57 protein-coding genes (1 of these 57 only partly in view) are annotated in these 57120 nt (G+C 66.1%); 11 read left to right on the top strand and 46 right to left on the bottom strand.

Annotated elements, in window-relative coordinates; genetic code table 11:
- On the top strand, positions 1-106 hold the end of the coding sequence (locus BH683_RS15655; protein ID WP_084837194.1) for a nitronate monooxygenase. 977 nt of this gene lie to the left of the window's left edge; the window shows 106 of its 1083 coding nt (coding positions 978-1083); its start codon lies off the left edge, out of view; it ends in the stop codon at positions 104-106.
- Positions 107-125: 19 nt separating this feature from the next.
- On the opposite strand, the gene BH683_RS15650 is transcribed toward BH683_RS15655, so the two are convergent.
- The 6 genes from BH683_RS15650 to BH683_RS15625 all read right to left on the bottom strand — a co-directional run bounded on the left by BH683_RS15650 (position 126) and on the right by BH683_RS15625 (position 6911).
- Positions 126-1100, bottom strand: coding sequence for a DUF389 domain-containing protein (locus BH683_RS15650; protein ID WP_084837193.1), 975 nt, complete (start codon positions 1098-1100; stop codon positions 126-128).
- 99 nt (positions 1101-1199) lie between these two features.
- Positions 1200-1829, bottom strand: a complete 630-nt coding sequence (locus BH683_RS15645; protein ID WP_084837192.1) for a TetR/AcrR family transcriptional regulator — start codon at positions 1827-1829, stop codon at positions 1200-1202.
- Positions 1830-1954: 125 nt separating this feature from the next.
- Positions 1955-3469, bottom strand: a complete 1515-nt coding sequence (locus BH683_RS15640) for an aldehyde dehydrogenase family protein (RefSeq protein ID WP_084837191.1) — start codon at positions 3467-3469, stop codon at positions 1955-1957.
- Positions 3470-3667: 198 nt separating this feature from the next.
- Complete coding sequence (locus tag BH683_RS15635; protein WP_084837322.1) at positions 3668-4822, bottom strand: acetyl-CoA C-acetyltransferase; 1155 nt, start codon at positions 4820-4822, stop codon at positions 3668-3670.
- 23 nt (positions 4823-4845) lie between these two features.
- Positions 4846-5661, bottom strand: coding sequence for an SDR family oxidoreductase (locus tag BH683_RS15630; protein ID WP_084837190.1), 816 nt, complete (start codon positions 5659-5661; stop codon positions 4846-4848).
- Entirely contained in the window at positions 5658-6911 is a 1254-nt protein-coding gene (locus tag BH683_RS15625; RefSeq protein ID WP_084837321.1) for an acyl-CoA dehydrogenase family protein, read from the bottom strand. The genes BH683_RS15630 and BH683_RS15625 overlap by 4 nt, the downstream gene beginning before the upstream one ends.
- 133 nt (positions 6912-7044) lie before the next feature.
- On the opposite strand from BH683_RS15625, the gene BH683_RS15620 reads away from it, so the two are divergent.
- Positions 7045-8646 carry a FadD3 family acyl-CoA ligase gene (locus BH683_RS15620; protein ID WP_084837320.1) on the top strand — a complete coding sequence of 534 codons (1602 nt, stop codon included), beginning with the start codon at positions 7045-7047 and terminating at the stop codon, positions 8644-8646.
- Positions 8647-8829: 183 nt separating this feature from the next.
- On the opposite strand, the gene BH683_RS15615 is transcribed toward BH683_RS15620, so the two are convergent.
- The 17 genes from BH683_RS15615 to hpt all read right to left on the bottom strand — a co-directional run bounded on the left by BH683_RS15615 (position 8830) and on the right by hpt (position 25393).
- Entirely contained in the window at positions 8830-9162 is a 333-nt protein-coding gene (locus BH683_RS15615; RefSeq protein ID WP_084837189.1) for an Lsr2 family protein, read from the bottom strand.
- 146 nt (positions 9163-9308) lie between these two features.
- The gene (gene lysS, locus BH683_RS15610; protein WP_246833416.1) at positions 9309-10766 is read right to left on the bottom strand and encodes a lysine--tRNA ligase; all 1458 of its coding nucleotides are present in this window, start codon (positions 10764-10766) and stop codon (positions 9309-9311) included.
- 165 nt (positions 10767-10931) lie between these two features.
- Positions 10932-11399, bottom strand: a complete 468-nt coding sequence (locus BH683_RS15605) for a rhodanese-like domain-containing protein (RefSeq protein ID WP_084837187.1) — start codon at positions 11397-11399, stop codon at positions 10932-10934.
- A gap of 152 nt (positions 11400-11551) precedes the next feature.
- Positions 11552-12364: a type III pantothenate kinase gene (locus BH683_RS15600; RefSeq protein ID WP_084837186.1), complete on the bottom strand. Its 813-nt coding sequence runs from the start codon at positions 12362-12364 to the stop codon at positions 11552-11554.
- Between the two features lies 1 nt (position 12365).
- Complete coding sequence (gene panD / locus BH683_RS15595; protein ID WP_084837185.1) at positions 12366-12824, bottom strand: aspartate 1-decarboxylase; 459 nt, start codon at positions 12822-12824, stop codon at positions 12366-12368.
- Positions 12821-13738 carry a pantoate--beta-alanine ligase gene (panC, locus tag BH683_RS15590; RefSeq protein WP_084837184.1) on the bottom strand — a complete coding sequence of 306 codons (918 nt, stop codon included), beginning with the start codon at positions 13736-13738 and terminating at the stop codon, positions 12821-12823. The genes panD and panC overlap by 4 nt, the downstream gene beginning before the upstream one ends.
- A complete protein-coding gene (locus BH683_RS15585; protein WP_084837319.1) occupies positions 13738-14625 on the bottom strand; it encodes a DUF2520 domain-containing protein in 888 nt (295 codons plus the stop codon). The genes panC and BH683_RS15585 overlap by 1 nt, the downstream gene beginning before the upstream one ends.
- A gap of 137 nt (positions 14626-14762) precedes the next feature.
- Positions 14763-15935 (bottom strand): DUF6779 domain-containing protein, encoded by a 1173-nt coding sequence (locus tag BH683_RS15580; RefSeq protein ID WP_084837183.1) that lies wholly within the window; start codon positions 15933-15935, stop codon positions 14763-14765.
- 110 nt (positions 15936-16045) lie between these two features.
- Positions 16046-16546: a DUF3180 domain-containing protein gene (locus BH683_RS15575; protein ID WP_084837182.1), complete on the bottom strand. Its 501-nt coding sequence runs from the start codon at positions 16544-16546 to the stop codon at positions 16046-16048.
- Positions 16543-17076: a 2-amino-4-hydroxy-6-hydroxymethyldihydropteridine diphosphokinase gene (folK, locus tag BH683_RS15570; RefSeq protein ID WP_084837181.1), complete on the bottom strand. Its 534-nt coding sequence runs from the start codon at positions 17074-17076 to the stop codon at positions 16543-16545. The genes BH683_RS15575 and folK overlap by 4 nt, the downstream gene beginning before the upstream one ends.
- Entirely contained in the window at positions 17073-17447 is a 375-nt protein-coding gene (folB, locus tag BH683_RS15565) for a dihydroneopterin aldolase (protein ID WP_084837180.1), read from the bottom strand. The genes folK and folB overlap by 4 nt, the downstream gene beginning before the upstream one ends.
- Positions 17440-18318 carry a dihydropteroate synthase gene (folP, locus tag BH683_RS15560; RefSeq protein ID WP_084837318.1) on the bottom strand — a complete coding sequence of 293 codons (879 nt, stop codon included), beginning with the start codon at positions 18316-18318 and terminating at the stop codon, positions 17440-17442. The genes folB and folP overlap by 8 nt, the downstream gene beginning before the upstream one ends.
- Positions 18319-18358: 40 nt before the next feature.
- Positions 18359-18961, bottom strand: a complete 603-nt coding sequence (folE, locus tag BH683_RS15555) for a GTP cyclohydrolase I FolE (RefSeq protein ID WP_084837179.1) — start codon at positions 18959-18961, stop codon at positions 18359-18361.
- A complete protein-coding gene (ftsH, locus tag BH683_RS15550; protein WP_084837178.1) occupies positions 18958-21372 on the bottom strand; it encodes an ATP-dependent zinc metalloprotease FtsH in 2415 nt (804 codons plus the stop codon). The genes folE and ftsH overlap by 4 nt, the downstream gene beginning before the upstream one ends.
- Positions 21373-21592: 220 nt before the next feature.
- Entirely contained in the window at positions 21593-23281 is a 1689-nt protein-coding gene (locus BH683_RS15545; protein ID WP_084837177.1) for a PQQ-binding-like beta-propeller repeat protein, read from the bottom strand.
- Between the two features lie 174 nt (positions 23282-23455).
- Positions 23456-24817, bottom strand: a complete 1362-nt coding sequence (locus BH683_RS15540; RefSeq protein WP_084837176.1) for an amidase family protein — start codon at positions 24815-24817, stop codon at positions 23456-23458.
- Between the two features lie 12 nt (positions 24818-24829).
- Positions 24830-25393, bottom strand: a complete 564-nt coding sequence (gene hpt, locus BH683_RS15535; protein WP_084837317.1) for a hypoxanthine phosphoribosyltransferase — start codon at positions 25391-25393, stop codon at positions 24830-24832.
- 276 nt (positions 25394-25669) lie between these two features.
- Here hpt and BH683_RS15530 point away from each other — a divergent pair, with 276 nt between their 5' ends.
- On the top strand, positions 25670-26320 hold the full coding sequence (locus BH683_RS15530) for a DUF6861 domain-containing protein (protein ID WP_084837175.1): 651 nt from the start codon (positions 25670-25672) through the stop codon (positions 26318-26320).
- Between the two features lie 9 nt (positions 26321-26329).
- On the opposite strand, the gene tilS is transcribed toward BH683_RS15530, so the two are convergent.
- Genes tilS through dacB form a run of 3 tightly spaced genes read right to left on the bottom strand, consistent with a single transcriptional unit; the run spans position 26330 to position 29663 of the window.
- A complete protein-coding gene (gene tilS, locus BH683_RS15525; protein ID WP_094647526.1) occupies positions 26330-27256 on the bottom strand; it encodes a tRNA lysidine(34) synthetase TilS in 927 nt (308 codons plus the stop codon).
- A 20-nt stretch (positions 27257-27276) separates the two neighbouring features.
- Positions 27277-28293 (bottom strand): zinc-dependent metalloprotease, encoded by a 1017-nt coding sequence (locus BH683_RS15520; protein WP_084837315.1) that lies wholly within the window; start codon positions 28291-28293, stop codon positions 27277-27279.
- Positions 28290-29663 (bottom strand): D-alanyl-D-alanine carboxypeptidase/D-alanyl-D-alanine-endopeptidase, encoded by a 1374-nt coding sequence (dacB, locus tag BH683_RS15515; protein ID WP_246833407.1) that lies wholly within the window; start codon positions 29661-29663, stop codon positions 28290-28292. The genes BH683_RS15520 and dacB overlap by 4 nt, the downstream gene beginning before the upstream one ends.
- Before the next feature lie 118 nt (positions 29664-29781).
- Between dacB and BH683_RS15510 the strand changes: the two genes are divergently transcribed.
- On the top strand, positions 29782-30294 hold the full coding sequence (locus BH683_RS15510) for an inorganic diphosphatase (protein WP_084837173.1): 513 nt from the start codon (positions 29782-29784) through the stop codon (positions 30292-30294).
- Between the two features lie 57 nt (positions 30295-30351).
- Here the strand turns inward: BH683_RS15510 and BH683_RS15505 are convergent, their stop codons facing one another.
- Both BH683_RS15505 and BH683_RS15500 read right to left on the bottom strand, forming a co-directional pair.
- Positions 30352-32043 carry an MDR family MFS transporter gene (locus BH683_RS15505; RefSeq protein ID WP_246833406.1) on the bottom strand — a complete coding sequence of 564 codons (1692 nt, stop codon included), beginning with the start codon at positions 32041-32043 and terminating at the stop codon, positions 30352-30354.
- A complete protein-coding gene (locus tag BH683_RS15500) occupies positions 32040-32510 on the bottom strand; it encodes a MarR family transcriptional regulator (protein ID WP_084837172.1) in 471 nt (156 codons plus the stop codon). The genes BH683_RS15505 and BH683_RS15500 overlap by 4 nt, the downstream gene beginning before the upstream one ends.
- Before the next feature lie 174 nt (positions 32511-32684).
- Between BH683_RS15500 and alc the strand changes: the two genes are divergently transcribed.
- Positions 32685-33725, top strand: coding sequence for an allantoicase (gene alc / locus BH683_RS15495; protein ID WP_210405225.1), 1041 nt, complete (start codon positions 32685-32687; stop codon positions 33723-33725).
- Between the two features lie 82 nt (positions 33726-33807).
- Here alc and BH683_RS15490 read toward each other — a convergent pair whose 3' ends face one another.
- The 6 genes from BH683_RS15490 to BH683_RS15465 form a co-directional block, all read right to left on the bottom strand.
- Positions 33808-34278: a hypothetical protein gene (locus tag BH683_RS15490; protein WP_084837171.1), complete on the bottom strand. Its 471-nt coding sequence runs from the start codon at positions 34276-34278 to the stop codon at positions 33808-33810.
- Positions 34275-35096, bottom strand: coding sequence for an aminotransferase class V-fold PLP-dependent enzyme (locus BH683_RS15485; protein ID WP_084837170.1), 822 nt, complete (start codon positions 35094-35096; stop codon positions 34275-34277). Before BH683_RS15485 ends, BH683_RS15490 begins: the two co-directional genes overlap by 4 nt.
- A 147-nt stretch (positions 35097-35243) precedes the next feature.
- On the bottom strand, positions 35244-35867 hold the full coding sequence (locus tag BH683_RS15480) for a DedA family protein (RefSeq protein ID WP_246833405.1): 624 nt from the start codon (positions 35865-35867) through the stop codon (positions 35244-35246).
- A gap of 40 nt (positions 35868-35907) precedes the next feature.
- Positions 35908-37110 (bottom strand): O-succinylhomoserine sulfhydrylase, encoded by a 1203-nt coding sequence (locus tag BH683_RS15475; RefSeq protein ID WP_084837168.1) that lies wholly within the window; start codon positions 37108-37110, stop codon positions 35908-35910.
- Between the two features lie 40 nt (positions 37111-37150).
- On the bottom strand, positions 37151-37564 hold the full coding sequence (locus BH683_RS15470) for a rhodanese-like domain-containing protein (RefSeq protein ID WP_084837167.1): 414 nt from the start codon (positions 37562-37564) through the stop codon (positions 37151-37153).
- Positions 37561-38031 (bottom strand): DUF4878 domain-containing protein, encoded by a 471-nt coding sequence (locus BH683_RS15465; RefSeq protein WP_084837166.1) that lies wholly within the window; start codon positions 38029-38031, stop codon positions 37561-37563. The genes BH683_RS15470 and BH683_RS15465 overlap by 4 nt, the downstream gene beginning before the upstream one ends.
- 125 nt (positions 38032-38156) lie before the next feature.
- Between BH683_RS15465 and BH683_RS15460 the strand changes: the two genes are divergently transcribed.
- Together BH683_RS15460 and BH683_RS15455 are read left to right on the top strand one after the other, a co-directional pair.
- On the top strand, positions 38157-39176 hold the full coding sequence (locus BH683_RS15460) for an ABC transporter substrate-binding protein (RefSeq protein WP_246833404.1): 1020 nt from the start codon (positions 38157-38159) through the stop codon (positions 39174-39176).
- 186 nt (positions 39177-39362) lie between these two features.
- Entirely contained in the window at positions 39363-40751 is a 1389-nt protein-coding gene (locus tag BH683_RS15455) for an FAD-dependent oxidoreductase (protein ID WP_084837164.1), read from the top strand.
- 20 nt (positions 40752-40771) lie between these two features.
- Here the strand turns inward: BH683_RS15455 and BH683_RS15450 are convergent, their stop codons facing one another.
- The 5 genes from BH683_RS15450 to BH683_RS15430 form a co-directional block, all read right to left on the bottom strand.
- Positions 40772-41932, bottom strand: a complete 1161-nt coding sequence (locus BH683_RS15450) for an ATP-binding protein (protein ID WP_084837163.1) — start codon at positions 41930-41932, stop codon at positions 40772-40774.
- The gene (locus BH683_RS15445; RefSeq protein ID WP_084837162.1) at positions 41929-42576 is read right to left on the bottom strand and encodes a response regulator transcription factor; all 648 of its coding nucleotides are present in this window, start codon (positions 42574-42576) and stop codon (positions 41929-41931) included. The genes BH683_RS15450 and BH683_RS15445 overlap by 4 nt, the downstream gene beginning before the upstream one ends.
- Positions 42577-42665: 89 nt before the next feature.
- Positions 42666-42953 carry an SHOCT domain-containing protein gene (locus BH683_RS15440; RefSeq protein WP_084837161.1) on the bottom strand — a complete coding sequence of 96 codons (288 nt, stop codon included), beginning with the start codon at positions 42951-42953 and terminating at the stop codon, positions 42666-42668.
- Positions 42954-42972: 19 nt separating this feature from the next.
- Positions 42973-43416 (bottom strand): DUF6325 family protein, encoded by a 444-nt coding sequence (locus BH683_RS15435; RefSeq protein WP_084837160.1) that lies wholly within the window; start codon positions 43414-43416, stop codon positions 42973-42975.
- Between the two features lie 204 nt (positions 43417-43620).
- Positions 43621-44034, bottom strand: a complete 414-nt coding sequence (locus BH683_RS15430; RefSeq protein ID WP_084837159.1) for a hypothetical protein — start codon at positions 44032-44034, stop codon at positions 43621-43623.
- Between the two features lie 231 nt (positions 44035-44265).
- Between BH683_RS15430 and BH683_RS15425 the strand changes: the two genes are divergently transcribed.
- From BH683_RS15425 to BH683_RS15415, 3 genes are read left to right on the top strand one after another with little or no spacing between them, the layout of a single operon-like run.
- Positions 44266-45273, top strand: coding sequence for an iron ABC transporter permease (locus tag BH683_RS15425; RefSeq protein ID WP_084837158.1), 1008 nt, complete (start codon positions 44266-44268; stop codon positions 45271-45273).
- A gap of 13 nt (positions 45274-45286) precedes the next feature.
- Positions 45287-46387 carry an iron ABC transporter permease gene (locus tag BH683_RS15420; protein ID WP_084837157.1) on the top strand — a complete coding sequence of 367 codons (1101 nt, stop codon included), beginning with the start codon at positions 45287-45289 and terminating at the stop codon, positions 46385-46387.
- A complete protein-coding gene (locus BH683_RS15415) occupies positions 46384-47196 on the top strand; it encodes an ABC transporter ATP-binding protein (protein ID WP_084837156.1) in 813 nt (270 codons plus the stop codon). Before BH683_RS15420 ends, BH683_RS15415 begins: the two co-directional genes overlap by 4 nt.
- A 104-nt stretch (positions 47197-47300) precedes the next feature.
- Here the strand turns inward: BH683_RS15415 and BH683_RS15410 are convergent, their stop codons facing one another.
- From BH683_RS15410 to BH683_RS15400, 3 genes are all read right to left on the bottom strand, one after another.
- Positions 47301-47780 (bottom strand): DUF456 domain-containing protein, encoded by a 480-nt coding sequence (locus BH683_RS15410; RefSeq protein ID WP_084837155.1) that lies wholly within the window; start codon positions 47778-47780, stop codon positions 47301-47303.
- Between the two features lie 5 nt (positions 47781-47785).
- Entirely contained in the window at positions 47786-49297 is a 1512-nt protein-coding gene (gene purT, locus BH683_RS15405; RefSeq protein ID WP_084837154.1) for a formate-dependent phosphoribosylglycinamide formyltransferase, read from the bottom strand.
- Between the two features lie 90 nt (positions 49298-49387).
- Positions 49388-49702, bottom strand: coding sequence for a UBP-type zinc finger domain-containing protein (locus tag BH683_RS15400; RefSeq protein WP_246833403.1), 315 nt, complete (start codon positions 49700-49702; stop codon positions 49388-49390).
- Positions 49703-49866: 164 nt separating this feature from the next.
- On the opposite strand from BH683_RS15400, the gene BH683_RS15395 reads away from it, so the two are divergent.
- On the top strand, positions 49867-51462 hold the full coding sequence (locus BH683_RS15395) for a Na+/H+ antiporter (RefSeq protein WP_084837152.1): 1596 nt from the start codon (positions 49867-49869) through the stop codon (positions 51460-51462).
- On the opposite strand, the gene BH683_RS15390 is transcribed toward BH683_RS15395, so the two are convergent.
- Genes BH683_RS15390 through BH683_RS15375 form a run of 4 tightly spaced genes read right to left on the bottom strand, consistent with a single transcriptional unit; the run spans position 51459 to position 56889 of the window.
- Positions 51459-53006: an adenylate/guanylate cyclase domain-containing protein gene (locus BH683_RS15390; RefSeq protein WP_084837151.1), complete on the bottom strand. Its 1548-nt coding sequence runs from the start codon at positions 53004-53006 to the stop codon at positions 51459-51461. The genes BH683_RS15395 and BH683_RS15390 overlap by 4 nt on opposite strands.
- A gap of 40 nt (positions 53007-53046) precedes the next feature.
- Positions 53047-53724 carry a response regulator gene (locus tag BH683_RS15385; protein ID WP_084837150.1) on the bottom strand — a complete coding sequence of 226 codons (678 nt, stop codon included), beginning with the start codon at positions 53722-53724 and terminating at the stop codon, positions 53047-53049.
- A complete protein-coding gene (locus BH683_RS15380; protein ID WP_084837312.1) occupies positions 53721-55409 on the bottom strand; it encodes a sensor histidine kinase in 1689 nt (562 codons plus the stop codon). The genes BH683_RS15385 and BH683_RS15380 overlap by 4 nt, the downstream gene beginning before the upstream one ends.
- Positions 55410-55464: 55 nt before the next feature.
- Complete coding sequence (locus BH683_RS15375; RefSeq protein WP_084837311.1) at positions 55465-56889, bottom strand: SLC13 family permease; 1425 nt, start codon at positions 56887-56889, stop codon at positions 55465-55467.
- Positions 56890-57120 lie beyond the last annotated feature (231 nt).

The raw sequence follows: 57120 nt of genomic DNA, 5'->3' as shown, positions 1-57120 counted from the left end.
AGGTCAGGTGGTCGGGATGATCGACGACCTGCCCAGCTGCGACGACCTCATCCAGTCGATCATGACGCAGGCGTGGAACCGGTTGGAGCGCCTCGGGAAGCTGTGAGCACTCCGCCGGCCATTGGCTAGAGGTCGGGCCGTCCTCGCGTCGGGCGGTTTCTGAGGAGTTTGGCACGATAGGCCGAGGCCCGGCCCCAACTCGCCTGCTGCAATGCCAGGGTCAGCCACCCCGCGACCGCCATACCCGCGAGATTGAGAAGCAGTTGCAGAGCGCTTCCGACGACGGTGTCCCGGAGCCCGAAGGCGAGACCGAGTGCGACGTTGCCTGCCGCGGGAATCGTCGTCACGGAGATGAACACTCCTGACAGCCCGCCCAGCTTCGCCGAGGTCACGGACAGGACGCCGGCGGCCCCGGCGAGCACTGCGACGATGAACGACCACTTGTCCGGGGAGTAGATGAACTCGGTGTCCGGGCGGGATTCGACCACGTCGACCACCGTGATCCATCCCAGTGCCCGCGCGACGAGCGCCAGGACGGTGGTGGCTGCAATCGCGATCACGAAGCCTCCGGCGAGCGTGGCCGCGGCCCGTCGCAGCAGTGTGGCGCGGCGGCGCACCAGTGCCACACCGAGCGCGGCGACCGCGCCGAATTCGGGCCCGAGGACCATCGCCCCGATGAGCAGGATCGTCGAGTTCAGCAGGATGGCGATGGCCACCAGCACCGTGGCCAGGAACATGAAACTGACGAAGGTCCAGTTGAATTCGGAGTCCTCGTACGCGGTCTGGGTGACCTCGCTCCAGACCACGGCGTCTGCGCTGGCCCCGGGCGTGACGAGATCGGCCTCGAAGCCTTTCTGGGACATCCACGTCGGGACATCGGTGAGCTGGATGGTCCCGGATTTGTGGATGTCCATGCGCAAGAGGACATCGACGATCTCGTTGACGCCTTCTCGTGCGATGTCTGCCTCGATGATGTCGCCTGCAGGCTTCACCGAGACGCCTCGATGAACTGCGACGTTACTGACCGCGGTGTCGTCGGCGAGCAGGTCTGCGATCGATTGCGTGTGCTCGGCAGGCGAGACCACCCGTAACAACATCATGGGCACACCTTGCCACTGCGGCCCCCAACACCCGGAAATGGTGGGTTCTGGCGAGCATTTCCGCAGGTCAACGTCGCCGAAACCCACCAAAATCGGGGGTCAGCGGGGAATGATGCCGTCGAGTACGACGCTCAGATACTGGTCTGCGACCTGCTGGGCGGTCATCTCGCCGCCCGGCCGATACCAGCGCACCGCGACCCAGACGGTATCGCGCATGAATCGGTAGACGAGTTCGGTGTCGAGATCCTCGCGAAAGCTGCCGTCGGCGACGCCGCTGTTGAGTACGTCGCTCCACAGAGCGCGGAACTCGACGTTTCGTTCGCGGATGTAGGCGAACCGGTCCTGGCCGGACAGTCGCTTCGCCTCGTCCTGGTAGATCGCCACCGCCGAGTGATCACGGTCGATGCTCTCGAAAGAGACGGTGACCAGACTGGTCAGCGTCTCCCGGGCGGGCAGGCCTGCTGCCACGACCTTGCGATAGTTCTCGAACAGTGAATCAAGAAACCCCTGGAGGATCTCGTCGACCATCGTCTCCTTGGAGTCGAAATGGTGATAGAGACTCCCCGACAGAATCCCGGCGGCGTCGGCGATGTCGCGCACCGTGGTGGTGCGCAGCCCGCGTTCGGCGAACAACCCGCTCGCGACGGCGAGCAGTTCATCGCGTCGCGAGACCCGGGTACCCTCGCTGGACGGGCCGGCAGATGTCGTCTCGCTCCGTCTCGATGCCACGCGAACAGCCTAGCAAGCGCTTGCTTGACTCACCGGCTGCACACAAACCCAGTCGTCCCAGGCACACCCAGCTCCTGCAACAACTGGGTGTACCTGGAGCGACTGGGTTTGTTATGCGGAGCGGCTCAGTACTTGTGGCCGAGCTTCTTGCGAGCGCGGTTGTTGAAGAACTTCCACAGCTTCAGCTGCGCGTTGGTGTTCTTCGTGTCCTTGGCTGTGAACGGAGCCGACATCATTTCCGACACCGCGATCTTCAGCGTCGAGAACGCCACTGCACGGGTGTGCGAGAAGATGTCGAAGCCGTATTTGCCGTGGTAGCCGCCCATGCCGCTCTTGCCGACGCCGCCGAATGGCAGGTCCGGACCGAACATGTTGATGGCGAAGTCGTTGCCGTTGATCGAACCCGACTGGGTCGAGTCGGCAAGCTTGTAGAACCGGTCGTTGCGGTCGCCGTGCCAGTACATCGTCAACGGATGCGGGTGGCTGGTGATGTGCGTGATCGCCTCGTCGAGCTCGCGGTACGGGTACACGGTCAGCACCGGACCGAAGACCTCGTCCTCTTCGATCTTCATCCCGGCCTTCACGCCCGTGAGCAGGGTCGGCGGGATCTTGCGGGTGTCGGCGTCGGGCAGCTTCTCCCCGGCAGGGATCACCTGATGCTTGGTGGCACCCAGCGATTCGGCGTCGTCGATGAGGTCGACGATGCGCTCGAAGTTCTTGGTGTTGATGGTCGAGGTGTACTGCGGGTTGTCTTTGATCGACGGCAGGTTGGCGCGCCAGCGTGCCAGCACGCGGTCGGTGAACTCACCGAGCTTCGCCTCGGGCACCCACACGTAGTCGGGGCACAGGCAGACCTGGCCACCGTTGACCAGGCGCGCATCCGCGATCCGGGTGGCAGCCTTCTCGATGTCGGCATCGACGTCGACGACCACCGGGTTCTTGCCACCCAGTTCGAGGGTGACGGGCACCAGGTTCTTGCCGGCCTCGGTGGCGACCGACGCACCCACCTCGGGCGAACCGGTGAAGAACATGTGGTCGACCCTGAGCTTCGCGAAGTCGGAGCCGCCTCCGTGTGCACTGGTGAGCACGGCCAGCTCTTCGAGGTCGAAATACCGGGGAGCGTGCTTGGCCAAGACCGCGGTGGTCTTCGCGGTGACCGACGACGGCCGGATCAGCACGCGGTTACCGGCGGCGAATGCGGACCCGGCCGGGACGATCGTCAGATTGAGGGGAAAGTTCCACGGACCCATGATCCCGACGACACCCTTGGGGTCGTGACGGACCTCCTGGCGGAAACCTGCGCGGGCCAGGATCTTGCCGGGGGTGGACGTCTCCATCCACTTGGCGACGTGCTTCTTCTGGTGGGCGAGATCGATCATGCAGCCGGCGATGTCTGCGGCCATGGACAGCTCGCGCGGACGTGATCCGAAATCGGCGGCAAGCGCTTCAGCAAGCTCCTCTGCGTTGTCGAGCAGCAGCGCCTGCAGCCGGACGATCCGATCGATACGGGTCTCGGCGTCAGGGATCCCGTCGCGCAGGAACGCCGCTCGCTGTAGGTCGAGCAGTGCCTGCAACGACAACGTGTCGGCGGATGTGTTCTCGCTGACCTGTTTCTTTGCCACGTCTGCGGGTTTGGTCATGGCGGAGACCTCCAAGTGCTTCTGGTTCGCATGCGAAACGTTGGAACGATTTTCCAAGTATGTCGCAAACCAGTATGCGCCAACTCACACCGACCGCGCCACCGGGCACCTCAGCAGACCCCATCCCCCACCCGAATTCGCGCCGCCCACCTGCAATAGCGGGTGGGCGGCGCAAAAACGGGTGGGTGGGCGGAGCTACTAAAGGCGCTCGATGATCGTGACGTTGGCGGTGCCGCCGCCCTCGCACATCGTCTGCAGGCCGTAGCGGCCGCCGGTGCGCTCGAGTTCGTGCAGCAGGGTGGCGAACAGCTTCGCGCCGGTTGCACCCAGCGGATGGCCGAGTGCGATACCGCCGCCGTTCGGGTTGACCCGCGCCGGATCTGCGCCGGTCTCCTTCAGCCAGGCCAGGACCACGGGTGCGAAGGCCTCATTGATCTCGACGACGTCGATGTCGTCGATGCTCAGGCCCGTCTTCTCGAGCGCGTACTTGGTCGCCGGGATCGGCGCCGACAGCATCATCACCGGATCGTCTCCGCGCACCGAGATGTGGTGGATGCGCGCCCGCGGGGTCAGGTTGTAGGCCTTGAGTGCCGCCTCGGACACCACCAATGTTGCCGACGCTCCGTCGCAGATCTGTGAGGCAACGGCGGCGGTCAGCTGCGACCCTTCGGCCAGCACCTTCAGCCCTGCCATCTTCTCCAGGGTCGTCTCGCGGGGGCACTCGTCGACGACGCACTCCCCCAGCGGCACGGTCTCCGCGGCGAAGCGGCCCTCGTCGATCGCCCGGCGGGCCCGCTGGTGCGACTGCAGCGCCCACTGCTCCATGTCGAGGCGGCTGATGTCCCATTTCTTGGCCATCATGTCGGCTCCGACGAACTGTGAGATCTCTGCGTCTCCGAACCGCTCGGTCCAACCCGGGGATTCGGCGGTCGGAGTGGAGTAGCCGTATTCCCGGCCGGCGAGCATCGCGGCGGAGATGGGGATGGCGCTCATGTTCTGCAGGCCACCGGCGATCACGACGTCCTGGGTGCCACTCATCACGGCCTGCGCGGCGAAATGGATTGCCTGCTGCGATGATCCGCACTGACGGTCAACCGTGGTTCCCGGGATGTCCAGGGGCAGGCCAGCGGTGAGCCACGCGGTGCGGGCGATGTTGCCCGCCTGCGCGCCGATGGTGTCGACGCAACCGAAGATCACATCGTCGACGACCATCGGGTCGATCCCGGTGCGCTCGATCACGGCCTTGATGACGTGGGCCCCGAGGTCGGCCGGATGTACCCCGGCGAGCGATCCGTTTCGTTTGCCCACCGGGGTCCGCAGTGCTTCGACGATGTAGGCCTGTGGTGCAGACATGTTCTTCTCCTGTGTTTTCGGATTCAAGCGCGCTGACTGGAGATCGAGACGACCTCGCCGGTCAGGTAGGTGGTGTAGTCACTGGCCAGCATGGCGATGGTGGCGGCGATCTCCCACACCTCGGCGGCCCGACCGTAGGCCTCGCGGGAGGCGAGGTCGGCGAGCAACTCTTCGCTGGTCACCTTCGCGAGGAACGGATGCCGGGCGATCGACGGCGCCACGGCGTTGATGCGCACCCCGTATTCCGCGGCCTCGACCGCGGCGCAGCGGGTCAGCGCCATCACTCCGGCTTTTGCTGCGGCGTAATGCGATTGACTGTGCTGGGCGCGCCAGCCCAGAACCGAGGCATTGTTGACGATGACGCCGCCTTGCGGAGCGTCGCGGAAGTAGCGCAGTGCGGCCCTGGTCGCGCGGAACGTCCCGTTGAGGGTGATGTCGATGACGCGATCCCACTCGTCGTCGTCCATGTCCACGACCGGGGTCTCGCCGCCGAGGCCGGCGTTGTTGATCAGGATGTCGATGCGGCCGAGTTGATCTGCGGCCGTCGCGATCAGGTCGTTCACCTCAGAGGTCTTCTGGACGTTGCACACGGCCTGCGCCACCACCTGGTCGCCGAACTCGGCGTGCAGCTTCTCGGCGGTCTCGCCGAGCCGTCTCTCATGCCAGTCGCTGACCAGCACGTCGGCGCCCTCCAGCAATGCCCTGCGCGCGGAGGCGAACCCGATCCCCGTTCCGGCAGCGGCGGTGACCACCACCTTTCGCCCGGCCAGCAAGCCGTGGCCCGGTATCTCGTCGGGGGCGGTGGCCAGCGGACTGGGCCGATGTTCGGAAACGGTCACGATCGTGCCTCTCGAGGTAGTCCGAGCACCCGCTCGGCGATGATGTTGCGCTGCACTTCGTTGGACCCGCCGTAGATGGTGTCGGCGCGGGTGAAGAGGAACAGTCTTTGCCACAGGTCCAGTTCGAGGTGCTCCGGATCGTGGATGTCGTTCGGCACGCCTTCACTGGTGGCGTCCGGCGCGATCAGCGACGGTGCACCCTGCACCGCCATCGCCAGCTCCCCGAGGTCGCGATGCCAGTTGGCCCACAACAACTTCGCCACCGAGGCCTCACCACCAGAACCGCCGGTGTCCACGATTGCCAATGTCCGCTGGGCATGCGCCCGCATCACCCGCAGCTCCAGCGAGGCCCTGGCGATCCGTTCCCGGATGACGGGATCGCTCGCCGTGCCATTTGCCTTGGCCATCTCGACGACATGATCCAACTCACGGGAGAACCCGACCTGCTGGCCGAGGGTGGAGACGCCACGCTCGAACTGCAGCAGCCCCATGGCCACCTTCCAGCCCTCGCCGGGCTCGCCGACCACGAGTGACGCCTCTGTGGTGGCGTCGTCGAAGAAGACCTCGTTGAACTCCGAGGTCCCGGTGAGTTGCTGGATGGGACGAACGGTCACGCCTGGTTGATCCAGCGGCACGAGCAGAAAGCTGAGGCCTTGATGCCGGCTCGAGCCCGGTTCGGTACGGCACAGGACAAAAGCCCACTGCGCGACGTGCGCCAGCGACGTCCACACCTTCTGGCCGTTGATGACCCACTTGTCGCCGTCCAGGCGCGCGGTCGTCGAGATGTTCGCGAGGTCGGACCCGGCCCCGGGCTCCGAGTACCCCTGCGCCCAGAGTTCTTCGACGTCCCTGATGCCGGGCAGAAAGCGGCGCTTCTGTTCGTCGGTACCGAACGCGATCAAGGTCGGGCCGAGTAGCTCTTCACCGACGTGACTGACCCGCGCCGGAGCACCGGATCGCGCGTACTCCTGATGAAAGATGATCCGCTGCTCGATCGAGGCCCCCCGGCCGCCGTGCTCCGTCGGCCACCCGAGGCACGTCCAGCCCGCTTCGGCCAGCAATCGGTCCCACTCCAGCCTGCGGGCGAAGAACTCGTGCTCGCTACCCGGGCCGCCGCGGGACTTGAGATTCTCGAATTCTCCCGACAGATGTTGGTCCAGCCACGTTCGGACGGAATCGGCGAAGTCTGCCGTCGTTCCATCCCATTGCGCCAGGTCCACGCCTCGGTCAGCGAGGTTGATCGCCGTCATGTCGACCACCATAACCGACCAAGCACTTGCTCGGTCGGACCACCCAAGCAAGTGCTAGGTTTTTGCTTTCAGGACCCTCGTCGACCACGACGGGAGCAGCATATTCGAACAGGTGTCAAACCGGGAGGAATTCGTGTCCGCGACCCCAGATCGTTCAGCAGACATCATCGACGTCGAAGACGTCACCACTACCCCTGCGGCGCTGGAACGCGCGGCCCGACTGTGGCCCGGCCGGCAGGCGATCATCGACGACCAGTGGGGCGACACGGTCGAACTGACCTGGTCTGAACTACGGGAGACGGTCCACACGTTCGCGACGGCTCTCATCGAGCACGGGATCAACGCCGGGGACCGCGTTGCGATCTGGTCGCCGAACAGCTTCCACTGGCCGATCGCCGCACTCGGCGTGCATGTCGCAGGCGGCACCGTCGTGCCTCTCAACACGCGGTACACCGCGTCCGAGGCACTCGAGATCATCCAGCGGACCGAGGCCACGGCCCTGGTCGTGGCCGGCAATTTCCTGGGCACCGATCGGCTGGCCCGCCTCGCCGAGGCCGCCGGCGGTGATCTCGACGGCCAGACGAACCTGTCCGTGGCCGTCCGGATCCGGCTCGAGGCCGACGACCATCGCGGCACCGTCGGGGTCGACTGGAACGACTTCCTGGCATCAGTGATCGATCACGACGCCACCGAGGCGCGGGCCCGCGCGGCCGCGGTGGGCCCGACCACCATCTCCGACGTGCTCTTCACCTCCGGCACCACCGGTAAGTCGAAAGGCGCCCTGGCCGAGCACCAGCAGACCATCGCCGGAGCGCGGGCGTGGGCCCAGAACGGCCGACTGGGGCCACAGGACACCTATCTGATGGCCAATCCCTTCTTCCACACCTTCGGCTACAAGGCGGGCATCCTACCGTGCACTCTCATGGGCACGACCATGGTGCCGCTGGCGGTGTACTCGCCCACCGAAGCGATGCGTCTGATCGAAACCCGACAGGCCACCGTCTTCCCGGGTGCGCCCACGATCTTCCAGACGATCCTCGACGCCCCCGACCGCGCCGACCACGACCTGTCGTCCCTACGCCTGGCCGTCACCGGCGCGGCCATCGTCCCGGTGGTCCTGGTGGAGAGGATGCAGACCGATCTGGGTATCGAGACGGTGATCACCGCCTACGGACTGACCGAGACCAGCGGGTTCGTGTCCACCTGTACCCCGGATGACGACAACGAGACCGTCGCGAACACCTGCGGGCGACCGTTCGCGGGTATGGAGTTCAAGCTCTCAGACGCCGGCGAGGTGCTCGCCCGCGGAAAGATGGTGATGGCCGGATACCTGGACGATCCCGAGGCCACGGCAGAGGCCATCGATCCGGACGGCTGGTTGCACACCGGGGACATCGGAACAATTGATGCAAAAGGGAACCTGACGATCACGGATCGACTCAAAGACATGTACATCTGTGGTGGATTCAACGTCTATCCCGCCGAGATCGAGCAGGTTCTCGCGCGAATCAATGGCGTGACCGAGGTCGCAGTAATCGGCATCCCTGACGACCGACTGGGCGAAGTAGGGCGGGCATATATCACGACGGCGCCCGGCGCCTCCATAGATGAGGGTTCCATCATCTCTCACGCTCGCGAGAAACTGGCGAACTTCAAGATTCCCCGATCGGTCGTCTTCATCGATGAGTTCCCCCGCAATGCGGCGGGCAAGATCTTGAAACGAGAACTTTCTTAAACCGACGGAATCAATTCTGGAAACACAGGTGCACAAATGATCGCGACGGTCATAATTGTTTAAGATTGTTTGAGCTTTCGCGCCATCTACAATTCAATCGATCGACAGTTCAGACAGAAAACGAGCGACCCGTTTACTCGGGTCGCTCGTTTTTTCGGACTACATCCGTTGTCAGAAACCGGCTTAGTGGGCCTCGTTGTACGCTTCCACGATGCCCGCGGCTATACGCCCACGTGAGGACACCTGGTGGCCACTGCGCCGCGCCCAGTCGCGAATAGCAGCGGTCTGCTCACGATCCACCGAAGCCTTCGTCGCGAGGCCCTTTGCGCGCTTACGGCCGCTCACACGACGGGCGTGCTCAGCCCATTTGGCGACGTCATCGCGCAGTTTGTCCGCGTTCTTGGTAGACAGGTCGATCTCGTAGGTGACGCCGTCGACGCCGAACTCCACGGTCTCATCCGCAGTCTTGCTGTCGTCGACATCATCGACCAGCGTGACCGTAACTTTCTTAGCCATTGTGCTCCATTCGTGATGGCTCCGAGACTTTCTTTGATGGATCGGGCACCCAACACGAACAAACATATTCATAGTGGCCGCCTATCGGCCGCCAGCATAGCGCGAAAGAACCGTCCGCGCTAATAGTGGAGAAATGACTTCTTAGATCATTGCTGCGGCTTCACAAGTGGAAAGAGGATAGTTTCCCGAATGCCGAGTCCGGTAAGTGCCATCAGTAGTCGATCAATGCCCATTCCCGTACCGGTGGTCGGCGGCATGCCTTGCTCCATGGCGGCAAGAAAGTCCTCATCGAGCACCATTGCCTCGTCATCGCCGGCCCGCGCAAGGCGGGCCTGATCGATGAACCGCTCGCGTTGAATGACCGGGTCGATCAATTCTGAGTACCCGGTTGCCAATTCGAAACCCCTCATATAGAGGTCCCACTTCTCTGTCACACCTTCGATGGTGCGGTGCTCTCGCACCAGCGGGGAGGTCTCGATCGGGAAATCTCGCACGAACACCGGTCCCGACAGCTCGTCGCCCACCGTGTGCTCCCACAGCTCTTCGACCAGCTTGCCGTGCCCGTATCCCTTGTTCGGGGGAACCTCGAGGCCCACTCGCGCACTGATCTCGAGCAGCCTCTCCACCGACGTCTGCGGGGTGACCTCTTCGTCGATGGCCTGCGACAACGACGGATACATCTCCACCGACCGCCAGTCACCGCTGAGGTCGTACGTGGTCCCGTCCGCCATCTCCGGGGTCAGCGTGCCGAGTGCACCCAACGCGACCTCCTGGATGACCTCCCGCGTCATCCGCGCAGAATCGTCGTACGTGCCGTAAGCCTGATAGGTCTCGAGCATCGCGAACTCCGGAGAGTGCGTCGAGTCGGCACCCTCGTTCCGGAAGTTGCGATTGATCTCGAAGACGCGCTCGATTCCGCCGACCACAGCCCGCTTCAGGAAGAGCTCCGGCGCGATGCGCAGGTACAGGTCGATGTCGAAGGCGTTCGAGTGGGTGACGAACGGCCGCGCCGCAGCACCGCCATGCAGGGTCTGGAGCATCGGCGTCTCGATCTCGAGGAAACCGCGTCGTTCCAGTGCGGCGCGCAGTTCTCGCATGACCGCGACCCTGATTCGCGCCGTTTCCCGTGCCTGCGGCCGGATGATCAGGTCGAGGTACCGCTGCCGGACCCGCGCCTCTTCGCTCATGTCCTTGTGCGCCACCGGAAGTGGGCGCAACGCCTTGGACGCCATCTGCCAGGTGTCGGCGAGCACACTGAGCTCACCGCGCCGCGAGCTGATGACCTCACCGTGGACGAAGACGAAATCGCCGAGATCGACGTCGGCCTTCCACGAGGCCAGCGCTTCCTCTCCGACTCCCCCGAGACTGATCATCGCCTGCAGTTGGGTGCCGTCACCTTCCTGCAGCGTGGCGAAACAGAGCTTGCCGGTGTTGCGGACGAAGATGACGCGTCCGGCGACCCCGACGATGTCGCCGGTCTGGGTATCGACCTCGAGATCGGGATATTTTGCCCGGATCTCGGCAAGTGAATGTGTTCGCGGTACCGACACCGGATACGCCTCGCCGCCCTCGGTGAGGATCTTCTCCCGCTTCGCGCGCCGGATCCGGAGCTGCTCCGGGGTCTGATCAGCGCCCTCTGATTCGGGAGTGGTGTCGACATCTGGGGTGTTACGGCCTCGGCCACGGACTTCATTCACACAGGCGACCCTATCGGCCGCGCAGAACACTGCCGAATTCATTACGCCGCAGGAGGTACAGCATCCGCTCGATCAGTGCGCGGCGTAGGTCTCCAGATCGCGGGCGGTGTGCGCGCCGAGCGGTCCACGGGTGGCCGAGCGCGACAGCATCTGTTGTCCTCCTGCGACGAACCGCGCGCCCGTGACACCGAGCGCCTGCAGCCGCCAGGTCAGCATCTCGGCGTCGTGGCCATCGCGACCGACCAGCACCCATCGCCGACCGAACTCAGCACCGGACAGCGAGACCGCGGTGCCGGGCACGAGCCTCGCGAGAACGTCATCAGCCGGAATCGCCAAGGCGCCCAGCAGGATCCCGTCGCGGTCTCGATCGGATTGGCTACGGATGTCGACCGCCGTGGCACCACTGTGCAGGGCAGGACCGAATTGATCAGCAGAGATGGACAACGGAGCGCTGACGCGCGCGGTCATCGGTTCGCCGGGACGAATCTCTGCGTCGCGGCTGGGGTGGACGTCTGACAGGGGTGCAGTGAGCACTGACATCGGGGAGCTTTCAGATGTGTTCGGCGGTCATCAGCCGCCGAGAACGGGCACAGGGGTCATCGAGAGGCATTCAGCCCCGACAACACTCCTGACAGCTCCGGTTCATCACGGTGAGGATTGTGCCATACCCGGCCCGGCCACACCAGACCCGATCACATCTGCGACCGCGATCGCGCGCGGGCGTCCCGCTGCCGTTCGTAGACCAGCCGCAGACCATCGAGAGTCAGGGTCGGCTCGTGGTGCTGCAGCGTCACGCATTCGTCGAACACGAGCGGCGCCAGGTAACCGGTCGCGATCACAGCGATGGCATCTCCGTCGAAGCCGGGTACCTCGCGTCGTACCCGCGACACCAGTCCGTCGACCTGCCCCGCGAAGCCGTACAGGATGCCCGATTGCAGCGCTTCGACGGTGTTCTTGCCGACCACGCTGCGAGGGGGCAACAATTCGACCGTGCGCAGCGTGACGGTTCGAGCGGCCAGGGCGTCCACCGCGAGGTCTATACCGGGCGCGATCGCGCCGCCGAGGAACTCGCCTTTGGCCGAGACCACGTCGACCAGGGTCGTGGTACCGAAGTCGACCACGATGCAACCGCGCTGGTAGGCGGTGTAGGCGGCCAGGGCATTCGCCACCCGGTCGGTACCCACCTCTTTGGGGTTGTCCACCAGGAGCGGAACCCCGGTTCGCACACCGGGTTCCAGCAGGACGTGGGGTCCGGCTCCGTAATACTTGCCCACCATCACGCGCATCTCCCGAAGGAGCGACGGCACCGTCGAGAGGCCGACCACCGCCGTCACCTGGTCGATGTCGGATCCGAGCAGACCACGCAGGTTCAGCGCCAGTTCGTCGGCGGTCATCCGGGGTTCGGTGCGCATCCGCCAATCCCGGACGAGCCGGGCATGGTCACCCGATCCGGCATAGACACCGAGGTGGATGTTGGTGTTACCGACGTCCAGGGCGAGCAGCATGTCAGGCCGTACTGCCCGTGAGCAGTTCCCCGGCTGCGAACTTCTCTGGATCGAGTTCTCTCGGGTCCCTCAGATCGGTACCCGCGGGCGCATGCGCGGGGTCGGCGCCGAGTTCGACGATCTTGTTCTGCTCGTCGACGAACACCACGCGGGGCCGATACTGCTTCACTTCTTCCTCGTTCAGACCGCCATACGCGATCAGGATCACGAGATCGCCCGGATGCACGAGATGCGCCGCAGCGCCGTTGATCCCGATGACGCCGGAGCCGCGCGGGCCGGCGATCACGTACGTCTCGAGGCGGGCGCCGTTCGTGATGTCGACGATCGAGACCTGTTCCCCCTCGATCAAGCCCGCCGCATCGAGCAGATCGGTGTCGACCGTCACCGAGCCGACGTAGTGCAAGTCGGCCTGCGTCACGGTCGCGCGGTGGATCTTCGATGTCATCATGGTGCGAATCATGCTGTGTTCTCTCCTCTTCCAAGAAAACCGGTGCCGATGGCGACGCCGACGTTGTCGATGAGCCGGGTGCCACCGATCCGGGCGGCGACCAGCAACCTGCCGTCGCCGCGTTCGGGCGGAGCCTGCAGGCCCGTTCCGCGCAGTTCGAGATAGTCGACCTCGACCTCCGGGTGATGGGCCAGCACCGAACGCGCGGTGTCGAGGATTGCCGCCTCGCCGCCTGCGGCCGCGTGGGCGCCCGCCACCAGTGCCGCGGACAACGAGGTCGCCAGCTCACGCTGGGTGGCGTCGAGGTAGCGGTTGCGCGATGACATCGCGAGCCCGTCGGACTCTCGCACCGTCGGCACGCCGACGATCTCCACGTCCAGATCGAGGTCGCCGACCATCTGCCGGATCAGCACCAACTGCTGGTAGTCCTTCTCCCCGAAGTAGGCCGCCATCGGCGCCGCGATGTTCAGCAGCTTGAGTACCACGGTGAGCATTCCAGCGAAATGCGTTGGTCGTGAGCCACCTTCGAGTTCGCTCCCCAACGGTCCGGGATGCACGGTGGTCCGGGGTCCGTTGGGATACATGCCGGAGACCCCTGGGGCGAACACCAATTCGACACCGGCCCTGCGCAGCAGGTCGCAGTCCTTCTTGAACGTGCGCGGGTAGGCGTCGAGGTCCTCGCCGGCACCGAACTGTAGCGGGTTGACGAAGATCGAGACGATGACGACCGCGTCGCCCTTCCCCTTTGCTGCCCTGACGAGTTCGAGGTGCCCGTCGTGCAGAGCACCCATCGTCGGCACCAACACCACGCGCTTGCCGGTCGCACGCAGTGCCCGGCTGATCTTGTTCAGCACTGCCGGATCCCGGTGGACTGTCAGTTGTCCTGCGGTGTAAGGCTTCTCGGCGGTCACATCACTCCTGGTCATCAGTTGCCCTCGAGCAGTTCGATCATGTCGGCCGGTGGGTCGGTGTAGGAGGCCGCACGCCTGGCCATGGCCCGATAACTCTGCGCGATGCCCTCGTCTGTGGCCGACAGGGCCGAGAGATGCCGCGCGACGGCAGCGGTGTCGCCTCGCATCACAGGGCCGGTCAAGGCCTTCGGGCCCGACCGCAGCGTGTTGTCCAGCGCCGCGACGAGGATGGGTCCCAGCACTCGCTCCGCGCTGACGTCCTGCCCGTCGAGCACCGTTCGCAAGGCCGCGGCAGCGTCGCTGACCAGGGCCATCAGATGATTGGCGCCGTGCGCGACGGCGGCGTGGTAGAGCGTTCTGTCACTCTCGCGGATGTGGACGGGTTCTGCCCCCATCTCCAGCACCAGGGATTGCCCGATCGCCAGTCCGATGTCGTCGGCGGCGGTGATCCCGAAGCAGCACGAACGCAGGCGATCGGTGTCTTCTTCCGAGCCGATGAAGGTCATCGCCGGGTGCAGGGCCAGCGGCAGGGCCCCCAGTTCGGTCAGCGGATCGAGGACCCGCACACCGAGCGCGCCTGCGGTGTGGGCGACGATCGTGCCGGACCGCACCGCGCCGGACGCTGCAAGGTCGGCGATCACCGTCGCCAGCCGGTCGTCGGGGACTGCGAGGATCAACAGTTCACATCGCGCCGCGACCTCTGCAGGCGCAAGGACCTCGGACTCAGGGAGACGGCGCCGCGCCCGGTCGCGGGATTCGGCAGACCCGGCAGACACGGCACCGACCACGTGGTCGGCACGCTCGAGCGCCTGACCGATCGTGGTTCCCACTCGACCCGCGGACACGATGCCCACCGTCAGGCGCGCAGGCGCGGGCCAATTGGTAATCCCCGTCGAGGTCACCGTCGTCCTCCATTCGTTCCAGTCCCACTGATTTCTCAGCTGCGGGTACCAGACGTTCCGCAGCGAGGATAGAACCAGCACGAGCCGAACCGCCAATGCGTGTGACCGGGCTCACCCGATGCGGGTGCTGCGGTGTGTCAGTCGCGACGACGGCGACGGCCACCGCTGGGGGCCGAGGACTCGAATCCCGTCAGCAGTTCGGACACCGAGCGACCGGAGGCATGGGCTCCGGGTAGTTCGGGCAAGCTGTCGGCGTCGTCGGCCAGCAGCGCATCGGGTATGCCGCCGGCAGGGGGCGCGGCGACCTCCCATTCATCGGTCGGGGTCTCGTCCACGAACTCCGGTACCGGCTGGTCGTCTGCGGCAGTCTGCTCATCGGTAGGCGTCTGGGCGCGGTGACGGGTGCCACCGGAGTGCCGCCCAGCCGCAGAGACCGCGGCCGGCTCCTCCGCAGCGGCCACGGGCACCCGGAGGGGTTCTGGTTGCGCCGAGCTGTCCTCGACCAGCTCCGGGTCGAGCGGCTGCGGGACGTCGGGTTCCGAGCCGTAGGCCTCGGGGTCGAAAGGGGGGTCGTACGTCACCGGGGCGGCCGGCGGATCCGCGGGCTCGGCAGGCAGCGGGTCGTCATCGGTGACGACGGGGATGACCTCTGTCATCTCGTTCCGGTCACCGCGCTCTGGCTGATCCGACGGCGGCGCCGTGGAGGCGAAGTCGCGTTCTGCGACAGTCCCGTCGTCCGGGACGAGCGGAGCACTCCCAAAGGAAGGTTCGGAATACGCGAACCCGCTCGTCTGCCGGTCGGGGTCTGCGCCACCGAAACCGCTCTGCCGCGAGCGATGCTCGAGCTCGGGCAGGCGCTCGCGTACCAGCGCGATCCGTTCGTCGGGCAGCTCACCGAGCAGTTGCTCCAGACTTGCCCGCAGCGACGCAAGCTCGGACTTGAGGGCCCGCAGTTCTTCGCCGGCCTCGGCGCCGACTTCCTTGCGAATCTGCGATTCGACGCCGAGTTCGTATTGCCTTCGCGCCGTGATCTCCCGTTCGAGCTGCAGCTCGTACACCAGCCGCAGGTCGCGTGCCTTCGCCTCGGAGGAGTCGGCCTGCCTGCGGTACTTGGTCACCAGGATCGCACCGATGACGGCAGCCCAGAGTGCGGTGATCACCGCCAGCGACCCGGCGATGCTCATCTCCGAGGTGATGATCATGAAGACACTGGAAACCAGCGCGAACAGCAGCAGTACGCCGAGCAGCCACTGTCCGGGACCACGGCGGGCTCTTCTGGCATCAGCCGATCGGCCAGCGGAGGTGGTCATTGGGCAAACATACCGTTCGAGATCGCCTCGATTCGCCAACTCACCCGGCAAGTCCCGTCATAGTCGCCCGATCGCTTGTCTTTTTGCCCGATCTCTCCTCGCTTCGGGCCTCATGTGGCCAAGTCGTCGGACGGATCGTCAGGCGTACGGCAGCAGTATTCGAGCCACAGCGCCGCAGCCGCCAGCAACACACCACCGATCAATCCGATGATCGTCCCGGGGCGATCGTGCTCTGCCGCGGCCAGATCGCCCTGCCTGGTCAGCAGATACACCAGCGTGCCGGCCCACACACCGGTGGCGATCGCACCGAGAATCGCCGAAGCCTTGGCCAGAGCCAGTACCCGAGCAGCGGTCAGCGGATGCAGCTGGCCGCGATGGGCGCCGATCTGCCTGCCGGCAACCCGGGATCGGACCACAAACGCGATGACAACCTCAAGTGCGGCAAGCACATACAGAACGATCCCGGCGAGCAGTGGTAGCGGCGGCATGGACCCGTAACTGATCCGGACCACGAGGAAGACGATCACAGCGATCACCGCGGCCAGGATGGTCAGGTCCCGCACACGGGTGGGACCCATGGCGTTGTCGTTCTCGGGCGGATCGCCTCTCATCGCGGCTCGCTGCCGGTGATGACGAGCCGATCATCCGTGCGGGTCACGCCCTCGCGCTCCGATGTCGGCAGCGCAGCAAGCAACTTCGTCACCGGCACCCGAGCCCCGGCATGCCACAAGGCGGCGTCGGCATCGGCGTCGAGCCACGGGACGAGTACGAAAGCACGTTCGGCGGCGCGCGGGTGCGGCAAGGTCAGCACCGGATCATCCGAGATGACCTCGCCGTCGTCGTGCGGCACCGAGATCACATCCACGTCGAGAGTCCTTGGGCCCCAGCGCTGCACGCGTTTCCGATCCGCCTGCTGCTCCAATTCCTGTCCGGCTTTGAGCCACTGCCCGGCATCACGGTCGGCATCATCGACGATCAGGACGGCGTTGAGGAAGTCCTGCTGCTCCACACCACCCCAGGGCGGGGTCGAGTACACCCCGGACGCGGCGACGACAGCGGTCCCGAGGCCGTCGCACACCGACTGCAGATGGGTGAGCCGGTCGCCGATGTTGGATCCGATGGACAGCACTGCCCGGCTCACTGCGACCCCTTGCGCGAGCGGCGGGCCACCACCGCCACGTCGTCGAACGCCAGATCGATTGGAGCCGAGGGTTTGTGAAGTGTCACCTCGCAGGCCAGTACCTGTTCGGTCTCGAGCATCACCCGGTCCGCGATCTCGGCGGCGACCGTCTCGATGAGATTGCGCGGGGTCCCGGCGACGATGTCGTGCGCCAGGTGAGCCAGAGCCCCGTAGTCGACGGTGTCGGCGAGATCGTCGGTGGCCGCCGCGATCCGCGAATCCACCCACAGGATGACATCGACGCCGAAGTCCTGACCGTCCTGCCGCTCGTGATCAAAAACGCCGTGATTGCCCCGAACCTTCAACCCGCGCAATTCGATTCGATCAGCCATCGTGTCCCTTCGCATCAACGACCCGATACCGTGGTCGAGTTCCGTGCTCCTGCACCGGCCGCGCGGCGCCTGCCGCCCAGGCCTCGGCGACAGCCACCGCGTCCCGGCTCGCAGCGACGTCGTGCACGCGCACACCCCAGGCCCCGTTCGCGGCAGCCAACGCGCTGAGCGCAGCCGTCGCCACCTCCCGACCGTCAGGAGGGCGGGGCTCACCATCGGCTCCGGCGAGCAATGAACCGAGGAAACGCTTCCGCGAGGCGCCCACCAGCACCGGGAACCCGAGACCGACGAGAGTCGGCAGCGCATGGAGTAGCGCCCAATTGTGTTCGGCGGTCTTGGCAAAGCCCAGTCCCGGATCCAGGATCAGCGCCTCGGGGTCGACCCCCGCACTGGTGGCTGCGTCCACCTGTGCCAGCAGTTCGCCGCTCACCTCCGCGACCACGTCGCGATAGCCACCCTTCTCACCGCGGCGATGGGTGAAAGAAGGATCGGACGGGCGCCAGTGCATCAGGATCCACGGGACGCGGGCATTTGCCACGACCCTTGCCATGTCGGCATCGCTACGGCCACCCGACACATCGTTGACGATCGCGGCGCCTGCCTCGATAGCCCGCTCGGCGACCACGGCGCGCATCGTGTCGACCGATGTCGCGATGCCGCGGGCGGAGAGGCCCTCGATGACCGGCGCCACCCGGGCGATCTCGAGGTCGGGGTCGACGCGCTGGGCCCCCGGTCTGGTCGACTCACCACCGACGTCGATGATGTCGGCGCCGCCCGCCGCGAGAGCGACCCCGTGAGCGATGGCCGCGTCGGCATCGAGATACCGCCCGCCGTCGGAGAACGAATCCGCAGTCACGTTCACGACACCCATGATGACCGTGCTCATGTCGTCAGCCCCTCCCCTACGGAAATCAACTCCGTCGAGAGATCAAATCCAGGGCTTCGCCGCGCGAGACCGCGCTGGTCTTGAACTGCCCGCGAACCGCGGAGGTCGTGGTGGACGCGCCGGGCTTGCGGATGCCTCGCATGGCCATGCACAGGTGCTCGGCCTCGATCACCACGATCACACCGCGAGGATCGAGTTTGCGGACGAGTGCGTCGGCGATCTGCGTGGTCAGTCGTTCCTGGACCTGCGGGCGGCGCGCGTACAGATCGACGACGCGGGCCAGCTTGGACAATCCGGTCACCTGGCCGCTGGCGCCCGGGATGTACCCGACGTGCGCGACGCCGTGGAACGAGACCAGGTGATGCTCACAGGTGGAGTACATCGGGATGTCCTTGACGAGCACCAACTCGTCGTGCCCGACGTCGAAGGTGGTCGCCAGGACCTCGTCCGGGTCCGAGTGCAGCCCCCCGAACATTTCCTGATACGCCCTGGCCACCCGGGCAGGGGTTTCTTTGAGCCCGTCGCGATCAGGATCCTCCCCGACCGCGATGAGCAGCTCGCGCACAGCGCGCTCTGCTCGATCGGCGTCGAAGGGGTTGACAGCGGTCAGCTTTTCGCGAGACGTCATTGTCCGTTCTGTCCGTTCGAGGGCGGCTGGTCGTTCTGACCATCATGACCGTCGTTGTGATGGCCATTCGTCGGTGGCTGTCCATAGGGACTGCCGGGCTGACCGTACGGGTTCGTCGGCGGCTGTCCGCCGTTCGACGGTGCACCGTTCTGGTAGCCGCCATTCTGGTAACCACCGTTTTGGTAGCCGCCATTCTGGTAGCCACCGTTCTGGTAGCCGCCGTTGTGAGCAGCACCGTTCTGGGGCCCGCCACTGCTGCCGGCTCCGTTCGGGCCACCACCGGTGGGAGGCCACCCCGGCGCCGACCAGCCCGCGGGAGCGCCGTAGTCGGGACGGGTCCCGCCCGGTGCGCCGCCCTGCTGCGGTGTGCCCTGATGCTGCGGATACGGGGTCTGGGGTGGGTACTGCTGACCCGGCAACTCACCGGGGCCCGGGCCCGCATGCGGCCCGACCTTGGCGAGCTCCGGTGAACGCGGCGGCTCGGGTGGCCATGGCTCGCCCCGCTCCTTCGCCAGCTCGCCAGGCGTCTTCACCGGAGGCTTGTCGCTGGGGGTGCGCTCGCCGAACTCGTTGAAGGTGGTGATGCGCGGACGCTTCTCGACCTTGTCGAAGATCTTCTCGAGGTCCTTACGCGTCAGGGTCTCTCGCTCGAGCAACTGGGTGGCCAAGACGTCGAGGATGTCGCGGTACTCGGTGAGAATCGCCCACGCCTCGGTGTGCGCGGCCTCGATCAGCCGGCGCACCTCGTCGTCGATCTCCCCGGCGATCTCGGCCGAGTAGTCGGAGTGCGCTCCCATCGAGCGGCCGAGGAACGGGTCGCCCTGTTCCTGGCCGTAGCGAACCGCACCGAGGCGCGCGCTCATGCCGTATTCGGTGACCATGGCCCTGGCGATCTTGGTCGCCTGGTCGATGTCGGACGAGGCGCCGGTGGTCGGCTCGTGGAAGACCAGTTCTTCGGCGGCGCGGCCACCCATGGCCATCACCAGGCGGGCGATCATCTCCGAGCGGGTCATCAGGTCCTTGTCCTGCTCAGGAACTGCCAGCGCATGACCGCCGGTGCGTCCACGAGCCAGGATCGTGACCTTGTAGATGGGGTCGAGATCGGGCATCGCCCATGCGGCGAGCGTGTGCCCGCCCTCGTGATAGGCGACGATCTTCTTTTCGTGCTCGCTGATGATCCGGCTCTTGCGGCGCGGACCACCCACCACCCGGTCGACGGACTCCTCGAGGAGTTCGGCGGTGATGGAGGTGCGGTTCTCGCGGGCCGCGAGGAGAGCGGCCTCGTTGATGACGTTGGCCAGGTCAGCACCGGACATGCCCGGGGTGCGCTTGGCCAGACCGTCGAGGTCGGCGTCGGCGTCGATGGGCTTGCCCTGCGCATGGACGTTCAGGATCGCCTTACGGCCTGCGATGTCGGGGTTGCCGACCGGGATCTGCCTGTCGAAACGGCCCGGGCGCAGCAGTGCGGGGTCGAGTATGTCGGGGCGGTTCGTCGCTGCGATGAGGATGACCCCAGAACGCTCACCGAACCCGTCCATCTCGACGAGGAGCTGGTTGAGGGTCTGCTCGCGCTCATCGTGCCCGCCACCGAGGCCGGCGCCGCGCTGGCGTCCCACGGCATCGATCTCGTCGACGAAGATGATGCAGGGGCTGTTCTTCTTGGCCTGCTCGAACATGTCGCGCACCCGCGATGCACCCACACCGACGAACATCTCGACGAAGTCCGAGCCCGAGATCGTGAAGAACGGCACTCCGGCCTCGCCTGCCACGGCGCGGGCGAGCAGGGTCTTACCCGTTCCGGGAGGACCGAACAGCAGGACGCCCTTCGGGATCTTGGCACCGAGGGCCTGGTAGCGGGCGGGATTCTGCAGGAAGTCCTTGATCTCGAACAGTTCTTCCACGGCCTCGTCCGCGCCCGCGACATCCGCGAACGTGGTGCTCGGCATGTCTTTGTTCAGCTCTTTTGCCTTGGACTTGCCGAAGCCCATGACCCCGCCCTTGCCACCACCCTGCATCCGGCTCATCACGAAGAAGAACAGTCCGAAGAGCAGGATCAGCGGCAGGATGAAGATCAGCATCTGCATCAGAAACGACTCTTTGTTGACGTTCGTCTGATAGACGGCGCCCGAGGCGTCCACCCGGTCGAAGACCTCTTCGGTGGTCTGCGCCGGGTACTTCGAGGAGATCTTCTTGTCGCCGTTGACGGGGTCTTTCAACGTCATCCGGAGCGTCTGCTCACGGTCGTCGATCTGGACCTCGTCGACATTCTTGATGTTGAGCTGCGTCATCGCCACCGAGGTGTCGACGGCCTTGTAGTCACGGTTGCCGTCGCGGAGCACGGTCCAGCCCCAGATCGCCAGCACGATTACGGCGACGATCGCCAGGTTGCGAAAGACAGTCTTGCGGTTCATTGAGGTGTGTCAGCCGATCCCGACGGCCACGCAGTGGCCCTCGCTGTGATCTCGGCGCGTCCTTCCAGTCGGGATGTCTGAATCATCAGGCTACCTGTCAACGATTCGTCGTGGTCGAGCGTTCCCTCCCGGCAGAATTTAGACTTCGCTCACTTTCCTGCGCCTTGCTCGCGGAATTTCACGAGCACGGCGACGTTCAATGAGCCAAGTTCATACGGTCTCATCGTGGGGCCGCCGGGATCACCAGTTGCGGTTGCACCCACCCGCGCGGCTCGCCAGGCCTGGGCGTCCGACCGGCACCGATCACCACACCCCAGGGCGCCGCGTACACAATCGTGCCGTCATCGCTGACCGCCGCTCGCACGAGTGGCTCGGCACCGCCGGGCATGGCGTCGAGACCGACCAGGACTTCGACCGCGCCCGTACGGTTGTCCGCTGCGATCAGCCAGGCTGCGTCGGATCTGCCGTCGAGTGCACGGACGAAGACGTGGTCGCGCGTACCGCCCGCGGGGTCGAAGACATAGATCTGTGGTCCGAGGTCGACGGTCGGACCACGGACACCGCTGCGGTCGACAACAGCGAACCGGCCGGGTGAGTTCTCGGGTTCGGTCACATCGACCAGATACGACCCGGCGTCAGTGTATTGCCCATATTCTCGGCAGGGCCTGTTCCCGATCACCGACCCGGTCTTGAGATCCAATGAAATCTTGGGACACCCATAAACGTCGAGGGTTTCGGTGCCGAGGTGTGAATAGCCGAAATAATCGGTGCGCCACAACTCTGTTCCATCACTGCGGCGCAGTGCCACCAACGTGTGGGCCGAGTTGCCGTCATTGGGGTCGGCGTCGGGGTCCTTACATTCGGCGTAGACGATTTCACCGCGCGCATAAATCTGCGGCACGAACGGGCAGATTGTGTCGGCGTCGAGCAGGAGTTGAGTGTCGCCCGTCCACGGGTCCCGCACCGTCCAGCGAGCCTCATCGCTGAACTCGACCTCGTCCCACCCGGATTCATCCGTGACCTCACCATGCCATAGATACCTACCGGTATCGGCTGCGTACGCATGGACCATCTTCAAACCGAGGTTCGGCCATCTGACCAGGACAACCCTCCCATCTCCGACCACGTCGATATACCAGGCACCGTCAGGGGTGCCTGATTTCCGGAGTGACCACCGGACGTCGCCACTGAACGGGTCGATCGCCACCACAACGTCGTCGATCTCACCCACCAACCCAGCTGCAGTCACCAGCCAGGGTTGGCTCGCCACCGCCGGCGGCGCGGCCTGCGCGCGAGCCATGTGAAGGCCGGGCACCCTAGGTGTCATGTCTGCGACCGCCCCTGGCCCGAATTCGTCGCGCATGGGCAGTATCGAGTTCGATACCGACAGCGCGCAGACGACGGTGATGCAGACCAGCGCGGCCCACCCCACCGCGCCGAGCAGAGCGGCCGTCGACGGTCGCCTCCAACGCTCGAATGGCTGACCGAGGACGACGACGACCGTCCCGATTGCAGCCGCCGCGACGAGCAGTAGTGCCGAGATGCACATCAGCAGGTAACCGATGGAGGAGTTCTCGTCTACGAGTTCCGGCCGAACGAAGTTCACATCGCGAAACCAGATCGCCGCGGCCACGACGGGCACCACCGCCGTCACCCACAGCCACATCAAGACCCGAGCCTTGAATCGTCGCACCGAGATGTTCGGGGACGGCGTAGTTGCCTGGATGAGGATAGTGACGACACCGAGCGCAACCGCCGCGGCACTGAAACCGAGAGCTCGAGCAGCGTCGTGCACATTCGACCCTGGTTCGCTCGCGGCGCGAGCCGGGTCGAAGACATTGGCGGTCACCCCGTGGAAGTACACCCACGCACCCCAGACGAAGGTGACGACAACTGCCGACAGGAGCACGGCGAACAGCGAACATGCCTGTCTTACAACGGTTTCACGAAGGACTACGGCACGGTCACCGGTAGTAGTAGGTTCACCATTTCTCTGCCCCATCAATCCCCCAGCTCCATGCCCCCGGTATCGAGACATTGGACGCAGTGGGCTCAGCCTCGGTTCCGTAGGCTTCGACTTCGCTCAGAACCCGGGAGCGACCTTCTGCCAGGGGCGGGCGATCTCGAGCTGAGCGGCGAGCTTCAACAGCAGCGCTTCCGACCCGGGTCGTCCTGCGAATTGCACCGCCATCGGGGTCCGGGAGACGGGATGGACGCCGAAGGGGACCGACATTGCCGGCCAGCCGAGCAGATTGAACAGTCCGGCGTACGGCGCGTAGTTGACGTTGGCCCAGATGTTCGACGCCCAGCCCTTGGCGCTCCACTGCTGCGCCTTCAGAGGCGGTGTGGCCAGAGTCGGGGTGAGCAGCAGATCGGCCTTGTTGCGATCGAGATAGGCGAGCACCTTCTGCTCCACCCTGCTCACCTGGACGTCGTGGACCAGGTCGAATCGGCTGACGGCCCGACCGATGGCCGTGTGGGTCTTGCTGCGTCGCTGCAGCTTGTCCAGATCACCGCCTGCCTCGGCGATGCTCTCCGCATCTGCCGCGGCGCCCGCGAACCACCGGAACAGCAACGGAGCCGGGTTGGTCGGGTACGGCAGGTCGGCGTGCGGGACGCGGTGCCCCAGATCCGCCAGCACCCCACTGCAACTGGCCTGTGCCTGGGCCCAATGTTTGTCGGCCTTACCCACTGCCAACGGGAAGTTCTCCGCCACAACAATTCTCAGATGTCCGGGATCGGCGTCGGCCCCGGCACGCGCAAGCTCGAGATCGTCGGCCATCACGCCCAGCATCAGCGCCGCGTCGGCGACGGTGGTCGCCAGCGGCCCGTTCTCGCTCATGTTGAACCAGCCGTTGCCGCCGAACTCCCGCGGCACCACGCCCAAGCCGGGTTTGATCCCGAACAGACCGCAATCTGCGGCGGGGATCCGGATCGAGCCGAGACCGTCGTTTCCGTGCGCCAGCACCACCTGTCCGCTGGCGACCGCGGCCGCCGACCCACCGGACGACCCGCCGGGGGTTCGCTTCTCGTTCCAGGGGTTTCGTGTGGTGATCGCCGGGTTGTCCGTGGTGCCCCACATACACAGCTCCGGGACCGCAGTCAGGCCGACCACCACCGCACCGGCGGCGCGCAGTCGGCGAACAACGGTGTGATCGGTGAGCTGGGGCGCCCGCGAGGTCGCTTCGGATCCGATTGTCATCGGTTCGCCGGCGACGGGGACGTTGTCCTTGATGGCGATCGGCACGCCTGCCAGGGGCAGCTTCGCCAGATCCGGGTGGGCGGTGAGCAGCTCCGCCTCGGCAATCGCCTTGTCCGCCCGCACCTTCACGAAGGCCCCGATCGCACCGTCACGCTGTGCGATCCGTTCCAGCGATTCCCTGGTCACTGCCACCGGATCCACTTGCCCGGCGCGTACTCTCGCGGCGATCTCAACAGCAGTCATGGTGGGGTGGCCTCAGTCCGTGTAGACCTGCGGGTGCAGTCGGCCGACGTACGGCAGATCGCGGTACCGCTCCGCGTAGTCGAGGCCGTAACCGACGACGAACTCGTTGGGGATGTCGAAGCCGACGTCTTTGACCTGGACGTCGACGCGGATCGCGTCGGGTTTGCGCAGCAGGGTGCACACCTCGAGTGACCGCGGGTGCCGTGTCCGAAGGTTCTTGATCAACCAGGACAAGGTCAGGCCCGAGTCGATGATGTCTTCGACGATGACGACGTCGCGGTCGTGGATGTCGCGATCGAGGTCTTTGAGGATCCGGACGACACCCGACGAGGACGTCGATGATCCGTACGAGCTGACCGCCATGAATTCCAGCTGCGATGGGATGGGAAGCGCCCGCGCGAAGTCCGTCATGAACATCACCGCACCCTTGAGCACCCCGATCAGCACCAGGTCGTCGGGAGCGTCCCGATATCGCTCCCCCACGGTCTGCGCGAGTTCGGCGATCCGTGCCGAGATCTGCTCCTCGGTGACCACAATCGCCTCGATGTCGTTGCCATATGGGTCGCGCTGCTGCATCACGTGACTCATCATGCCTCAAACCGGCCGAACGCCTCCGCGTGGATGCGACCTGACGATCCATCGACCGAATGAACCTCGCCAAACGATGTGATCTTCTGACTCATTTTTGATTTAATGACGACGGCTTGAGATCAGCAGGCCATGAGATCCACGTCACCGAGCGAGGCTTGGGTTCGATGTCAATCAGCCGTCGGGGGCGGCACGACACCGGTTTCGCGAAATGGGCACGTGGGGGGATTTATCGAACCACACAGCAGATAGGACCGTGCCCACATGAAGTTCAGGACCGCACTAATAGCAACCGTCGCGAGTGTCGCGATGACCGCCGGATTCGTCACCGCCACCCAGGCAAGCGCCGCCCCGCAGTCCGGGGAGATCGGCTACCAGGCAGACGTTGTGGGCGACCACGTCGTGCTGACCACCGATGTCGGCAGCCTCCGCACCTCAGGTGACCAGTTCCAGATCGTCGACGCCAAGGGCAACGTCGCCGCCTCGATCCCCCTTCTCTACAACCTCGAAGATCAGCAATTCCCGATCATCGCCGACATCACCGGCAACACCGCAACCCTGACCCCTGTCCGCGAAGGTGGCACCAAGGTAGAGGTCAGCGACACCGTGCGCAAGCAGGTCGCCGACGGACCGCAGACCCGAGAAGAACGCGACACCCAGGCCCTCTCCACCCTCGGCACCTACGTGTCGGTGTCGGTTGCAGTCGGTGGCCTGATCGGCACCATCGTCGGAGGCGTGCTCGGCTGCGTGGTCGGGGCGTTCTTCGGCGGCGTCGGCTGCTTCCCGGGTCTGGTCGCCGGAGCCGGGATCGGCACGATCATCGGGACCATCGCCGTCGGCGGCCCGACCCTGGTCGGAGCAGCGATCCAGTTCTTCAACACGATCAATTCGCCGTTCACCCCACCGGCGAACTAGCAAGCAGCTTCAGCGGACGCGGCGTTCGACCACGAGTCGGGCGTCGCGTCTTGCTATCTCCAGTCGGTGATCGTGGTCGCCGCCGATGGCGACCGGCCCCTGTCCGCGCCACCCGGTCACCAACAACCCGACCGCCCTGACGACGGTCTCCGTCGGCTCGGTCGCCCCCTGCCGGGTCAACCAGCGCCGCAACAGACGCGAGCGGATCGCCGGCGCCAGTGGCGCGAGGTGGCCGCAGTCGACGGTGTCGCCGGCGATCACCGCGCTGTGCTGGTCGACGACGTTCTCGACGACGTCGAGAACGTCGCGCAGTTGTCCGGCGGTGCGGGCCAGCGCCTGCGCCACTCCCCCGTGCAAGACCTCTTCGAGCAGCGGCAGCACCTCGGCGCGTAGCCGCACCCGGGTGAACCGGGGGTCGGCGTTGTGCGGGTCGTCATGGGGCGAGAGCCCGAGATCGGCGCATGCGGCGCGGGTGGCCGCCCGCCTGATCGTCAGCAACGGCCTGCCCAGAGGCGCTGTCCACGGCTGCATCCCGGCGATCGAACGGGCGCCCGAGCCCCGCGCCAGTCCCAGCAGGACGGTCTCGGCCTGATCGTCGAGCGTGTGTCCGAGTAGCACCGGCACACCGTCGCGCGCATCCTCCAGAGCTCGATAGCGCGCTGTCCGGGCGGCTGCCTCCAACCCACCGATACGGCCCACCTCGACGCGCAGCACCCGTGCGTCCGCCCCCAGTTCGGTCGCGGCAAGGGCGGCGCTCTCTGCCACCTGCGCGGAACCGGATTGTAGGCCGTGATCGACGATCAACGCCCGGACACCGAGACCCGAGCGAACTGCCGCAGCGGTCAGCGCCAGCGAATCCGCACCCCCCGACAGCGCGACGCAGACGTCGGTGCTCGCGAGGTGTCGTTCGGCAAAGTCGGCCACGGCGCCGGTGATCTCGGCGACCGCAGCAGAGTTCACAGCACCCGGTCGATCCACAACCGTGGCTGCTCGATCTCAGCAGGCAGCGGCATGGTCTCGGGCCCGGTCCAGATGGCGTTGAACCGGGTCATGCCCACGGTTCCCACCACCTCGTCCACGAATGCCTTGCCTCGAATGTATTGCGCGAGTTTGGCATCCATGCCCATCAGCGCGCGCAGAACTCGCTGCACCGGGTTCTGCGGCCTGGTGCGGCGTTTGTCGAAGGCGCTGCGGATCCGGTCGACGGTGGGGACCTTGGCCGGTCCCACGGCATCCATGACGTGGTCGGCGTGGCCTTCGAGCAGCGTTCCGAGCATCATCATCCGGCTGAAGGCCTCGTATTGCTCGGGCGACTGCAGCAGTTGCATCGCGCCGACGATCCCCTTCTCGCGCTGCTGGCCGTTCTTGAGGGCGGCACTGATGCGACCGACCATCTCGCTGCTCGATTCGCTGTTCTCCGCGGTGAGCGACTCGACGTTCGACGACATGTAGTCGCGCAGCCAGGGATTGGCCGAGAATTGCACCCGGTGGGTCACCTCGTGCAGGCACACCCACAACCGGAAGTCGCTGGGCACCACGCGCAACGCACGCTCGACGGCGATGATGTTGGGAGTGACCAACATCAGCACACCGTCATTGCCGGACTCCGGGTCCGGGGTGAACGGGTCGTATTGCCCGAGTATCGCTCCGGAGAGCAGCGCCAGCAATCCGCCCGCCTGAACACCGGCCAGGCGTCCGCTGATCCCGGGCTTCGAACTCTCGTCGTCGGCGTCGAGCATCGCCGACATCGATCGCGTCGCCGCCTCGATCCAGCCGCCGCGGTCGAGGATCCGCGCCGTCGGGACCGGTAGACCATCGGCCAGGCCGGTGACCTCGCGGACCGGCGCTTCTGCTGCCACCGCGGACGTAGCCAGCTCTTCACGGGCCGCGGTCAGCGTGTACCCGGTGGTGATCGGTCCGGGGCGGGCGACCTTCTTGCCGATCGTCGCGGCAAGCTGCCAGTCGATACTCATCGACACCCACAATCCCGCAGCGCCACCGCGATCGTGTCGAGCGCGGGTCTCGCGACATCCGGCGACGTCCCGTTGGACATCAGGGCGAAACTCAGCACGCGACCTTCTCTCGTCTGCACGACTCCGACCAGCGCGCTCGCGCCCGTCAGGGTCCCGGTCTTGGCCCGGACCCAGCCCGCTCCCGCCTTGTTCTCGGTCGCGAAACGTTCGGCGAGAGTGCCCGTCGCCCCGGCCACCGGCAGCATGTCCAGCAATGGCCGGAGTTTCGGCTGCGCCGTTCCTGCGCCTGCGTTGACCACCTTGTCCAGCAGCCCCGCGGAGACCCGATTGTCTTCCGACAGTCCGCTGACGTCGGCGATCACGGTGCCGTTCATGTTGAACCCATAGTCGCTCAACGCTTTCCGCACCGCATCGATTCCACCTGCCATGGTGGGTCTGCCACCGGTGGCCATGGCGATCTCGATGGACACGGTTTCGGCGAGGACGTTGTCACTCGCCCTCATCATGTCGCCGAGCCTGGTGACCAGCGGCGCAGACTCCACTTGAGCGATAACCTGTGCCCCGGCAGGCGCCGTGGCCTGCACCACCGCGCCGTCCACCCCGAGCTCGGACGCCAGCGCGGCCCCGGCCGTGACGGCAGGGGTCGCGGTACGGGGCGAGTCGATCTCGAGGGGCTCGACCCTGCCCGAATCGGCGATCAGCGACTCGATCGGCGTGATGTTGCCCCCGGCGATGTCTGCCGGATCCCAGCTCTCCGTCATGGTCGGGCCGCTGAAACCGCTGGTGTCGACGGCCACCGACGTGACCTTCATCCCCGTCTTTTTGATCTGCTCGGCGAGGTCACTGATCCGCGGGGCATCGGTGAAGAACGTCTCCTCGCCCGCGGGCTGCACCGACAGTGTCGGATCGCCGGCGCCGACCAGGATCACCTGACCTGCCTTGCCCGCGACCACCGTCGTCGTGATGCGCTTGTCGTGCGGCAGCGACACGAGCGCGGCAGAGGCGGTGAGGACCTTGATCGTCGACGCGGGCACCATCGGCTGGTTGGGAGTGGCAGACCAGAGGGTCTCACCACTCACGGCGTCGGAGATCTCCCCGGAGAGCTGCCCGAGATCGGGGTTGGCCAGGGCCTGCGTCAGATCGGCACGGACGCCATCCGGGGTCGGCGACGGGGCATCCGCGGCCACCGGGTTGATCCGCGGCGTCAGTGAAGCAGGCGCGGGCTGGGGAACAGCGCCCTCCGGGAGGGCATCGGAGTCCTGATCGACACGAAGTGCGATCACCAGCACGATTGCGGCGACCACGATCAGAACCACCACCGGAACCAGCGTCCACAGCAGCCCCTTGCGGCTGCGCGCACTGCCTGCCACTGATTACCTCCGGTCAGAGTTTCACTCCTTGGTCCCGCCGAGCGCGACGGTCCCAGGTCTCCACAGTATCGTTGAGTCGATTTTGGGACCGGCTACGCACAAAGCACCAGGAGGCACCGTGGACTTCGACGTCACCATCGAGATCCCCAAGGGACAGCGCAACAAGTACGAGGTCGACCATGAATCCGGAAAGGTGTACCTCGACCGCTATTTGTACACCTCGATGGGCTATCCGGCCGACTACGGATTCATCGACGGGACCCTCGGTGAGGATGGCGATCCCCTGGACGCGATGGTCTTGCTACCCGAGTCGGTGTTCCCGGGCGTGATCGTCCGCGCCCGGATCGTCGGCATGTTCCGGATGACCGACGAGGCAGGCGGCGACGACAAGTTGCTGGCCGTACCCGCCAAGGACGTCCGCTGGAATCACATCCAGGACATCGGTGACGTGCCGGAGTTCGAACTCAAGGCAATCGCCCACTTCTTCGAGCACTACAAAGACCTCGAGCCGGGCAAGGAGGTCTTCCCCGGTGGCTGGACAGGCAAAGCCGACGCCGAGAAGATCGCCCAGGAGGCCATCGACCGCCTGGCCGAGAACCCGCACGAGGCGAACGAGCCTTCCCGAGGCTGACAGCATTTATCGACAGGAAGGCCCGACCCCACCAGGGTCGGGCCTTTCGCTCGGGAACTACGGTTCCACGGCGTCGGGTTTGTCCCGGGCTGCCTGCATGCCTGATTGGGTACGTAGTGGCACTTCTTTCCAGAACAGCACCAGCACCAGTGCGATCAACGACACGATCGAGACGCTCAGGAACACCTTGTCCATCGCGTCGGCGAATCCGACCTTGATGGGCCGTGAGATCGGTTCGGGCAGTTTGGCTATGACAGACGTGTCGTCCATGACGCTGCCGGCCTGCCCGCCCGGAGCCCCCGGATTCTGGGCCGCGGCGGCCAGTCCCTTGCCGAACTCCGAGACCTGGGCATCGGGACTCTGCACCGCCTGAGCCACGGCCTGGCGGAATTGCGGCGAGCTCGCCTCGTCCTTCAGACCGTCGGTGATGTTCGGGCCCATCAGGCTGAACAACACCGAGAAGAACACCGCGACACCGAGAGTGCCGCCGATCTGCCGGAAGAACGTCGCAGACGCGGTCGAGACCCCCATGTCTTTCGGGGGCAGCACATTCTGCAGCGCCAGCGTCAGCGGCTGGAGCATGTTGCCGAGGCCGAATCCGAGCCCGAATGCCATCACCATCACGAGCGAGACCGGGGTGTCGACGCTCATCAGGTGCAGCAGGAACGTGGAGACGGTGAGCAGCACGGAGCCGACGACGGGGTAGATGCGGTAGTGACCCGTGCGGGAGATGAGCTGCCCGGAGATGATGGACGCGCTCATCAGACCGAGCACCATGGGCAGCATCTGCAGGCCGGCCATGGTCGGGCTCGATCCGCGGATGACCTGGAAGTACTGCGGCAGCATGGAGATTCCGCCGAACATCACCATCCCGACGACCACGGAGATCACGATGCCCTGCGCGAAGATCCGGTTCTGGAAGATCCGCAGCGGGATGATCGCCGCCTCTCCCATCTTGTGTTCGACCCAGACGAATGCGGCGATGCCGACGACTCCGGTGATGTAGCAGGTCAACGCCCAGCCGCTGCCCCATCCCCAGATGCGGCCCTGCTCGGCCACGATCAGCAGCGGCACCACACCGAGCGCGAGCAGCCCCGCGCCCCACCAGTCCACCCGCTGACGCACGTTGCGGATCTGGTCGTAGTCGAGCACGCGGAACACGACGAGCAGCGCCACGAGTCCGATGGGGACGTTGACGAGGAACACCCAGCGCCATCCCGAGACCCAGAGGATCGAGTCCTGGCCGGCGAGCAATCCGCCGAGCACGGGACCGATGACACTCGAGGTCCCGAAGACCGCGAGGAAGTAACCCTGGTATTTGGCGCGCTCGCGAGGCGGCACGATATCGCCGACGATCGTCAGAGCCAGCGACATCAGGCCACCGGCACCGAGGCCTTGCAGCGCGCGATAGCCGGCGAGTTGGTACATCGACGTCGCGGTGCTACACAGCAGCGACCCCACGATGAAGATCGAGATCGCGGTCATGAACAGCGCCTTGCGGCCGTACATGTCGGACAACTTGCCGTAGAGCGGCGTGACGATGGTCGCGGTCACCAGGTAGGCGGTGGTGACCCAGGCCTGTAGTGAGTAGCCCTGGAGGTCGTCGGCGATGGTCCGGATGGCCGTCGAGACGATGGTCTGGTCCAGGGCGGCCAGGAACATGCCCAGCATGAGACCGCCGAGGATCGTCAAGATCTTGCGGTGCGAGAGCTCGCTACCGGCGACGGCCGGCTCGGCGGGCCCGGTCAACTCGCCCCCTCCTCGGTCACCGAGCACGCCAGGGTCGCCTCGGCGTCCTCGACGAAACGGCCCATCAGAGTGGTGAGGGCGCTGACGTCCTCTTCTGCCCAGTCGTTCATCATCGCCCTGAGTTGCTCTCCTCGACGGGTGCGCAACTCGGCGACTCGTTCGCGCCCGGTGTCGGTGGCGACCAGGATCGTCGCGCGCCCGTCGTTCGGATCGGCCTCCCGGCGCACGTATCCGAGTCGGACGAGGTGGGCGACGTGCCTGCTGATGGTCGAGGGGTCGGCGAACATCGCTTCGGCCAGCTCACCCGAGCGGGCGGGGGCATCCGCGAGGCGGAACAGGCAGTTGTAGGCAGCGGTCTCGACGATCCCGTCGGGCGTCCGCAGTCGCATCGCCGCGAGTCGCTCGCGGATCTGCGCGTACCGGGCGAGGACCTCTATGAGATCGTCGACCTGATCAACCCGTGTCATCGCGTTCCACGACCCCTCTCGGCTCTCACCGTTGTCCTTTCGGCGATCAACGAGTTTCGCCCCACAACTAATTGATCGCCGCAAGTATGCGCGTAACCAGATCTGCACTGCAACCACCGGTGATCGATGAGGTCGGTTCGACCCACCACCTCCCGCGCACTAATCTCAAGTGTCGTGACCCCATCGCCTCCCGCATCGCGCCCGCATTTCACCTCGATGCCGGATCTGGCGTTGCGAACCCTCGGCGGCGCGGTCGTCTGGACCAACGACGACCTGTTCGCGGAGGCGCAGAACCTCATCAAGACCCCGGCAGCGGAATACCAGCCGGCCACATTCGGCCACAAGGGTCAGGTCTACGACGGCTGGGAGACCAGACGGCGTCGAGAAGAAGGCGTGGACCAAGCGATCATCCGCCTCGGAGTGCCTGGAATCATCTACGGCGTCGTCGTCGACACCTCGTGGTTCGTGGGCAACTACCCCCCGTATGTCTCTGTCGAAGCCGCTGCGGTGGAAGGCATTCCGACCACCGCGCAGTTGGTCGAGGAGACAGAGTGGAAGACGATCGTCGAACGGGTCGAGGTCAACGGCGATACCCGGAACCCATTCCGGGTCGATTCCATGGAGCGGTTCACCCACGTCCGTCTGTCGATTTATCCCGACGGTGGTGTCGCGCGGTTCCGTGTCCACGGGCGAGGAACGCCTGACCCGAAGTTCTTGTCGTACGGGCACTTCGACCTCGCGGCCCTGGAGAACGGCGGCATGATCACGGCGTGCTCCAACATGTTCTACGGCTCGCCGAACAACCTGTTGATGCCCGGGCGCGCCCGCACCATGGGTGAGGGCTGGGAAACATCCCGTCGCCGCGACTCCGGAAACGACTGGGTCCAGATCAAGCTGGCGGGCGAGTCCACGGTCGGCCTCGCCGAACTCGACACCAGCTACTTCCTGGGCAACGCGCCCGGCTCGGCGATGATCCGCGGACGCGACGGTGAGAACGGCGAATGGTTCGAGTTGCTGCCACGCAGCGCCCTGCAGCCCGACACGCGCCACCGGTTCCTCGTCGACGTCGACCGGCCACTCACCGAAGCCCGCATGGACATCTTTCCCGACGGCGGCATGGCACGCTTGCGGCTCTACGGCCAGCTCACCGACAACGCGCGCGCCGAGATCATCGACCGCTGGGACCACGGCGAACGCGCGCAGCCCCCGGCCTGACGACAAAAGCACACCGTTCAGTCACAGGCACACGTTGCGAGGTCTGGTCGTGACTGAACGGTGTGCTTCTGTGTGGGACTGATCAGGCCGCCGCGGCCCGCTCACGCAGTCGCGGCAGCACCTGCTCGGCGATGAGCTCGGCCGAGCCGGAAACCGCTGCTCCATCGAGCGGCCGCAGAATGACCGCGTCCGCGACCTCGGCGGTGTACACGTCCAGGATCAGGGTCAGCAGGCCTGCAGCGGTACCGACATAGCGCACGGTGTCGCCGAAGCGCGACTCGCCCAGCTTCAGCAGCTCCGCACGGGCCGTCGCGGCGTCGGCGGCGATCAGTACGTCGATCTCGAGTGCCACCACCAGGTCGGCCGGGTCGTCGCCGAGGTGCTGCCAGCTCGCCCGCAGTTGGGCGCGCTCCTTGATCCCGCCGCGCAACTCCGGCTGGCGGATCCGGCGCACCACGGAAGCATGGGCGTCGACAGGCCGCGGCCCGCTCCACGCGATCGGTGCCGCGCCGTCGATCGCAACCAGCAATTCCGGTCGAGTCCGACCTGTCATGACGCCTCCTGCTCGAAAACAACGTGTGCCAAGGTATTCAACTGTCGTGCAAGTTCTTTGTGACCCGTGCCGATGCCCCATCTGATGGACACGGGTTCGTATCGGCCGGCCACGGCGATCTCGGCGAGCCCGACGCGATCGCGGACGTCGGGCCACAGGCGCAGCCTGCGGGCACCGGGCAGCGCGCGCACGGCGTCGTCGACCACCGCGGACAGCGACTCCTCGTGCAGACCGATCCAGTCGAAACCGAGATCCACGACGGCGATCGCCGCCTGCGCCAACCCGTGGGCCACCGCGGTGTCGACGTGAGCGGAGTCGACCGGCGGCAGCCCGTCTCCGCGTCCGATGACCACTGCGGGCCCGAACCCGGCGATGATCGCGCCGGAGAGCACGACGTAATCGATGCCGTGGCTGGTGAGGTTGATGACACGACGCGTGGCGAGCTCGCCCGCATCGACCAGGAGCCGGGCGCCATGGCGATGGGCGATCGCGGCCAGCCTCGGCAGCGGTAACACCTCACCCGTGGCATCGACGACTCCGGGGACGATCAGGAGTTCGGCCTCGCGGGCGACGAACTCGGCTTCCAACGCTGCGAGGGTGTGCGCGAGATCGACTTGCGCGGCAACCCTCCGGAAGCCGGGTGAGGCGGTGGAGGTCTCCAGGTCGCCGCGTACGTCCAGGAGTACGACGTCGCCGGAGAGGGGCGTTGTGATCAGCGCGATCGCCTCGTCGACGTCATCCGCGAACAGCACCCGGTCGTCGACGCGGGCGCGCACGAAACCGGCGAGTACATCTTTGGGATCCGGCACTGGGACCATCGCCTCAGACGTTCCTTTCGCGTTGCTGTTCAGGTCGGATCGAATTCCACCGGTCGAACCAGGTCTTCCTCGAACAACAACTTAGCTGTGGCGAACTATTTCCCGGCGGCTAAAAGTCGTCATGATTGTTAGTCGACGGGCGAGCGATCACTCTGCAGGAGGTCCGACGTGCACCGCGGACCGTCGTCGCCACAACCGCCGGATCCCGAAATACATGACCACCACCAGGGCGGCACCGACCGCGAAGTACAGCAGCAGGCTGGCCCCGAGCGTCTGACCGAGCGCGTACCCGACCACGCAGACCACCACCACCCAGAGCACCCCGCCGACCACATTCGCGATCAGGTACTGCTTTGTCGGCATGTGACTCATGCCGGCGACGAACGGGGTGACGGTGCGGACGTATCCGATCCACCGGGCGCTGACCACTGTGACGACGCCGCCGTCCCGGATCAGCGTCTCGGCACGGGCCCACCGCTCTTCGCCGATCCAGCCACCGAACCGGGAGTGGGTGATCCGGTCACCCGAACGTCTGCCGATCAGGTAACCGGTCCAGTCACCGAGCACCGCGGCCACGCTCGCCGCGACGATCAGCCAGGCGATGTTGGTGCTGCCGATCGCCGCGGCGACGGCGCCCGCCAGCAGCACGGTCTCGCCGGGTAACACCAGGCCGAGCAAGGCGGCGGCCTCACCGAATACGACGCCGCACACGATGAGATACACCGCCCAGGGCGGCGTCGACTGAACAACCGACACGATCCAGTCGGCCACCGAGTGCAGGATGACCCACCGTCCCCTCTGTGCCGCTTACCTACAGCGCTTGATCGATGTCGCCCAGCAGATCGTCGATGCCTTCAAGGCCTACGGACAAACGTACGACAGAGTCCGACAGCCCGATCGCAGCGCGGCCCTCCGGCCCCATCGCACGGTGCGTGGTCGTGGCCGGGTGCGTGATCAGTGACTTCGAGTCCCCGAGATTGTTCGAGATGTCGACGATCCTCAGTGCATCGAGCACCTCGAAGGCTCTCGCCTTACCTGACGCGCCGGCCGAATCGGCGAGTTCGAACGTCACCACCGTGCCGCCGCCCGACATCTGGCCGACCGCCAGATCGTGTTGCGGATGTGATTTCAGGAATGGGTATTTCACCCAGGCAACCCGTGGATCCGCCTCGAGGAACTCAGCGATGCGCAGTGCCGAACTCGTGGAGTGATCCACCCGCAGCCGCAGCGTCTCGAGACCCTTGAGCAAGGTCCAGGCGTTGAACGGGCTCATTGCCGGACCGGTGTGCCGCATCAGTGTCTGCACCGGACCGTCGATGTACTCGGCCGAACCGAGGACGGCCCCACCCATCACCCGGCCCTGCCCGTCGATGTGTTTCGTCCCGGAGTAGACGATGACGTCGGCACCGAGGTCGAGGCCGCGTTGTAGCAACGGCGTCGCGAAGACGTTGTCCAGTACCACCTGTGCGCCGGCCGCATGCGCGAGCTCACACACCTTCTCGACGTCGACGAGCGTCTGCATCGGGTTCGACGGAGTCTCGAAGAAGACCGCCGTGGTCGGCACCGACAGCGCCTGCTCCCACTGTTCGAGGTCTTCTCCGTCGACGAACACCGTCTCCACACCCCAGCGCGGCAAGATCTCGTTGCACACCACGAAACAGGAGCCGAACAGGCTGCGGGCGGCGACGAGGCGATCCCCGGCTTTGAGCAGGGCACCCAGCGCGACGAACACTGCGGCCATCCCGCTCGCGGTGGCGAAACAGGCTTCGGCGCCGTCGAGCAACCGAAGTCGCTCCTGGAACATCGCGACCGTCGGATTCCCGTAGCGGGAGTACACGAATCGCTCGTCTTCACCCGTGAAGGCACGTTCGGCGGCGGCCGCCGAGGAGTAGACATATCCGGAGGTCAGATAGAGCGCCTCGGAGGTCTCTTCGAAGTTCGAGCGGGCCAGACCGCCGCGTACCGCCAGCGTGTCCGGCGAGACGCCGTCGGGCAGTGGACTGTTCACTGTCATCCTCCGTGTGTGGTGGTGCCGCGCATGGGTGATCGGGGTGCTACGACTGGCGCCACGGGAGACCGAGGGCCTTCCAGCCGACCGCGCCCCGATGACCGTCCGCGTCGGTGGCCCCCTCGAAGCCGTCGAGCACGTTGTAAGCCTTGGCGACGCCGTCGGCAGTCGCGGCCTGCGCGGCTCCGATCGAACGCTGGCCGGAGCGGCACAGGAACACCACCTGCTGGTCGTCGGTCACCCCCGCGGCACGCAGTTGTCCGACGAAGTCTGAGTTCTTTGCGCCGTCCGGGAAGCTCACCCACTCGATGAACACCGTCTCTTTGCCGGCCTCGGTGAGATCGGGTACCCCGACGTAGGTCCATTCGGCCCTGGTGCGGCAGTCGACCAGCACCGCGGTCGGATCCTCGGTGATGATCTTCCATGCCTCTTGCGGGGTCAGGTCACCTGCGTAACTCATGCACACACCTTCCAGGAGTCGCTTTCCTTGACCAGTGTGACCGGAGTGATCTGGGTCTGCGTCTTCTGCTTACGGAACGAATGGACATTCGCGGTCGCCCGATCGCCGTTGACCACGGTCTCCGAGATGTTGCTGATCTCGATCTGGCCATCGGCCTCGCGGGCCTCGGTTTGCTCCTCCGAGAAGGCATCCTCGGTCGGGAAGTCTGCCGAATCGCGCTGCGCGGCGCAGGTCAGGGCGCGGAAGTTGCTGTAGTTGAGGGCGTTCTGCGCCGTGTAATAGTCGTTGATCGTCCGGGAGACCTTCGACTCCTCCGTGAGGCGGTCCTCCGCGGGTCGCACGACGTGCATCACGCCGATCGCACCGAGCACCAGAACCACGATCGCGACCGCGATGAGGAACGGCCACGGCGTCCGTCGCTCGTCATCTTCCAGCGGTGGTACCGCATTCTTGTCGGTTGATGCCATGGTCGCGAGCTTATAACCCGTATTTGCCCGGGCTACCACCGCCGTGAGACGCTGGCCTCTGACATTGGTGAGCCAACCCTAATTTTCGGCGTTTCGGGTTGTTCCATGACTGTGAGGAAGAGATCGTGCGAATCAAGAACCCCAGGCGAGCGACTGCCCGCGCAGCAATGGTGACCGCGACTGTTGCCGCTCTGATCGGGATCACGGCCTGTTCGGCCCCCGACGAGGACAGCACCGGCGCATCGGTCACCGCTGAAGAAGGTGCCCTGCCGGTCACCGTCACCCACAACTTCGGCGAGACCGAGATCAAGACGGAGCCCGCCCGGATCGCGACCCTCGGCCCCGGTGACGCGGACATCCTCATGGCGCTGGGCATCACCCCGACCACGATCGTCCCGTTCAACGATCCGACGGGCAAGAACGTGATCGAACCCTGGAACGAGAAGTACATCGCGGAGAACACCCCCGTCGCGCTCGGCCAGGCCACTCAGAATCTGGGCGCCGACATCCCGAAGGCACTGGCGACCAATCCGGACTTCGTCGTCGCGGTCAACAACGCGGTCACCCGCGAGCAGTACGACAACCTGACCAAGGTCGCTCCGACCATCGTTCGCGAGGCGCAGTACCAGGATTGGCTGATTCCGTGGGCGGCCTCGACCAAGGAGATCGGCACCGCCGTGGGGATGCCCGATGAGACCCAGGAGCTGATCGACCAGACGAACGCCAAGTTCGACGAGGCCAAGGCGCAGTACCCGAACATGGTCGGCAAGAAGTCGGCCGTCATCATCTCCGGCGCCGACGGGTCGATCTCCATCTATGGGCCCGGTGACGGACGCGGCCAGATGCTCGTCAATCTCGGCCAGGTCTTCCCGGCCGAGCTCGAGCCCCTGGTGACCAGCGGCTTCTACGGCACGATCTCCAACGAGAACCTGAACCTGCTCAACAACCTCGACCAGGTCGTGGCGATCGATTGGGAGGGTTCGAACGAGAAGCTCAAGAACAACGCGATCTTCAACAATCTCGACATCGCCAAGCGTGGTGGAGTGATCTACCTGGACCAGCAGATCGGCTCCGCGATGTCGGTGCCGACCGTCCTCACGATCCCGTGGGCAATCGACCAGATAGCACCCAAACTGGGCGCCTGACCGGTTCTCCTTCAGCGCCGGGCCTGGCCGGAACCAGAATCCCGGGCGGTCGAGTTCGTCTCGAGACCGTCTGGCGATTTTGGTTCCCGCCAGGTCCAACGCCTACCGTGGGGTGTTGAGCCCCGTCCGGGTACCCGCATCGGTGGGCGCCGGAACTCCTACTCGCACGAGAAAGCACTCCGACTCATGAGCGATCAGAACCGTCCTCTTCGCGTGGCCATCGTTGGCGCGGGCCCTGCCGGGATCTATGCCGCCGATGCCCTGATGAAGTCGGACAAGGCCAAAGACCGTGGTGTCTCGATCGACTTGTTCGAGCGGATGCCTGCCCCGTTCGGGTTGATCCGTTACGGCGTCGCGCCTGATCATCCGCGGATCAAGGGCATCATCAACGCCCTGCACAAGGTCTTGGACAAGCCGCAGATCCGGCTGATCGGCAACGTCGACTACGGCACCGACATCGCCCTGGAAGACCTGCAGTCGATGTACGACGCCGTCATCTTCTCCACCGGCGCCACCGACGACCGCATCATGGACCTGCCCGGCATCGACCTCGACGGCAGCTACGGCGCCGCCCAGTTCGTGGCCTGGTACGACGGACACCCCGACTTCCCCCGCACCTGGCCCCTGGACGCGGAAAAGGTCGCCGTCATCGGCGTCGGCAACGTCGCACTCGACGTCGCCCGCGTCCTCGCCAAGACCGGCGACGAACTCCTGCCCACCGAGATCCCCGCCAACGTCTACGACGGCCTCAAGAACAACAAGGCCGTCGAAGTCCACGTCTTCGGACGCCGTGGACCGGCCCAGGCCAAGTTCACCCCCCTCGAGCTCAAAGAACTCGACCACTCACCGACCATCGACGTCATCGTCAACCCCGAGGACATCGACTACGACGAAGGGTCCACCGTGGCCCGTCGTTCGTCGAAGATCACCGACCAGGTCGCCACCATCATCGAGCAGTACGCGATCCGCGACCCCAAGGGCCGCCCGCACAAGCTGTTCCTGCACTTCTTCGAAAGCCCCACCGAGATCCTGGGCCAGGACGGCAAAGTCGTCGGCCTGCGCACCGAACGCACCGAACTCGACGGGACCGGCAACGTCCGCGGCACCGGCAAGACCACCGACTGGGACCTCGGCGCGGTCTACCGCGCCGTCGGATACCTCTCCGACAACCTGCCGCAGATCCCGTTCGACGACCAGGCCGGGGTCATCCCCAACGAAGCCGGGCGCATCTTCGACCAGGGCACCCACATGACGGGCATGTACACCACCGGCTGGATCAAACGCGGCCCCGTCGGACTCATCGGCCACACCAAGGGCGACGCCAACGAGACCGTCGACTGCCTGCTCGACGACGCCCTCGCCGGCAAGGTCCTCGACCCCGCCACCCCCGGCGAAGACGCCATCATCGACTACCTCGAGAACAAGAACGTCGCCTTCACCACCTGGGACGGCTGGTACCGCCTCGACGAACACGAACGCAAACTCGGCGCCGCCGAAGGCCGCGAACGCGTCAAGGTCGTCGAACGCGAAGACATGCTCGCCGCCAGCGAGCCGGACAAGGTAAACAAGGGTTGAGGCTTCGCCTCAGGTGATCCCTACCGTGGCACGGTGATCGCGACACGCGTTCCGCCGCCGGTCGGCTCGGAGATGGTGAAGGTGCCTCCGGCTCCGATCACCCGGGCAGCCTGAGCTCCGATCCCGATGTGACCCTGCGCGATTCGGTCCGGAACGATCGACGGGTCGAAACCGACGCCGTTGTCGGTGACCACCAGCCGCAGAGTGGTGTCGTCGCCGCCGAGTTCGAGCAGGACGTCGTCGGCGCGCGCATGCTTCACGACATTCGTCAGCAACTCCCCCGCGGCGCTGTAGAGCAGCGATGCCAGCTCACCGGCGTCGACGGGCGTCAGCTCGAGTCGGACGGGGACCCCGGTGCGCTCTTCGTGCCGCCGGGCCAGTTCCGTGAGCGCGGGCACCAGTCCGAGTTGCGCCAGCACCTGAGGATGCAGGCCGGACACCAGCTCGCGAAGCTCGGTGGCCGTGCTCCGCAGGTTCGCCATCACCGGCGCCAGATCGGCGGCGGACGGACTGTCCATGACGTCCTCGAGATCCATGCGCGTGGCCAGCAACGTCTGCAGCGGACGATCGTGCAGGGCCTCCGCGAGCACGGCGCGCTCCCGATCGGAGGCGGCCAACGTCTGAGTGACCAATTGCCGCTGCGCGGTGAGCAGGGCATCGATCCGCCGGGAGCGCCGCAGCAGCACATACGACAGACCGGTGGTGGCCGCGGTCAGCCAGAGAAGGAATCCGAAGTTCAGCCAGGTGACGTTCCTGTCGACATCCGCGGCGCCCGGGTCCGTCAGCCAGACAACCAGATAGGCCACCGACGTCACGCCGCCGATCAACCCGGTGGCCCAGGGCGCTCCCTTGAAAGCGACCGCGATGGGGATGAGGAAGAACGCCGGCTGCAACATCGACGTGGCTCCGCCGGAGAACGCGGCGAGCCCGATCAGCCCGAGCACATCGATTGCGGGAGAGGCGATCTGGATGCGGGGAGGAGCCTGGCGCCGGTAGACCACGGCAAACCATCCGACGGCGATGAGCGCGTAGACGGCCAGTATGACGTAATAGCCGGGACTACTAACTTCGCCGTCCGGGATCGCCACACCGAGCAACCCGAACAGGACCACCAGCAGCAGTCGCAGTGCCGCGGTGATACGAACCAGACTCGCGTCCGCGGAGGATTGAGGGCCGGTCACTCGAGTAACCGGTGCCGCATCGCCTCGGCAACCGCCGCTCCCCGGTCCGAGACCCCGAGCTTCTGATAAAGCCGCTGCACGTGGGTTTTCACCGTCGAGGGCGCGACGAACATCTTCTCGGCCATCGCGGGCACGCTCTTGCCCTCGGCGATCATGCCGAGCACTTCCTTCTCCCGTGCAGAGAGAACCGGCGCAGTACTGTCCCGGCGCATCTGGATCTCCCCGACGAGCCCGGCAGCGAGCTCGCCTGTGAGCACGGGACGCCCGGCGGCACAGTCGAGCACCGCATCGACGATTTGGGAGCGCCCTGCATCCTTGGACACGAACCCGTAGGCGCCCTGCTGCAGAGCGTTGTAGACGATGGCGCTCTCGGTGTGCGCCGAGAGCAACAGCACCCTGGTGGCGAGCCCGTCTCGACGAACCGCCGCAGCCACCTCCGCACCGTCCATCTCAGGCATCCGAAAATCGATCAGCGCGACGTCGGGCAGCTCGCGCTGGATCGCGACCAGTGCCTCGCGCCCGTCACCCGCCTCGGCCACCACCTCGACGAAACCGCTGCTCGAGAGAGCCCTGACCACGCCATCACGGATCATCGGATGGTCGTCGGCGACAACCACCCGGACCCGCTCACCCGAATCACGCATGCAGAACTCGTACCACGCCCACCGCCGCGGCGCGTCAACTCGCGCGCGCGGCGGGCAGATCTTTCCTCACCCCGCGAGTGGAGGAGAGTTCAGGAGGCGAGGATCTTGGCCTTCTCGGCGGCGAACTCCGCCTCGGTCAGCACGCCCTGAGCGCGGAGTTCGCCGAGTTCGCGGAGGGCGCTGAGCCGATCGACGCTCGACGCGGGTGCCGCAACCGGTGCGGCGACGGGCTGCGCCGGCGCCTGCTGCTGTGGCGCCTGTTGTTGCGACTGCTGCGCCCATCGGTTGCCTTGCCGGCGGGAGACACGGTTGGACACCGACGTCGCGGTGCCGGCGATGACGGCGGTGCGGGCTACGCCGCGTAAGAGACCAGGCATGACTTTTCCTTCGCTGAGTTCAGACGCCGAGCGCGTCGAGGGAGTCGAGCAGGTCCTGGGTGGCCACGCGTCCGGAGGCGACCAACTGTGCGCCGTTGCGCCGCAGGGCCGACGCGAACGGTGCGGCCCAATGGTTTTCGTAGATCAGAATCGCACCTGAACAACCGGGCTCGAGCGCGGAAGCCGCCTCGTCGAGATCCTCTCGGACGATCAGACCAGACGCCGCGCCGGCAAAGATCGACACGTCGAAGTCACCGGAGAGGTCGAAGTCTTCCACGGCGACCGCAAAGATCGATCCGTCGAGCTCTTTACGGACGAAGACGAGGTCGAGGAGTTTGATGATCCCGCGATCCACCAGGTCGGCCAGCAGCGGCAAGGCCGAACCATCGGGGGTCCGGTCGGCGGGAAACTCGATCACCAGATAGTCGATGGGGCCGACCTCGGCCGCCTCGGGTTCCGTCATGGGTGTCTCCTTCTTGAAGGATGAGGTCAGATCAGTCTTCGAAGTGAAAGCCTGCAAACGAGTCTGGCCCCTGCGGTCCTCGATGCCCTCATCCCTTCCGGATGAACCCGCGGACAAAACGATCCCTCCCCCCGACGAGACCGATGTGCGGGGTCTACGTCAGGAAGAGGGATCATTTACCTGCGGGTGAGAGGACCTGGTTGTCTAGTTGTCGATCCGCCGAACGTTGGCCCAGAAGCCGATGTTGTTCTGCAGCGGATCGATGTCGCTGGAGATGGTGTATCCGGAGATCGAGCTCGGGAAGCAGCCGAACCACTTCGTCTCGATCCGCAGCTTCTGGCCTTCTTTGAGGTTCGGGGAGAACTTCTCGGCTCCACCGAACTCGTGCAGGGTCACGTTCGGCCAGTTGCGGCCGTGTGCGGTGACCTCCATCCAACGGACCATGTACCAGGCGTTCTGCCAGGGGTCGCCAGGCTTGCCGAACGAGCAGTAGACCCCACCGGTGAGAGCCAGATCAGGCGCTGCCGCCTGAGCCGGAGCTGCAGCCACGACACTCCCCGCCGCAATCCCGACCGCCGCCGCTGCGGCGACCGCAGCGCGAACCATTTTCTGCTTCATCTTCACTCCTTTTTCGTGAACGCCACCGACACAGCGGCCTTGCACGTGAATCGGTCGTGTACAGCCTGAGTGTTAGCCAAGAAACAGATAAGAAACTCCATGTCTTCGTTTCGTTAGCTTTCCGTTATCGAAGTGGGTCGCGGGAGCTCCGGTTTCGCGATACGTGGGCAAGTTAGGCTAACCTCGCCAAGGTTGATAATCAGTCGATCGCGAAGAGGCAGGACCCGGGTCTTGGGCAAGAAGTCGCTGCGCCTACCGGGCGCCATCCTGTTGCTGACGCTGCTCCTCATCGCGTGCGCGGCGTCGATTGCGATCGGATCCCGCGTCATCCCCCTCCATGAGGTCTGGGATGCACTCTGGGCCGACAACGTTCCCGGCGCCCCCGACGCGGTCGGTATCGTCCAGACCCTGCGGATTCCCCGCACCGTGCTCGGATTGATCGTCGGCCTGGCGATCGGTGCAGCCGGAGCGCTCACCCAGGGTCACACCCGCAACCCTCTGGCCGACCCCGGCATCCTCGGTGTCAACGCGGGCGCGGCTTGCGCGGTGGTCGCGGGCGTCTATCTGCTCGGTATCACCACCCCCATCCAGTACATGGGCTTCGGTCTGATCGGCGCGATGCTGGCGGCGAGCCTGGTCTTCTTTCTCGCATCGGTCGGCAAAGGCGCCAGCCCACTGACCCTCACCCTCGCGGGCACCGGACTGTCCGCGATGCTGATCGCCGTCACCTCGGCCATCGTGCTCATCGACACCGCTTCGCTCGAGGCGTGGCGCTTCTGGCAGGTCGGTTCCATCGCAGGCCGGGGCTGGGACGTCATCACCGCGACGCTCCCGTTCGTCATACCGGGCCTCATCCTGGCTGTGGCCAGCGGGTTCTTTCTCAACATCCTCTCGCTCGGCGACGACATGACGAAAGCTCTGGGGTCCCGCATCCTGCAGGTTCGCATCGTCGGGATCGTTGCGATCACCCTGCTCGTCGGCGCCGCCACCGCTGCGTGCGGACCCATCGTCTTCCTCGGCCTGGTCGCGCCGCACGTGGCCCGGTTCTTCACCGGGCCCGATTATCGATGGGTGGTCCCGTACTCGGCCTTGATCGGCGCCGTGGCACTGGTGTCCTGCGACGTCCTCGGCCGGATGATCGCCCGGCCCGGGGAGATCCAGGCCGGGATCGTCCTGGCGGCGGTCGGTGCGCCGTTCTTCATCGCGTTGGTCCGAGCCAAGAAGTTGGTCGCAGTATGAAGTTGGTCGCAGTATGACGACATTCGCCGAGCCCCCGGAGACCGCGCAGGCTCCGCTGCCCGCACACCACCTGCGCCGCACCGTCGTTCGGATCGGCGCCGGCACCTTCGTGATCCGGCCCTGGGCCACCGGCGTGGGCCTGGTGCTGGCCGCGGCGGCGCTGCTCCTGTTCGCGGTGAGTATCGGCACCAGCGACTTCCCGATGAGCCCCATCGACGTCGGCCGGATCCTGCTCGGCGGCGGAACCCGTGCCGAGAACGTGGTCGTCTTCGACACCCAGCTCCCCATCGGCCTGGTGAGCCTGCTGGTCGGTTTCGGCCTCGGGATGTCCGGCGCGCTGACCCAGGTGATCGCCCGCAACCCGCTCGCCACCCCCGACATGCTGGGGATCACCTCCGGCGCCAGCGCCGCCGCCGTCGCGGTGATCGCCTTCGGATCGACGTGGGCATCGTGGCTCGCCGATCTCGGACTCGCGGTGGCGGCGCTCCTCGGCGGTCTGCTGACCGCTCTCGCGATGTACCTGCTGACCTGGCGCAGAGGCATCGACCCGATCCGCCTCGTGCTCGTGGGCGTCGCCCTGACCTGGGGGCTCCAGGCCCTGATCGCCTACCTGCTGACCCGCGCGAACGTCGACGAAGTGCAGCGGGCGCAGCTCTGGATCGTGGGGTCGGTGTCGAGTGCGGGCTGGAAGGCCGTGTGGCCGCCACTGATCGTGCTGATCCCCGCGATCATCTTCGTCACGATCCAGTCCCGCAACCTCGCGATTCTCAGTCTCGGAGAAGACGTGTGCCGTGGGCTGGGGGTGCGGGCCAACGCGGTGTCGGCGGCGATCCTCATCGCGGCCGTCGTCGTCGCCGCGGTCGCCGTGTCCTCGGCGGGCCCCATCGCCTTCGTCGCGCTGCTCGCCCCGCAGATCGCGATGCGCCTCGCCCGCGCCGAGATCCCCGGTCCCATCACCTCCGGCCTGATGGGTGCCTGCCTGGTCATCGGCGGAGACCTGCTGTGCCGCACCGTATTGCCGGCCGGCATCCCCGTCGGCGTGGTGACCGCGGGCATCGGCGGACCCGCCCTGATCTACCTCATGATCCAGATCAACCGGAAGGCTTCGGTATGAGTGCCGCGTTCTCGGAGAAGGCGACGTCACGGGTCGCCGCGACGGATCTGCAGGTCGGTTACGGCGAACGCACCGTCATCGACGGTCTCGACGTCACCATCCCCGACGGCAAGATCACCACCATCGTCGGCCCGAACGGTTGCGGGAAGTCGACACTGCTGCGCTCGCTCGTGCGGCTGCTCAAACCGACCGGAGGTCAGGTACTCCTCGACGGCAGCGACATCGCGACCCTGCGTACCAAGGATGTCGCGCGGATCCTGGGTCTGCTCCCCCAGAACCCCGTCGCCCCCGAAGGTTTGACCGTCGTCGACCTGGTCTCCCGCGGCCGTCACCCGCACCAGGCGTGGTATCGGCAGTGGTCGCACGAAGACGAGGTCGCCGTGGCCACCGCCCTCGAGCAGACCAACTGCACCGAACTGGCCGAGCGGACCATCGACGCACTCTCCGGAGGACAACGTCAGCGGGTCTGGATCGCCCTGACGCTGGCGCAGCAGACCGATGTGGTGATGCTCGACGAGCCCACCACCTACCTCGATCTGTCCCACTCGATCGATGTGCTCGACCTCGTCGACGACCTCTGCAGCAAGCACGGCAAGACGATCATCATGGTGCTGCACGACCTCAATCTCGCCATCCGCTATAGCGATTGGCTGGTCGTGATGCGCGAGGGCGCCATCATCCGCGAAGGTGCGCCCGGTGACGTCATCACGACCGAGCTGCTGCAGGAAGCGTTCGGTCTGCGGTCTCAGGTGATGACCGACCCGATCTCCGGTGGTCCGATGATCGTCCCCATCGGCCGCAAGCGCTAGCACCCCGCTCCCGCCGCAAACGCTCCACAAATACGAAGACGCGCCACTTATTTGTGGCGCGTCTTTGCAAAGGCGGAGCGTTTGCGGCTCGGCACGGTCGAGGGCTAGTAGACGAACGCCGCGCCCAGCCAGATCGACGCGGCGAACAGGGCGCCCGCCAGCTCGATGATCATCGCGATGCCCGCGGCCTTGGTGGCGGCAACCGCTCCGCGCCAGCCGGCTTCGATGCTCTTGTTCCGATACCACTCGGCGAGAAAAGCACCCAGCACGAACCCGATGATCAGTCCGACGACCGGGATCACGAAGAAACCGACGATACCGAGAAGTCCACCGGCGATCACCGTGCGTCCGGGAACCCCCGAGTTCTTCATCGACTTGTTCGCGACGAGATACTTGACCAGCGCGGCTGCGCCCAGAAAACCGGCTGCGACGGCGAACACCAGCCACGCCCAGCCGCCGACGACGAACGCCCAGACCCCGATTGCGGCCAGGATGAGGATCAAACCCGGCAATACGGGCAACACCACGCCGCAGAGACCGATGAAGATCACCGCGGCGACCACGAGCTCGCCGACTAGGGACATCCGCGCTACCGGGGGTCGTCGCCGGAGCGGACCGGCTTCTGAAGCCGAACGTCCGGACGCGGTGCCTGCTGCGGCGGTCGCCCGGCGTTCGGGGGTGGCCCGGCGTTCGGGGGTGGCCCGGCGTTCGGGGGTGGCCCGGCAGGCGACGGCGGCCTACGGGTCATGCGGGTCTGCGCCAGGTCGTCCTGCGCCGCAGCCGGCTGTGGCGTCGGTTCTCTGCTGGCCGCCGCCACGGCAGCGGTGTCGGCCTGCGGCGACGTGCTGATTGGGCGGACCAGGCGAGCGGCGTCGCCTGCCCGTTGCCGCGCAGTGCCCACGTCGTCGGCCGTCGCGATGACCACGCCCATGCGGCGGCGTACGAAGCTCTCGGGTTTGCCGAACAGCCGGATGTCGGTCTCCGGGATCGCCAGCGCCGCAGCCACGTTCTCGAAGGCAATCGCCGGCTCGTCGAGACCGCCATAGATCACGGCAGAGGCTCCGGGTGAGGCGAGCGTGACATCGACGGGCAGGCCGAGGATCGCCCTGGCGTGCATCTCGAACTCCGAAAGCCTTTGGGTGCCGAGCGTCACCAGACCCGTATCGTGCGGCCTCGGACTGACCTCCGAGAAATACACATCGTCGTCCTTGACGAACATCTCGACCCCGAAGATGCCGCGGCCACCGAGGCGGCCATCGCCCAGAGCCGCGGCGATACGCGCGGCCACCGACGTCGCACCACCGAGCGCGACCTCACTCATCGGCTGGGGCTGCCACGATTCGACGTAATCACCATGCTGCTGGCGATGGCCGATGGGCGCGCAGAAATAGGTCGCCAGCCGCCCGGTCGCAGGGTCCATCGCCCTGACGGTGAGCAGGGTGATCTCGTAATCGAAGTCGACGAAACCCTCGACGATCACCCGGCCGCCCTTGACGCGCCCGCCTGCGACCGCATAATCCCAGGCGGCGTCGATCTCATCGGGGCCCCGGACCACGCTCTGACCCTTGCCCGACGACGACATCACGGGCTTGATCACGCACGGGTACCCGACGCGGGCCGTGGCCGCGCGGATCTCGTCGGCCGAGTCCGCGAACGCGTACGGCGACGTCGGCAGACCCAGCCGTTCGTCCGCGAGCCGGCGGATGCCCTCACGGTTCATCGTCAGCGCGGTCGCGCGGGCAGTCGGGATGACTTCCGTGAAACCTTCTTCGTGGATCTCGACGAGCACCTCGGTGGCGATTGCCTCGATCTCCGGGACCACATAGTCGGGCTGCTCAGCCTCGATCACGGCCCGCAGCGCCACGGGATCGGTCATGTCGACCACATGCGAACGGTGTGCGACCTGATGGCCGGGGGCATTGGGGTAGCGGTCGACGGCAATCACCTCGACGCCCAACCGTTGAAAGGCGATCACCACCTCTTTGCCGAGCTCTCCGGCGCCGAGGAGCATCACCTTGGTGGCGCCCGGTGTCAGGGGGGTGCCGATACGGTCGGGCACTGCGTTGATGACAACGCCGCTCCCCGAGGTATTCGTAGTCACCTTTGTAAGGCTAGCTGCAAACGAAGCGGCTTTCGTACGGGTGGACCTCCGCGGTTCTCACATCGGGTTCGCCGAGGGACGACGGGCCGATCAGTCCATCCGCGCGTGGACGTAGCACCAGCGCCAGGTCTCACCCGGTTCGGCCGACTGCATCACAGGGTGACCGGTGGCCTTGAAGTGCGTCGTCGCGTGCTTGCGCGGACTCGAATCGCAGCAGGCGACGTGCCCACAGGCGAGGCAACGCCGCAGGTGCGCCCAGTGATCGACACCCTCGGCGGCACAGTCCTGGCAGACCCCCACATCGTCGGGGGCGGTGTCTTCTACGGGTACCGCTGCCGCATCGCGCAGTTCGACGCACAGGTCGTCGTCCGCCTTCACATCGGAGGCCTTGATGTTTCGGTGCATCACCGATCTTCGTGGCAGTCGCATACAGTCCAATCTGGTCGAGCTCCGCCTCTGGCGTGTGGCAGTGGTCTCTTCGAGCTCTTTTTCCGCCGGCTTCGTCTCCGGCAATTCTCCCGTATCTTTGCCTGGTTCGGCCAGAAGTCAGCTCAGGGAGGAATTCTCAGGTGAACGAAGGGCTCCTCATCGTCGCGGTGGTCGCGGTGATCGTCTCCGCGCTGTGCCGTCGGTACGGGTTGTCGGGGCCACTCGTCCTGGTCGTGGTGGGGCTCGGGGTCGGCTGGATTCCGGGTTTGCCCGAGTTCACGCTCGAACCGGAGCTCGTGTTGTTCGCAATACTCCCGCCGCTGCTCTACTCCGCAGCGCAGGACAGCTCCTACGTCGCACTCCGGAAGAACATCCGGGCCGTGGGGCTGCTCGCCGTCGGGTTGCCGCTGGCCACGGCCGCAGGCGTCGGTGTGGTCGCCTACTACGCGGTTCCCGATCTACCGTGGGCGGCCGCGTTCGTGCTGGGGGCCATCGTCGCACCGCCGGACGCCGTGTCCGCGCAGGCCGTCGGACGCCGCCTCGGCCTGCCGCGTCGCGTGATGACGCTGCTCGGTGGCGAGAGTCTGCTCAACGACGCGACCGCGCTGACCGCCTATCGACTCGCGCTCGCTGCCGCGATCGGCGCCACCACCACGGTGTGGGACGGAATCCTGGCCTTCGCCGAAGCCGCGATCGGTGGCGTGGTCATCGGGATGGCGGCCGGTATCGCCGTGGCCTTCGCCCGACACTTTCTCGACGACCCACCGATAGAGACGGCGCTGGGGATCCTCGCGCCGTTCGTCGTCTACTTCGTGGCCGAGGAAGTTCACGCCTCCGGGGTCATCGCCGTGGTGGTGGCGGGCCTCTACCTCGGTCAGCGATCGGTGCGCGAAGGTTACGCCACCCGTTTGCAGGACAACGCGGTCTGGAAATCGATCGACGCAATCCTCGAAGCGTTCGTGTTCCTGCTCATCGGACTGCAACTGCCTCAGGTCATCGAGGGCCTCGACGGCCGGTCGATCAGTGGGATCTGCTGGGCCGCGGCGGCGGTTTTCCTGGCCACGGTGGTCATCCGGATCGTGTGGGTCTACACGGCAACGTACGGCGCGCGGCTGTTCCCGCGGATCCGCAACCGTGAGGTGGCACCGACGGCCGGCGCCGTCTTCGTCGTGTCGTGGGCCGGCATGCGCGGGGTGGTGAGTCTGGCTGCCGCCTTCGCCATTCCGCTGACCATCGACGACGGCTCGGAGTTCCCGGCCCGCGACGCGATCCTGTTCCTGACCTTCGTCGTGGTGGTCGGCTCACTGCTGCTGCAAGGCACCACGTTGCCGTTGATCATCAGATGGCTGGGCGTCCAGGGCGACGACCATCAGGCCGACCTGGTCTCACTCGCCCGGGCGCAGGACCGCGCAGGGCGCGCTGCGATCAAGCGACTCGACGAGATCGCCGCGACGATTCCCGCCGACGATGCTCGCGGTGAGCAGGTCGAGATCCTGCGGCACTGGATCCGGACGAGAAAGAACCTGGCCTGGGAGGGACTCGGTCGCGATTCCGACGAACTCGGAGAGAGCCCGAGCGAGGCGTACAACCGGATCCGCAACGAGCTCATCCAGATTCAGCGCGAGGTGTTCATCGACGAGCGGGACCGTGGGCGCATCGACGACGAGGTGCTGCGTAGTGCGCTGCGGCAACTCGACCTGGCCGAGGGCCTCGGCGACAGCCGCAAGCAGCTCTAGTCGGTCGACGGGCGCTTCGCCGCATACACCTCGGTCACTTCGGAGCGTCCGCGCAATTCGGTCTTCTCCTGCCAATCCCACTGCGCCGCCTCGACATCGGTGGCCGCAGCCACCGCGGTCCCCGACGACAGCGGCCGGGTCGGATCCTTCTTCGCCAGTTCGCTGAGGCGCGCCGCCTCGTTCACCGCATCGCCGATGACGGTGTATTCGAAGCGCTGGATGGCACCGACATTGCCCGCGACGACGGGGCCGTGCGATACGCCGATTCCCGCTGCCAGTTCGGCGACGTCGGCGGCGAGATCCACCGAGATCTCCCGGGCCGCGGCGAGCGCCTCGGTCGCGGCGTCGCCCAGTTCGAGGGGCGCCCCGAACACCGCGAGCACCGCGTCACCCTCGAACTTGTTGACCAGCCCCTGGTGTCTCTCGACAGCGGTGACCACCACCGCGAAGAATCTGTTGAGCAACTCGACGACCTCGTTCGGGGGCCGGGTGGCAGCCAGCGTGGTGGAACCGATGACGTCGATGAACACCACCGCGACCACGCGCTCGGCACCGCCGAGTTCGGGATTCTGGGCCAGGGCCGCCTCGGCGACCTCACGGCCGACGTGGCGGCCGAAGAGGTCGCGCATCCGTTCGCGTTCACCGAGACCTTCGACCATCAGGTTGAATCCGCGTTGCAGATCCCCGATCTCGGTGCCGTCGTAGACGACGACCCTCACGTCGGTGTCGCCACCCTCGACCCGGGTCATCGCCTGTCGGACCGACCCGACCGGGGCCTTGATGGCATCGATACTCAAGTAGTTCAGCAGCAGACCGGTGAACAGGGCCGTCGCGCCCAGGACCATGATCGCGATGAACACGTCGGTCTTGGTGGTGTCGTCGCGGAAGACGGCGAACAGCACCACCAGCATCATCCCGACGATCGGGATCCCCGACCCCAGCACCCAGCTGAGCATGCCGCGGGTCCGCAGCCTGCTGCGGCGGGTGATGCCGGTCTCCAGGGCCTGCGCGGCGACGGGTCGCAGGGAGAACTCCGTCAGCAGGTACGAGATGGCGCAGACGACCGCGCCCGACAGACCGATGACCAGCATGATCTTCGGGATCAATCCGGGGTCCTGGATGCCGTAGCAGAGCGTGAACAGCACGTCGGCCACCAGCCACAGTCCGAGCTGGAGTCTGGTCAGCACCCACGGTGCCCGCAGCGCTGCACGAGCCTGTTTGGGGGTGGGGCGTTCGTCGCGCAGCGCCCAGCGCAACCGGCGGAGCACCCGCGTCGTACCGACCGCCCAGCCGAAACCGAACGCGATCCCGACGTACACCGGCACCACGATGAAGTTGACCCACCAGAACTGCGCCTCGAGCACGCTCGGCTCCGGGATGCCCACCACCACCAGCAGGATTGCCATGCCCGCGCCGATCGCGTTGGCGGTGAGCAGCGACACCGTGATCAGCAACTGGATCCGGATCCGCTGACGCCGGACGGTGTCCGTGGCCGAACCGAGCAACACCGAACCGAAGTCCGACTCCTGACCCGGAAACCTCATCCACTCCCCCACCCGTACAGCCGGTTGACCTCAGGGCAATCTACCCGGGCCTCGAAGGAAGCCGGTACTCCTGTTTCGGTCGCCCGGTCGCGCCGTAACGCAACTTCATGGTCAGTTTTCCCGACGAGACCAGGTTCGCCAGGTGCCTGCGCGCGGTCGGCGGCGAGATACCGACGGCGGCCGAGACCTCATCGGCGAACATGACGTGGTCCGCATCGTCGAACGCCGCCAGGATGAGTTCCTCCGTCTGAGAACCGGTCTCGGCGACTTCTTTGAGCGCACGCCCGGTCCGCAGGGCGCCGAGCGCGGCGTCGACGGCACTCTGCTCGGTGGTGGGTGTGGCGAGGATGCGACGGTACTGGGAATACGCCGAGAGCCTCCGCGCCAGCTCCGTGTTCTCGAACGGCTTGATCAGGTAGGTCAGTGCGCCCCCGCGCAAGGCCTTACGTACAGCCGCGCTGTCGGTCTCTGCGCTGATCACGAAGGCGTCGCAGTTCAGGCGGGGCAACAGGTCGAGCCCGGGGCCGTCGGGCAGGTGGACGTCGATCAGGGCGAGGGTGATCTCCGGATGCTCGGTCAAGGCGGCGACCGCCGCCTCGCGGGTGCCTGCCTGCGCGAGGACCGTGAATCCCGACACCGCGTTCACGATCGATGCGTGCAGTCCGGCGACCCGGAAGTCGTCGTCGACGATCAGGACGCCGAAGTCGTCGGCGCTCATGCCGGATGTCCTGTCCCGACGATGCCGGGCAGTCGGGCCACGAAGACGGCGCCACCGAAAGGATTGTCGGCGGCTGCGGCCTCGCCGCCCGGGTCGCCGACGACGAGATCGCCACGGGCGCGGCGGGCCAGTTGCCTGGCCAACGCCAAGCCCATCCCCCGCCCACCCGGAACAGCCGGGTCGTCGTGGGTGGTCACCCCCTCGACGAAGACCGAGTCGGGATCTTCGAAGCCGATGCCCGGCCCGGAATCGGCGACGGTGACCAGCAAGGTGGAATCGTCGGCGATCAGTTCGACTTCCACGAGGGCTTGGTTTTTGCCCGAGGCCGCCTCGATTGCCCGGCCGGAGGCCGCCTCTATTGCCCGGCCGGAGGCCGCCTCTATTGCGTTGTCGATAAGGTTGCCGACGACGGTGGTCACGACGACGGGGTCGCGCAGGGTGCCGTCGAGGAAGGTCTGGTCGCCGAGGGTGAGCGCGACCCCGCGCTCCCTGGCCGCAGCGGCTTTGGCCTCGAGAAAGGCTCGAAGGTGGGGTTCGGTGAGGTTCTCCAGACCTGGCAGCTCGGTGCCGTACGGACCGGTGCCCATCACTTCGTCCAGATAGTCGAGGCCGGCGGCGGCGTTGCCCTGCCGGAGGAGTCCTGCGACGACATGCATCCGGTTCGCGGATTCGTGTCGTTGTGCCCGCAGTGCGTCGGTCATCGACCGGATCGAATCGACCTGACGGGTCAGGTCTTCCACGTCCGTGCGGTCGACCACCGAGAGCACCATGCCGAGATCCTTTCCGTCGCGCACCACGCGATGTGAGCTCACCAGCACCACCCGATCCGCGACCGTGGCCGAGCGCGGGATGTCCACCGGAGTGCGGGCCACCTCGAGTACCCGCGGCGTGAGCCCGACGGCATCGATCGGGCTACCTGTCTGAGCGGTGACGCCCAGCAAGAGCCTCGCTTTGTCGTTGATCACGCGCACCACACCGCTCGGGTCGATCGCGACCACCCCTTCACCCATCGAATGCAGTACCGCCTCCTGCTCGCGAACGAGTTCGGCCAGCTGGTCGGGTTCCAGACCCAGTGTCAGCCGGCGCCAGCGGCGGGCAAGCAAAGCCGATCCCACCACTCCGATCAGCAACGCGGACAACGCGATCAGCACCAGCGTGCGAATGTCTCCGCGCAGATCGTCGGCGATCTCTTCAGTGGATATCCCGACACTCACCAGCCCCACCACCTCGGTCCCGCCGGGCGCGTAGATCGGCACCTTGGCCCGTACCGACTGTCCGAGGGTGCCGCGGTCCGTCGCGAGGTCCTCCCGTCCGGCCAGCGCACGGGTGGGATCGGTACTCAGGGGCAGGGCCAGCTCCGCGGGGTCGGGATGAGCCAACCGGATGCCCTGATCGTTGGCGATCACCACGAACAGCGCGTCGGTGCGCATCGCCACCGCGAGCGCCTGTGCTTGCAGCGGACGGGCTCCCAGTTCGGCGGGGTCGAGGGAGGTACCGCCCGAGCTCGCCACGGCCTCGCGAACATCGTTGTCCGTGGCAACCGTTCGTGCGATGGCGAGAGCACGTTGTCCGTACTCATCACGGAGCCGGTCGTCGCTGGTGGAGATCACCACCCCGACGCCTGCCGCGAGGCTGACCACGATCACCACCACCTGCAGGAGCAAGACCTGGTTACGCAGCCGCATCACAACAGCGTAGGCACCCGCCACCAAGCGGGTGCCTACGTTCATGTGCTGCGTGTCAGAACGGGATGGAGCCGACGAGGACTCCGACCACCAGCATGGCGAGGGACACCACCACGGCCCGCCACAGCACCTTCTTGTGGTGGTCGGCCAGCGATACACCGGCCAGCGAGACCAGCAGCAGGATCGCGGGCACGAGCGGGCTCTGCATGTGCACGGTCTGCCCGGTGATCGAGGCGCGTGCCATCTCCACCGGAGCGATGCCGTAGGTGGTGGCGGTCTCGGACAGCACCGGCAGGATGCCGAAGTAGAAGGCGTCGTTGCTCATCAGGAACGTGAACGGGATGGAGAGCACTCCGGCGACCACGGCCAGGTGCGGTCCCATGGCGTCCGGCAAGATCGACGTCAGCCATTCGGCGATGGCCTCGACCATGCCACTTCCCGCGAACACCCCGGTGAGCACGGCGGCGGCCAGCACCATCGCCACCACCGAGACGATGCTGGACGAATGCCGCGTGATGGCCGACTGCTGGTCTTTGACGTGCGGGAAGTTGATGACCAGCGCGATACCTGCCGCGACCATGAACAGCACCGGGATCGCGATGACGTCCATGCCCAGGACGGCGAGCAGCACGATCGTCAGTGCGGCGTTGATCCAGAACAACTTCGGGCGCAATGTGGCGCGGTTCGGGTCGAGAGCGTTGCCGACGAATCCGCCGCCGGTCGAATCGTCGCTCTTCCCTGCTGCGTCGTCGCCACCCGTCGTGCCACCGCTGCGACCCGAGCCACCGGTACCGCCCGTGCCACCACCGGTACCCACCAGCACGGCGTCGTTCTCCCGGGACAGGACCGATTCCCGGATGACGATCTTGCCGATCCGGCGACGCTCCATGACGCCCAGGTGGTACGAGAACAGCAACACGATGACGAGGCCGGCAACCAGGGACGGGATCATCGGGATGAAGACGTCGGACGGCGAGATGCCCAGTGCGGCAGCGGCTCGAGCGGTCGGGCCGCCCCAGGGCAAGATGTTCAGGGTGCCGTTGGCGAGGCCTGCCGTGACGGTCAGGACCACCGGGCTCACCCCCAGCTTGAGGTACAGCGGCAACAACGCGGACGTGACGATGATGAACGTCGTCGAGCCGTCACCGTCGAGCGAGACGATCATCGCCAGCAGTGCCGTTCCCACGACAAGTCGCGCGGGATCGGCGCGGACGGCTTTGACGACGCCGCGCACGATGGGGTCGAAGAGCCCGACATCGATCATGATGCCGAAGTAGATGATGGCGAAGAACAGCATCGCGGCCGTCGGCGCGAGATCCTTGATGCCGTCGGTGATCATGTCGCTGATCCCCATGCCCGCGCCGGCGAACAGGCCGAACGCGACGGGCACCAGGATCAGGGCCACCACCGGGGTGGCGCGTTTGGTGATGATCAGGAACATGAATGTGGCCACCATCGCAAGGCCCAGTGCTACCAACATGACGACGTCGCTCTCGTTTGCGGACTGCGGGACCGGAGTGATCCGCGCTACAAAAAAGAGTCTGGAGGTGCCCCAGATCACAGTCACGCTTGAGCGCATTAGTAGCCTTTTGCGCGTTTCGCTCGCTCAGCGCAAACCCACCCGTTCCGGTCAAACCCACGGGTCTGGCGGAAGTTGTCAACCTGTCTGAGACAGGTGTGGGTTTTTTGATTATTCGGCCTGTTCGGCCGG

Source organism: Williamsia sp. 1138 (genome assembly GCF_002095435.2).
GTDB lineage: Bacteria > Actinomycetota > Actinomycetes > Mycobacteriales > Mycobacteriaceae > Williamsia.
The sequence above is the reverse complement of the archived record's forward strand: the minus strand, read 5'-3'. Positions and strand labels throughout refer to the sequence as shown.

Bases quoted from the DNA above. Each gene is read 5' to 3' on its own strand.
- BH683_RS15650 (WP_084837193.1), bottom strand. From the start codon at position 1,100: ATGATGTTGTTACGGGTGGTCTCGCCTGCCGAGCACACGCAATCGATC.
- BH683_RS15640 (WP_084837191.1), bottom strand. From the start codon at position 3,469: ATGACCAAACCCGCAGACGTGGCAAAGAAACAGGTCAGCGAGAACACA.
- BH683_RS15635 (WP_084837322.1), bottom strand. From the start codon at position 4,822: ATGTCTGCACCACAGGCCTACATCGTCGAAGCACTGCGGACCCCGGTG.
- BH683_RS15625 (WP_084837321.1), bottom strand. From the start codon at position 6,911: ATGACGGCGATCAACCTCGCTGACCGAGGCGTGGACCTGGCGCAATGG.
- BH683_RS15615 (WP_084837189.1), bottom strand. From the start codon at position 9,162: ATGGCTAAGAAAGTTACGGTCACGCTGGTCGATGATGTCGACGACAGC.
- BH683_RS15605 (WP_084837187.1), bottom strand. From the start codon at position 11,399: ATGTCAGTGCTCACTGCACCCCTGTCAGACGTCCACCCCAGCCGCGAC.
- BH683_RS15600 (WP_084837186.1), bottom strand. From the start codon at position 12,364: ATGCTGCTCGCCCTGGACGTCGGTAACACCAACATCCACCTCGGTGTC.
- panD (WP_084837185.1), bottom strand. From the start codon at position 12,824: ATGATTCGCACCATGATGACATCGAAGATCCACCGCGCGACCGTGACG.
- panC (WP_084837184.1), bottom strand. From the start codon at position 13,738: ATGACCAGGAGTGATGTGACCGCCGAGAAGCCTTACACCGCAGGACAA.
- BH683_RS15580 (WP_084837183.1), bottom strand. From the start codon at position 15,935: ATGACCACCTCCGCTGGCCGATCGGCTGATGCCAGAAGAGCCCGCCGT.
- BH683_RS15575 (WP_084837182.1), bottom strand. From the start codon at position 16,546: ATGAGAGGCGATCCGCCCGAGAACGACAACGCCATGGGTCCCACCCGT.
- folB (WP_084837180.1), bottom strand. From the start codon at position 17,447: ATGGCTGATCGAATCGAATTGCGCGGGTTGAAGGTTCGGGGCAATCAC.
- folP (WP_084837318.1), bottom strand. From the start codon at position 18,318: ATGGGTGTCGTGAACGTGACTGCGGATTCGTTCTCCGACGGCGGGCGG.
- folE (WP_084837179.1), bottom strand. From the start codon at position 18,961: ATGACGTCTCGCGAAAAGCTGACCGCTGTCAACCCCTTCGACGCCGAT.
- ftsH (WP_084837178.1), bottom strand. From the start codon at position 21,372: ATGAACCGCAAGACTGTCTTTCGCAACCTGGCGATCGTCGCCGTAATC.
- BH683_RS15540 (WP_084837176.1), bottom strand. From the start codon at position 24,817: ATGACTGCTGTTGAGATCGCCGCGAGAGTACGCGCCGGGCAAGTGGAT.
- hpt (WP_084837317.1), bottom strand. From the start codon at position 25,393: ATGCAGCAGCGCGACCCATATGGCAACGACATCGAGGCGATTGTGGTC.
- BH683_RS15530 (WP_084837175.1), top strand. From the start codon at position 25,670: ATGAAGTTCAGGACCGCACTAATAGCAACCGTCGCGAGTGTCGCGATG.
- BH683_RS15520 (WP_084837315.1), bottom strand. From the start codon at position 28,293: ATGAGTATCGACTGGCAGCTTGCCGCGACGATCGGCAAGAAGGTCGCC.
- BH683_RS15500 (WP_084837172.1), bottom strand. From the start codon at position 32,510: ATGACACGGGTTGATCAGGTCGACGATCTCATAGAGGTCCTCGCCCGG.
- BH683_RS15490 (WP_084837171.1), bottom strand. From the start codon at position 34,278: ATGACAGGTCGGACTCGACCGGAATTGCTGGTTGCGATCGACGGCGCG.
- BH683_RS15485 (WP_084837170.1), bottom strand. From the start codon at position 35,096: ATGGTCCCAGTGCCGGATCCCAAAGATGTACTCGCCGGTTTCGTGCGC.
- BH683_RS15475 (WP_084837168.1), bottom strand. From the start codon at position 37,110: ATGACAGTGAACAGTCCACTGCCCGACGGCGTCTCGCCGGACACGCTG.
- BH683_RS15470 (WP_084837167.1), bottom strand. From the start codon at position 37,564: ATGAGTTACGCAGGTGACCTGACCCCGCAAGAGGCATGGAAGATCATC.
- BH683_RS15465 (WP_084837166.1), bottom strand. From the start codon at position 38,031: ATGGCATCAACCGACAAGAATGCGGTACCACCGCTGGAAGATGACGAG.
- BH683_RS15455 (WP_084837164.1), top strand. From the start codon at position 39,363: ATGAGCGATCAGAACCGTCCTCTTCGCGTGGCCATCGTTGGCGCGGGC.
- BH683_RS15445 (WP_084837162.1), bottom strand. From the start codon at position 42,576: ATGCGTGATTCGGGTGAGCGGGTCCGGGTGGTTGTCGCCGACGACCAT.
- BH683_RS15440 (WP_084837161.1), bottom strand. From the start codon at position 42,953: ATGCCTGGTCTCTTACGCGGCGTAGCCCGCACCGCCGTCATCGCCGGC.
- BH683_RS15435 (WP_084837160.1), bottom strand. From the start codon at position 43,416: ATGACGGAACCCGAGGCGGCCGAGGTCGGCCCCATCGACTATCTGGTG.
- BH683_RS15430 (WP_084837159.1), bottom strand. From the start codon at position 44,034: ATGAAGCAGAAAATGGTTCGCGCTGCGGTCGCCGCAGCGGCGGCGGTC.
- BH683_RS15420 (WP_084837157.1), top strand. From the start codon at position 45,287: ATGACGACATTCGCCGAGCCCCCGGAGACCGCGCAGGCTCCGCTGCCC.
- BH683_RS15415 (WP_084837156.1), top strand. From the start codon at position 46,384: ATGAGTGCCGCGTTCTCGGAGAAGGCGACGTCACGGGTCGCCGCGACG.
- BH683_RS15410 (WP_084837155.1), bottom strand. From the start codon at position 47,780: ATGTCCCTAGTCGGCGAGCTCGTGGTCGCCGCGGTGATCTTCATCGGT.
- BH683_RS15400 (WP_246833403.1), bottom strand. From the start codon at position 49,702: ATGCACCGAAACATCAAGGCCTCCGATGTGAAGGCGGACGACGACCTG.
- BH683_RS15390 (WP_084837151.1), bottom strand. From the start codon at position 53,006: ATGAGGTTTCCGGGTCAGGAGTCGGACTTCGGTTCGGTGTTGCTCGGT.
- BH683_RS15385 (WP_084837150.1), bottom strand. From the start codon at position 53,724: ATGAGCGCCGACGACTTCGGCGTCCTGATCGTCGACGACGACTTCCGG.
- BH683_RS15380 (WP_084837312.1), bottom strand. From the start codon at position 55,409: ATGCGGCTGCGTAACCAGGTCTTGCTCCTGCAGGTGGTGGTGATCGTG.
- BH683_RS15375 (WP_084837311.1), bottom strand. From the start codon at position 56,889: ATGTTGGTAGCACTGGGCCTTGCGATGGTGGCCACATTCATGTTCCTG.